Here is a 57,671-nt window from a genome sequence, read left to right as displayed (position 1 = left end):
GAGAATTTAACAGACGATGATGCATCCAGTAGGAAAACATCATGGTCTGTTTTTTTACCCGGTCCGTCAGCCTTTCATGATCTTTACATGGTATTGGCGTCTGCGTGGTCCGTCGAATTCACAAAAATAAAGTCCCTGCCATCGTCCGAGCAACAGCTTTCCATCATGGATGATGATCGTTTGTGAGGGGCCTGTCGTAATGGATTTTAGGTGGGAAGCCGTATTTCCCTCCATATGGCGATATTGGGGATGCTCCCACGGATAAACTTCATCTAGTGTTAATATCACATCATGTTTGACGTCTGGGTCTGCATTTTCATTAATGGCGATGCCGGCTGTCGTGTGTGGACAATAAACAAGTGCGGTTCCTTGTTGTACCCCGCTTTTTTCGATCAATGAAGCAACCTCTCGTGTAATATCGCGCATTTCATCTCGCCGTGTAGTGGATAATTCTAAAGTATGCAACAATAACTCCATCTCCTTTCTTCCTAATACTTTACCCTTTTAATTCCTAATATAATATATAGTTGACGAAAATTACTTTCCTTTGATAAAGTATCACATAAGAAAAAACATAGTATATACATTGGAATAATTAAATGATTTCAAATGAGGTACGTGCTTTGCGGAAAGCAAGGCTGCTGCTGTTCCTGAACAGGTCCAGAAGCGGAAAGGAAGTGTACGGATATGCATGTGGAAGTAAGAGGATTAAACAAGCATTTCGGTAATTTTCATGCAGTAAAGGACGTATCTTTTGATATTCAGGCGGGCCATCTTATTGGCTTACTCGGTCCAAGTGGTGGGGGAAAAACCTCCATTCTTCGCATTTTGGCGGGTCTGGAGCAACCGGATGCGGGAGAAATTCATTTTCATGGAAAAAGGGTAAACGAGCTGTCCCCGCAGGAACGTGGAATCGGATTTGTATTTCAAAACTATGCTTTGTTCAAGCACATGAGCGTCTACGACAATATTGCCTTTGGCCTGAAAGTGAAAAAAAGCTCCAAAACCCGCATCAAGGAACGGGTCACAGAGTTGGTCGAACTAACGGGGCTCAAAGGATTTGAGCATCGTTATCCGCATCAGTTGTCAGGTGGACAGCGACAGCGGGTTGCCTTTGCGCGTGCTTTGGCACCAGAGCCTCAATTGCTGCTGTTGGATGAGCCTTTTGCAGCTATTGATGCCAAGATTCGTCAGGAGCTGCGCACCTGGCTGCGAGAGTTGATTGAGCGGGTGGGTATTACTTCAATTTTTGTCACCCATGATCAGGATGAGGCGATTGAAGTAGCGGATGAAATTATGGTGATTAATCAGGGACGACTGGAGCAGAAGGGAACACCTTGGGATATTTATAAAAAACCGGGTACTCCGTTCGTGGCTTCCTTTATTGGGGAATCTACGGTGATTGAACAGGCAGGCAGTCTCCGAGGCTTCGAAGAAGCTGCTGGAGTGGGAACACGTGCCTTGATCCGTCCAGAGTATATTGATGTCGGGCCAAGCGAGGAATTTACGCTTCTGTCGGCGACCGAGGAAGGCACAGTGAAGCATTTGCATTTTCGTGGAAGTGAGTGGATGGTTGAAGTACAGGTCGGGGATCATCGTCTCATGACATACCGCTCGCTGGAGAAGTCTACGCTGGAACCTGGTCAGCAGGTGCGAGTGTTGGTGCATCGAGCCTATCTCTATAATGACCAGTCCAGCTGGATGGTGGAAAACCGCCTGAAGGAAGATCCAATGCCTATTATCATTTGAAAATAAATACGATCACGCATGAGGGGATGTCTGGCCGGATTTCACGGCTTTGGGCATGCTCCTTTTGGCGTTGGACGCTGGAAGGATTTACGCAGATGATTTACGTAGAATCGGTCTGTTCGTTATAATAGTAGTAAAAAGACCCAAGTAGATAGGAGTTAAACCATGAATCGGCTTATTTTTCTTGGCACGGGGGATGCAATGGGGGTTCCGCGTGTATATTGTGATTGTCTCGTATGCACAGAAGCTCGCACGACAGGGGCGAATGTAAGATTGAGATCGTCTGTGCTGATCGAAAGCGAGACGGAGGACTTTATGATTGATTGTGGCCCGGACTGGCGCAGACAGCTAGAATTGCGCGGTCTGCGTTTTATCCCTACGATCCTTGTGACACATGCACATTTTGACCATATTGGAGGATTACCAGAATGGGCAGATGCCTGTCGCTGGACTGGGAACAGAGGTCGCTTGTACGCGCCACAGGAAGTGATCGACACGATCTTGCGTCAATTTTCCTGGCTCTCTGGAAACTTGGATCTTATTCCAGTAGACGAGGGAGCCCAACTTGGCGGATGGAATATCCGGGGATGGCGTGTGAATCACGGGAAGAACGGATATGCCTACGCTTATCGTCTGGAAAAGGACGGTTTCTCGTGGGCTTACTGTTCGGATTCGATTGGATTGAATGAGGCGGAAATTCTGCCCTTGCACAATCTGAATTTGCTCGTCCTGGGAACGAGTTTTTATCATGAGGAGGCCGAGTATGCCACCCGTTCCGTATATGACATGCTGGAGGCTCAGGAGCTTATAGGAAGGCTTAAACCCGAAAGCACAGTGTTTACACATATGTCCCATGATGTAGATGTCACACGCAACTATGGGCTTCTGGAAGGGATTAGCTTGGCACACACCGGCATGAGTTTGCCGTTAGAATAAAGGTGACCTTTACCTTTACATCGTTTGACTGATACGTAGAAGTGTGGAGATTCCTTCTTTGATTTGTAGCTCGTTGGCGTATGAATAGGACAGCCGTACATGCGTTTTACCCTCTGCGCCGATGGGATCAAATACATTGCCGGGGACAAAGGATACAGACTCTTGTAAACTTTTGGCAAGTAATTCATTAGGTTTCAACGTAGAAGGCAGCTGGAGCCACAGGTTGAGTCCCCCTGCCGGGCTGGTCCATGTCCAACCGGAGTCGCGGAGACTGTCTTCCATCGTTTCTTTACGAATCTGGAGCGCGATACATAGCTTTTTAATATGCTGCTGCATACGTGGAGATTGAAAGTATTCTAAAAACAGCTTTTGATTCAGCAGTGGCGATCCATTGTCCACTAACGCTTTGACGTTCAGCAGGCTGTTCATGAGCTGTGGTCGGCAGGTCACGGCTGCGATTCGTAGACCGGGTGCGACATATTTACTGTAACTTCGAATGTAGACGACGCTTCCCGAAACATCATAGGCGAAAATTGGAGAAGGGGGCTTTTGCCCAAAGCTAATGTCATAGGTGCTGTCATCCTCAACAATGAGGCAGCCATAGCGCTCGGCTAGTTCAGGCAGTCGTTTGCGCTGCTCATCGGGGACCGTAAAGCCCGTCGGGTTGTGGAATGTTGGATTCATATAAAAGAGGCGTGGTTTTTCCGTTTTCATGCACCACTCAATCTGGTCCATATCATAACCTTCTGGTCGAATATCAGTCATAGTCAGACGTGCGCCTAGTCTACGGAATATTTCCATAGCGGGGCCATAGGCAGGGCGTTCGATCAATACACGGTCTCCTGTACGGAGCAGAGATCGGCCAATTAAATCAATGGCTTGCTGTGCTCCGGAGGTAATCAGCACTTCATCCGGTGATAAAGCAAAATGCTTATCCACGCTAAAATGCTGTGCCATGGCCTCCCGAAGCTCGGCATCACCCTGCACAGCGGAATAGGTGGCCGCTACTTTCGGATGCTTTTCAAATACCTGCATCATTAGCTCTCCCCAAAATCGGTTGGGCAGGAGAGAGGGGTCAATCAGCGCTTTGGAAAACTGGAAATTCGTATTTACGGATTGAACGCGGCTAAGTCCATCCATTCCTCTCCAGGCTGAAACTGACGGATCATCTGCCGCATGGGCAGATTCGGAGTGAATCGTGAGGTCAATGGACGAATGTCCCGAGTAGCCAGCATATTTTGCATGCCCAGTCGCTTGGGAAGCATGAACGTAATATCCTGATTTGTCCTTTACATAGACCAGTCCCAGTTGCTTCAACTCCTGATATGCCCGGAAAACAGTTAGCCGATGTACACCCAGCTCCTGAGCCAAGCTTCGTACGGACGGCAGCTTCATGTCTGTTTGCCAATCCCCGCGATCAATCCGCACAGTTACATAATGGATAACCTGCTCATACAGCTTTAAGGCATGATCGGCTGCAAAGAGTAGTTCGGTGTTGTTCTTACCCATGCTATCCACGCTCCTTTCTGTGTATTGTACTATATAGCACTTCAAAAACGTATACAACTGTTCTGTAGTTATACATCTGTTCTGTTCGTCTCCCTGTATGCTTAAAAGCAACTGAAGGGAGAGGGACGTATCATGATAGGTATCGCGTTTACAGTAATGTGTCTTATTTTTGGCACAACGTTTTTGGCCATAAAAGTGGGAGTGGAAGCCGGACTTCCGCCATTCCTATCGGCAGGTGTACGTTTTTTCGCGGCAGGGGCGATATTGTTCATTGCTATGAAGCTGACCGGAAAAGTACGATGGTCGTTATTATGGCGGAAGGAAATGTTGCTGATTGGAGCAGGAACGACCTTCGGTACATTTTCAGCCTTGTATTGGGCAGAGCAATATGTCAGCTCCGGGATCGGAGCTATTTTGTCAGCTACCGGGCCGATGATGATCGTCATTTTGCAATCTGTACTGCTACGGCAAAAAACGTCACGGATTACGGTCGTTGGCTGCATGATCAGCTTTCTTGGTGTGGTGCTGGTTGTGCTGCCCGGATTGGCGGTTCAGATCAGTGGTCTGTGGCTGGCGGGATGCCTTGTCATTTTGCTGGGGGAGCTGTGTTATTCCGGGGGAGCTCTGTATTCCAAGCGAGTGATGGATGTATTTCGTGAAACGAACCCGATTGCCCTGAATGCGGCGCAAATGATCCATGGGGGATGGATGCTGCTGTTACTGTCTGCGATCACGGAACCGTGGAGTTCTGAGGGGTGGCAGTACCTTCCTGCCATGGGGTCTTTACTTTATCTGATCCTGTTTGGTTCGATGATTGCACATACACTGTTCTACTGGCTCATGGAGCGTACAAATCCCCTGTTTCCGACGACGTGGCTGTATATATCACCGCCGATTGCGGTGGGCTTGGGAGCGTTGTTGTATGGAGAGCATGTAAGCTGGTGGATGCTGGCTGGGGTGCTGCTCATTGTGACCGGATTAATCCTTATGAACAATGGAATTATCCGTCTGGTGAACAGGCGTAAGGTACGTTCTGCTGCCTGATATTTTAAAGGGAGGCAGGTTATTATATGATCTGACAGAAAAGGCCTCCAAACTGTCGTATGTTACTGAACATGCGACGTTTGGAGGCTTTGTTGTTGTACTACTTCATTTAAGTATTATGGGAACAGTCACTTTTTACTTTATTCAACGTTGAGTACGAATTTGTCGATGGCGTGCTTAACACCGTCTTCGTTATTGCTGCGAGTGATGTAATCAGCCAGCTTTTTCAAATCGGGAATGGCATTCTCCATCGCTATGCCGAGACCAGCGCATTCAAGCATCTCGTGGTCGTTCCAAGAGTCACCGATAGCAATTGTTTCCGACAGTTCACAGCCAAAATGATTTGCAAGGAAGGTAAGCGCATGGCCCTTAGTGCCTTCATGATGCATAATTTCCAGAAAATGAGGCTTGGATTTTGTAATGTGAACTTCATTGCCAAGCAGTTCGCGAAGTTCAGGAATTAATTCATCCAACACTTCAGGCTCGTCGATAATCAGCAATTTAGGAGCCGGCTGCTCTATAACTTTACTGAATACAGGCTCTACAAAATATTCCGTGTTGTTCAGCTCAGTGTAATCTTTGATTTTCTGATTATCTTCACGTGTGTACAATTTGTCATCAATATACGTTTGCAGATGCAGATTGCGTTCCACGCAGAATTCAAACAGACGACGTGCAGCCACGAGTGGAACATAACGCTCATACAGCACGTTTTCGTCCAGCAGGTTTTTAACCAAAGCTCCTTGGTACGTAATGATCGGCACGTTCAAACCCGTCTGGCGAGCAATTTTGTGTGCAGAGGCATAAGCTCGTCCAGTAGCGAGGGTAACCACCACACCTTTTGCTACAGCAGCTTCTAATGCCTGTTGTGTCGCTGGTGTGACTTCTTTCTGGTCGTTAATGAGTGTATCATCAATATCAATGGCAATTAATTTATACATATCGGTATTCTCTCCTTTATCTCTATCATGGGGCAATGCTAAAATTGTATCTTATAATATTCAAAATGACAATATCGCAATGAAAAGGGGACAGCTCCCATAAGAGCCTGTCCCCATATAACCACTGAAGTATTGGCTTGAAACGATGGGAAAAAGTAACGGTTAGTCTTCCAAAAATACAAGTCCAACAAAATCGTCCAGCTCAATATTACCAAAATAGTGCTTCAAATCGAGAGAGGATAAGGCTTGACGTACCTCACCTTCATCATAACGCTTGCCGCGCAGGATATTTTCAATATCAGCAACGTCACCCACACCAAAGAAATCCCCATAGATTTTAATATCACGGATGTAGCCTTCCTTAAGATCCATGCGGATATCAATAATACCGACCGGAAATTTACGTGTGTGCTTGATATTGCTCTCGGGGGATAGACCGTAGTTCCAATCCCACGATTGGTAGCGTTCTTTGGATATTTCATGGATTTTGGCCCAGTCGGCATCGGTGAGCTTATATTGAGGCACCTGATCCAATTCTGCTCCGAATATGGAACGTAGCAGTTCCTCGCGAAATTGCTCTATGGTCATCTCACGGTCCATCAGTTCGCTGATGTTAGCCACGCGACTGCGGACGGATTTTGTGCTTTTGGATTTAAACTTTTCGGGATTGGCATGCAACGATGCAGCCACATTATCCAGATTCAGGTTGAACATCAATGTACCGTGGCTGAACATACGTCCGCGTGTGGCAAATTGGGCGTTTCCTGAAATTTTACGTTCTCCGACCTGTAGATCGTTGCGGCCTGTCATTTCAGCTTCTACTCCCATTTGGCGCAGGGCGTCAATCACAGGTTGCGTAAATTTGAGGAAATTATGAAAGGACTCCCCGTTATCCTTAGTAATGAAGCTGAAATTTAAATTACCGAGATCATGATATACAGCCCCACCGCCGGACAGGCGACGAACGACTTGAATATTGTTGTCCCTAACAAACTCGGCGTTGATTTCTTCAATAGTGTTTTGATGCTTGCCTATAATAATAGAAGGCTGATTAATGTAAAACAGCAAATAGCTGTCGTCCAGCGGTAAATGCTTGAGCGCGTATTCCTCAATAGCAAGATTAATGGCTGGATCGTGTATCCCCTGGTTGTCGATGAACAGCATGTCCATTCCTCCGTATATAAACTGTGTAATTTATGTGTGCCTCCTTCTATTGTAACCCAAGTGAGCCATGTACAAAAGCTCATTTGCATTGACGGGACGCAAAAAGCAGCCTCATAATGGAGCTAAATGATTGGAAACGGGCGGAAAGGATGAGAGGCAATGATAGAGGTTTACGGTCATGGCGGAGACAGGGAGACAGCTGCCGCGACTTTTGGCGGAGCTGCTGCGGATTTTGTAGATTTTAGTGCAAATATTAATCCGCTTGGTCCACCGCCAGAGGTGCTTGAGGCGCTGCAACACTCATTTGACACTGTGATTCGCTATCCAGACCCTGGGCATCGGAATTTTAAAAATATGCTCGCACGGCGACTGCATGTTCCACCGGAGTCGCTAAGTATCGGAAACGGAGCGGCTGAAAGCATGGCGCTCCTACTATTGGGACTAGCTCCTAAGCGTGTGGGTACAGTGGAGCCGTGTTTTTCGGAATATGCCGAGCTGGCTGGCAAATTCGGAGCCGAGGTCAACCGGGTGTATGGGAAGGCCTCGCTTCAATGGAAGGCGGACGTGGAGGACATCCTTCATCTCATGGAGCAGGTAGATGTTTTGTTCCTCGGACAGCCGAATAATCCAAATGGCGTACAATATAGTGAGCAGGAGCTGTGCGAGCTGGCAGAGGCGGCTGGCACAACGGGTACCGTGCTGGTGGTGGATGAAGCATTCATTGATTTTATTCCGCTGGAACGGCGAATCTCACTGCTGCCTGTGCTGGATCGCTATCCTCATGTGATTTTGATCCGGTCAATGACCAAATTTTATGCCATTCCTGGCTTGCGATTGGGCTATGCGATTGCTCATCCGGACTATATCCGGCGAATGACGGCCAAACAGGTGACCTGGAGTGTGAATGGATTGGCGTTGCTGGCTGGGGAGGCGTGTTTGAGAAGTGGGCAAGCATATGAGCGCCAAACACAGGAGCTGATTGCTGCGGAGCGCAACCGCCTGTTGACCGCCTTGGCGGAATGGGGCTGCGGTGTCGTTCCCGGTGAAGCCAATTACGTGCTGGCAAGGGCGCCGGGTACGTGGAGCGCATCGGCTATTCAGCAGGCGCTTGGACAACGCGGAATTCTTATACGTAGCTGTGCTATGTATCCGGGACTGACGACGAGCCATTTTCGCATTGCGGTCAAGGATGCAGAAGCCAACGACAGGCTGCTGTCTGTATTGGGTGAAGTGCTGGAGGAGGAGCAGCGGCGTGACAGTTAGCTTGATTATCCTGGCAGCCTACCTTTTGGACAGGCTGATCGGTGATCCGAGGTGGTTGCCGCATCCAGTCATCGGGATGGGACATGCCATTTCAGCATTGGAAAAAGCGATTCGTCGCCAGGTCCGCAGTGATCGGGGGCTGAAACGTGCGGGTATACTGCTTCCGCTCATTGTGGCGGGAGGCTCCTTTGCGCTCGCCTGGGCGCTGTTGCACTTGCTTGCCTGGATTCATCCGTGGTTGTCTGTCGGCGCAGAAATGGTGCTGATTGCGACCACGATTGCTTCCAAAGGACTAAAGGATGCAGGAATGGCCGTATACCGAGCGTTGCAGGCGGATGATCTGGCAGCGGCACGGCGGGAGCTGGGCATGATTGTCGGGCGGGATACGCAACAGCTTGATGAGCCTGAGATTGTACGTGGTACGGTTGAAACGGTCGCTGAAAATATCGTGGACGCGATTATTTCCCCGCTTTTTTATGCCCTGATCGGAGGAGCACCCTTGGCGCTGGCTTATCGTGCTGTGAATACGCTCGATTCCATGGTTGGCTATAAAAATGAAAAGTATCTGCATTTAGGCTGGGCTTCAGCACGTCTAGATGATGTGGCTAACTACATTCCGGCACGCCTGACAGCGGCAATGCTTGTCGTAGCGGCGTGGATGTACAAGCGAGATGCTGCTAGAAGCTGGCGCACAGTCAAGCGAGACGCTCGTCTGCACCCAAGCCCGAACAGTGGCTTCCCGGAATCAGCTGTTGCTGGAGCACTGGGGATTCGTCTTGGAGGCTATAATGTGTATCATGGCGTACGCTCTTTTCGTGCATACATGGGCGATTGGATACGACCGCTAGAGTCGAAAGATATACGGCATACAATCCAGCTGATGTTCGCCGTGTCCAGTATGTTCGTAGGATTGTGTTTGTTAGGAGCCGCAGGTTGTTTTGCCTTGGGATGGGTGCGGTGAGGGTGAGGCGTGACACACTGAATAATGATCGAGCAGGAAGTGACATGATCTTGAAGCAAGATATAGCAGCAAAAAGGACGGTAGAATACGTACAAAGTCCGAACTCACAGGAGGATAAGGTGCCATATGATGCTAAAGAAGATCTGCATTGGGACATGGAACTCGTGTTAGTTCGTCACGGCACAACCTTATGGAATAAGGAACGTCGATATATGGGACACTCCGACTTAGGTTTGCTACCAGGAGCAGAACAGGAATTAAAGCCTTTGCAAGAAGAATTGCAGGGGCAGTCCTTTGCTCGAATCTATTGCAGCGATTTAATGCGATGTCGCCAGACCTTGCAGATCATTGTGCCGGAGTCAGAATTGACGTCTGGAGGTTCCCTATCTACTATGTCTCCTATGATGGAACCACGTCTGCGAGAGCTTCATTTTGGCGAGTGGGATGGAAAAACGTATGACATGCTCAAGGATGTGTCGTTGTATCGCGCTTGGATTGATGAGCCGCAACGGATAACCCCTCCTGGAGGAGAGTCTTGGACAGATTTTGTGAATCGTTTGCGGAAATTTCTTGACTCTCTGTATGAATGGCGTGTTGCTATGGAAGTTCAACCCATGGATTTGACTGCTGCGCCGCCCTCTGTTTTGGTCGTTACGCATGGTGGCGTAATTCGTCAGTTAGCTTGCATGCTGATACCGGGCCATGATTTTTGGAGTCTGAATCCGAAGCCGGGAGAAGCATTTAGGATTCAATTGAGGCTGGCAGGACCGCACAATTACATAGCGGAAATGCTCCCTCATTAGGTTAGACACCAGCGGGTAAAGAGGCTGTTTGGGTTGTAAGCCGCCTCATTTTAACCTATAATCATCAAGTAAAAGAACGGCTTGACTACCACTACATCAAATATCCAGCAGACGAGGTCGGCGCAGTGTGATGAAACTATGGTTTCCCTTGCCTGCGCTGTTAAAAGGGAAGTCGGTGTAAGTCCGGCGCGGTCCCGCCACTGTAAATGGAAACATGCCGGTTAGTCCTGCTTTATGTGCTACTAAGCATATGAAGGAATTTCAGGACATGCATCTTACCATAAGTCAGGATACCTGCCCGTCCGCCTGTCACCATAATCCTTCGAGGAAAGGATGACGTGTTCGCAGTGACTGTCCGTGCGGAAAGAAGCTGCCGCCTGCGCACAATCTGCGCTAACGTGACCCCTGTGTCCTAATATGAGGATGCGGGGTTTTTTTGATAGGAAAAGAAGGCTGGATTTAGAAGATATCTGATGATGCTCAAGTAACGCTCTTAACGATTTTTTTATGAAGGGGTGCAAATCATGGCAGGAAAAAAAATAAAGGTTTGGACAACAGGTCTATTGGTTCTGATTTTGGCAGTTGTGCTGAGTGCATGTGGCTCTAATGGAAAAAATGCTGAAAATAAAGAGAATCAGACTTCTGCACAGCAGCCAGGAAAGACCGTAACCGCACAAGAGCCTCCGGGCAAAACAGTTTACCCACTCACAGTTAAGGATGCAACAGGACAGGAATTTACATTCAAAAAAGCGCCGGATAAAATCGTTTCCGTCTCCCCGGCAGAAACCGAGGCGCTGTTCGCCATCGGGCTGGATAAGGAAATAGTTGGCGTCTCCGACTACTCTGATTACCCGGCAGCAGCTACGAAAAAGCCTAAAGTGGGCGGTATTATGAAACCGAACGAAGAGGCGATCATTGCTGCTAACCCGGAAGTCGTTTTTGCAGGGATATCACTTAGTGAACAGGCTACGACCAAGCTGCGCGACATGGGAATTATGATTTTTAAAACGGAACCGAAGACAGTTGAAGATGTCATAGCTAACATCGAATTGTATGGAAAAATCACCGATCATCAGAAAGATGCGAGAGCGGTGACTGACAAGATGAGGGCAGATGTAGCGGAAGTGAAAGAAGGAGTTAAAAATATCGGTAAAGGGCAGAAGCTGCGGGTATACGTCGAGTTTTCACCAGGCTGGACAGTTGGTAAAGGCGAGTTTATGGACGAGCTGATTACGTTGGCGGGCGGCGAAAATGTAGGTGCCACGCAGAAGGGGTGGTACCAAATTAGTGAAGAAAATATTATTGCTGCGAACCCTGACGTGATTTTGTACAGCAAAAGTGTCAAGGACGACAAAACTGGCCAGACGCTCGGCGAAATCATTAAAGCTCGCAGTGGATGGGATCAAATATCGGCTGTTCGCCATAACCGGGTGTTTGCCGTGGATGATAATTTGATCAGTCGTCCGGGTCCACGCGTAACGGAAGGTCTCAAGGAAGTGGCCAAGGGCGTGTATCCTGAAATTTTCAAATGAACCGTAAACTGATCGGCTTTGGAGGGACAGGTCTTGTCCTGCTGTTGCTGACGCTGCTGCTCTGTCTTGGCATCGGCTCGGCCAAGCTTCCGGTCAGCCAGATCACGGGCATTCTGGTTAACCACCTTCCGTGGTTAGGCGATACGTTTACACCGGATTGGAATACATCCTCAGAGCAGATTATTTTGAAGGTCAGATTGCCACGAGTGTTACTGGGAATGTTGGTAGGAGCAGCGCTGGCGCTGGCGGGAGCCGGATTTCAGGGTGTGCTGCGTAATCCTTTGGCTGATCCGTATACACTGGGGGTATCCTCGGGGGCTTCGGTAGGAGCGGCAGTACTGATCTATTGGGGCCTTCAATTTTCATTTGTTGGCATATGGACGCTGCCGCTAGTGGCATTTACGACCGGAATGCTGACGCTGTGGATGGTGCTAACGTTGGCACGGGAAGGTGGAAAAATTCCGACACAAAGTCTCATTTTGTCGGGTGTGGTGATGCAATCCTTTCTAGGAGCAGTTGTTTCCTTTCTGACAGCCATGTCGAAGGAGACGGTCAATGAAATATTGTACTGGACGATGGGAAGTCTTAGTCTGCGCGGTTGGTCATATACAGGAATCCTTTTACCTTATGTGGTCATAGGACTGGTATTTCTATGGAACCGGGCACGTGTGCTGAATATTTTGGCTTTGGGTGAACGTCAGGCGGCTCACATGGGAGTTCATGTAGATGCGACGAAGCTATCTGTCCTGATCATTTCCACGCTGCTGACAGCTGCCGCTGTCTCGGTATGTGGAGTGATTGGCTTTGTGGGACTTGTTGTACCGCATATCATTCGTCTGGTGACAGGTCCTGATTACCGGATGATTGTTCCATTATCTGCGCTCGGTGGAGCCATTTTTATGGCTTGGGCGGATACGGCGGCTCGCACGTTGTTATCCCCCACGGAAATTCCTCTGGGCGTGATGACGGCCTTTGTTGGGGCACCGTTCTTCGCATATCTCCTGTATCGGAACAAGAAGCTGCGCAGGGGGGAACTGCTGTGACAGAACAAAGTGAATCACAGAAAGTGCGTGATCGGGCATTAGAGGTAGCGGGTCTGACACGTGCCTATGGAGAATTCCATGCGTTAAAGAATATAAGCTGGAGCGTCGACGAAGGAACTTGGTGGGGGATTATTGGTCCGAACGGCAGTGGAAAATCGACCTTGCTGCATCTGCTTTCGGGTGTAGATCAGCCAACTTCGGGAAACGTTCATATCTATGGCAAAAAGGTCGGTAGCTACAGCAGAAAAGAGCTTTCCCGACTCATAGCCGTACTCCAACAGGAAGGGCTTCCTCCAGTGGGATACACTGTCAGGGAAGTCGTAGAAATGGGACGTTTTCCTCATCAGGACTGGTTAGGCAGGGAAAAGGGTGTTGATGTGGAGGCGATCACGGATCGCGTGCTGGAGCGATTGGGTCTTACCACGTTGGCGGACAGAGCATTGGACCGCTTGAGTGGGGGACAGCGACAGCGTGTAGCTTTGGCAAAAGTAATGGTGCAGGAGCCACGAATATTGCTGCTGGACGAGCCTACGACCTATCTGGACTTGCGCTATCAGCTTGAATTTATGGAACTGCTGGCAGATTGGCGCCAAGAAACGGGTATGACGATCATTGCGGTCTTGCATGATCTTAACTTGACAGCCCAATTTTGCGAAGATTTGCTTGTACTCAAGGATGGAATGGTTGAAGGATTGGGAGCTTCATCGAAGTTATTAACCGAGGATCGGATTCGACGAGTATACGGTGTTGAGCCTGTGATGCTTCCGCATCCTGATAGCGGTGTGCCGCAGCTCTTGCTGCGCAGAAGTGCTTCGGATACAGCAGATTAAATAAATGATGAAACACACTTAAAAAGAGCAGGGAGTGGAAGGTATGAACAACAAGCTGCGTCAGCTGATCGATAGCATTGCCCAGCCGGATGGGGTGGCGGCCTCGGCAGCTTCAGCCCATTTGGACCAATTAACAAAGCCACCGGGAAGTCTTGGAAAGTTGGAAAGTGTGGCCATCAAGCTAGCAGGAATTACAGGAGTGGACAAGCCTGAATTTGATCGTAAAACGGTTATGGTCATGGCTGCGGATCACGGGGTGTGTGAAGAGGGAGTCAGTGCCTTTCCGGCTGAGGTTACACAGCAAATGCTGTATAACATGCTGTCAGGTGGCGCGGCAATTAATGTGCTGGCACGCCATGCGGGCGCAGATGTCAAGGTGGTGGATGTTGGCGTGAATGCGGATGTCACTCACGAGAATCTGTTGGATCGTAAGGTACGCCTGGGTACTTCGAATATAGCTAAAGGGCCAGCAATGCTGCGTACGGAAGCGGAACAGGCGGTTTTGGCCGGAGCTGAAGCCGTAGCAGAAGCGGTCAAAGGTGGCACACGGCTATTCGTTACCGGAGAGCTGGGCATCGGGAATACGACAGCCAGCGCTGCGGTCGTATGTGCTCTTACCGGGCTAGAGCCGGAAGTTATCGTAGGCCGGGGGACGGGTGTAGATATGGCTGGGCTTACCCGTAAAATATCGGTTGTCTGCCGCGCATTGGAGGTGAACCAGCCAGATGCAAATGATGCGCTCGACGTGCTCACTAAGGTCGGCGGTCTGGAGATTGCCGCCTTGGCAGGAGTCATCCTCGGCGCAGCCGCACATCGCTGTCCAGTCGTGTTGGACGGCTTTATTTCAGGCGCAGCCGCCCTTGCAGCGCGTGCGCTTGCGCCTGCTAGCGCTGCGTACATGCTCGCATCGCACGCCTCGGACGAGCGCGGGCACGCGGCGGTGCTCCGCGAGCTCAAGCTGGAGCCCATGCTTTATTTGGACATGCGGCTCGGGGAGGGCACAGGCGGTGCGCTTAGCTTGCACCTGATTGATGCGGCGTGCCGCATCATGCGCGGAATGGCGACCTTTGCCGATGCAGGCGTATCGGACGGTCAGGGAGCCGCGCAGCGATGAAAGCGCTCGTGACCGGCGGGGCACGCAGCGGGAAAAGCGGCTTTGCCGAGCGATTATGCATGTCGCGCGCTTCGCGCGCCTGCTACATTGCAACGGCGCAAGCCTATGACATGGAGATGAAGGAGCGCATCGCCCTTCATCGGGTCCAGCGCGAGTCTGCCGGATACGACTGGCAGACGCTGGAGGAAGCGCAGGCGTTACCGGAGCTGCTACAGTGGCTTGGTGGCGATCAAGCGTCGCAGCCCGCGCCTATGGTGCTAGTCGACTGCCTGACCCTGTGGCTGTCGAATGTGCTGCTGGCTGCAGGCGAGGACGGCGAAGCTGCGTCCAGAGCTGCCATTAATGAACTGGCGGCAGCTGTGGAGCAGTATCCAGGGCAGCTCGTCATCGTAACCAACGAGGTTGGTGACGGTATTGTGCCCGAATATCCGCTGGGTCGGCTGTATCGGGATTTGAGTGGGGTTATGAATCAGCGGATTGCCCGTCTTTGTGGTGAAGTATTTTTGGTGACGGCGGGCATTCCCGTAGAACTCAAACAGTTGGAATATAAGCTATGAGCCGCGAACGTCAGGCTGTTGCGGCGGCTTTTCAATTTTTAACGCGTCTTCCGGTGAAGGCGGAAATAGATTTTTCCCCGGATTTGCTTAAACGCAGTGCAAGTTATTATCCGCTGGTGGGAGTGGTTATTGGCATCATTGTCTGGGGCTTTGCGGCGCTTACTTCTATGGTATTGCCGCCGTTGCCGTGTGCGATTCTTACGCTTGTTGTCTGGGTTTGGTTGACGGGCGGATTGCATTTGGACGGGTGGATGGATGCGGCCGATGCCTTGTTCAGCTACCGATCTCGTGAGCGGATGCTGGAGATTATGAAAGATAGCCGTGTAGGGGCTATGGGCGTTATTGCTTGTGTGCTGCTACTCATGCTCAAGGCTTCTTTGCTGTATACGGTGCTGGTTGAACGGAATGTGTCTGGCTTGCTGCTGCTTCCGATGGTTTGGAGCCGCTGGTTTATGGTACATGCAATGAAACGCTGGCCTAAAGCCCGTAATGATGATGGGCTGGCTGCGCGTTTTGCTGATATGAGTGGTGGCCGCGTAGGGTTGGCCGTATTCTGGGCAGTATTAGTGACCCTAAGTGCTGCCGTAGGACAATATCTTCTGGCAGATTTGGCTACAGCAACAAGGGGGACTGGGAATCTGTCGTTGGCAGGATCCTACTTACAGACGTTCCTTTCGTATTCTGAGAGCCTTCCAATCTCGCTAGGTTTTGTGTTGCTTCCGGTCTTGGCTTACGGTGTTGGAACCTTCACGGCAAACCGTATTAACCGCCGACTGGGTGGACTTACGGGAGATATATACGGAACTTTAAACGAATTGCTGGAGACTGTTTTATTGTTGTTTATTGTCATTTTGTACGGGTTGTGACCAGATTTGAAATGAATTCGTTAAAGGGGAAGAGGCAATTGTCAACTTTCGAACCGTCCTACACAAACCCGGCAGCCGTATTGATGCTTCAAGGAACAGCGTCGGATGTGGGCAAAAGCGTGGTGACGACTGCGCTTTGCCGTATTTTTACGCAGGACGGATATCGTCCCGCACCGTTTAAGTCGCAAAATATGGCGTTAAACTCTTATGTTACCGAGGACGGCAAGGAAATTGGACGCGCTCAGGGGGTGCAGGCTGAGGCCTGCGGTATTGAGGCCACGACTGACATGAATCCGATTCTGATTAAGCCGGTCAAAGATATGCACTCACAAATTGTTGTACACGGTGTACCTTATGCCTATATGAGCGCCTCCGATTACCGGAAGGATTTTTTGCCAAAAGCCAAACAGACCGTTATGGATGCTCTGAGTCGGTTGCGTGATACCTATGATATTGTCCTTATGGAAGGGGCAGGCAGCCCGGCAGAGATTAATTTGAAGGACCGCGATATCGTAAATATGAATCTGGCAGGATGGGCGGATGCTCCAGTGTTGCTTATTTCAGATATCGACCGGGGCGGTGTTTTTGCCTCTCTCGTAGGAACTATCGAATTACTGGAACCCCATGAAGTACAGCGTATCCGCGGATTTATCATTAACAAATTCAGAGGTGATCTGTCTCTGCTTCAGCCGGGACTAGACTGGCTGGAAGAACGGACAGGCATTCCTGTACTCGGTGTATTGCCCTATCTGCCAGACATTCGCATTGAAGCAGAGGATTCGGTAGTACTGGATAAGAAGCCCAAGCAATCTGCAAAGGATAAAGAACTGGATATTGCGGTGATACGATATCCGCGGATTTCCAATTTTACAGATACGGATGCTCTGGCCGCAGAGCCGGATGTGAGTGTTCGTTATGTCACAGAAGCCGGACAGTTGGGCATACCGGACGCCATTATCTTACCGGGAACCAAAGACACCATTGGAGACCTGCTGGAATTGCGTGAAAGAGGTCTGGAGGAGGACATTCAGCAGGCTATAAATACCGGACGTACACAGCTCGTTGGCATTTGTGGAGGTTATCAGATGCTGGGTACCGCACTTTTTGATCCCGAAGCCGTCGAATCTGGGTTGCCGCAGCAGGCAGAAGGGTTAGGTTGGCTTGCTCTATCCACGACCTTTTTAAAGGAAAAGCAAACCGTACGCGTACAGGGAACCCTGTCTAATCATTGCCCGCTTTTGCTTAGCACTGCGACTGATTCAGGTTCTGCCTGCAAGCCAAGCATTGAAGGTTATGAAATACATATGGGCGTTACGGAGTATGTTACGGAACCATGCGCACCTACAGATAGAACTTTAAACCTAAGCGAAATGAAAAGGTTATTCTATATCCGGCGTGGCGAAGGAACAGCTTTTGAGGAAGGCTGGGGTACGACAGACGGTAAAGTATGGGGAACCTATTTGCACGGTGTGTTTGATAATGACCGTTTTCGCCGGTGCTGGCTGGATGGATTGCGACAAGCCAAGGGCTTGACACCTTTAGAAAGCACTTTTACTGTACGTGAAGCCAAGGAACGAGAGTTTAACCGTGTCGCAGAGGTGGTCCGAGCTCATTTAGATATGGAGCAAATTTATCGTATTATGGGAATGGATTCATAAACTTCATGGATGATTATTAAAATCGATTTTAAAAAATAAAGAGGTATCTCTACAGCCATTTTCAAGACTGTGAGATACCTCTTTGTATTGTATCAGCTTACGTAATTTTAAATTTTTGGACAGCCTTTTGCAGTTCGGTTGCTTGTTTGCTTAATTGGCGAACAACCTCGCTGTGGCTTTCCATTTCATTCAGTTGCTCATCGGCATTTAAACCGATTTCTTGAATCATATGCTGTGCATTGGCTGCGATGAGAGCTGTCTCTTCCACGGAAGCAGATACTTCCTCCGAGCTGGCGGATACCTGCTCCGTTGCTGCAGAGACCGTTTGAATCGTAGCATTGATCTTTTGCATAAGCTCACTTAGCTGGTTAAAGGCTGAACTCGCTTGTTGAACCATTTCCGTTCCCGAATGAATTTCACGGCTCACCTGGGTCACAGAGTCCACAGATTGTTGCGATACTTCTTGAATGGTAACCAAATAGTCGGAAATTTCTTGTGTGGCTTCTTTAGATTGCTCGGCAAGCTTACGTACTTCTCCGGCTACTACGGCAAAGCCCCGTCCATGTTCGCCCGCACGGGCAGCTTCAATGGAGGCATTCAGGGACAACATTTGAATTTGCTTCGTAATATCGAAGATAGCCGAAACGATACTGCCAATGGCTTCTGAGCGCTCATTCATACTATGGATGTATCGAAGCGATTCATCGGCAGCATGTCCTACCTGTGACATTTGAGCTACAGCCTTTTGAGCGAGCGTATTACCGTTAACCGTTTCTTTTGTCGCTTCACTGATTTGATCGGATACATCATTGGCAGAGGAGGCGATGTGCTGAACACCTTGAGCGATTTCCTCCATAGCCTGTGCATTTTCAGCAGCAGCTGTAGCTATGCTGGTACTGCCCTTTGCTACTTCCTCTGCGGCAACTGTAGAGTCCTGCACTTTTACACTGATAGCCTCAGTCCGACGAAGTAGCTCGTCCGATCCTTCAACAACCGCACCGGATGTAGAAAGCACATGGCCGATCATTTCTTTCAAGTTATGAGACATGGATTGGAAGCTGCGGGCAAGTTGGGCAATTTCATTAACTCCATGAACCTTCGCTTCTTGTGAAAGATCACCTTGAGCAATTTTTTCGCTATGACGAACCAATTCAGCAATGGGTTCTACAACTTTACGTATCACGAGGGTAGAAATAATTCCGCCCAGCAGGAGCGTTGCCACTGTAATACCTATGCAAATCCATAGAATTTGTTGGGATTTTTCCTGTACAAATCCGACGTCTTCGTTCACACCCAGAACTAGATTACTACCTGATATAGCAAAGAAGGCGGTTTTGTGTACTCCGTATGAATCGCTGTAAATTTCACTGATATTCATCTCGCCTTGTTTTGCTTTTTTAATATCCTCAACAGGAATGAGTGCATCCTTGACCTTGTATACTGATTTTACATTCCGAGCGACGACTTCGGCTTTATCATCCTTCACTACCGCGATATAAGCCGATTCTAATTTGAGGGTATCGACCTTGTCCTGAAGATAGGATTCCATCTGTATAGCGGAGCCGGAATCAGAACCGCTTCCTTGCCCAGCCTGAACAGCTAAGGAAATATTGAGATCCTGATACACATTTTTAGCTCCAGTTTCTAGCAATTGGTCTACCTGAGGCATGACACTGTTATTAATGATACTCATGGATATTGCATAGAAACTGATGCTGAACAAAAGGGACGCAAAGAGCTGAATCAGCAAAAACATAATTCGTAATTTCGCGCCAATGGAACGATTAAAACTCTTCATGAAAATTCTCCTCTCACATGATGGTAATAAAATCAGACGAATTCCCTGCTTGAAGTAGGCCGCTTGTCCAATAGATACTTGACACGCCATGATCTACTTGTGTTCCTTTCCTTGCTTGAAGAAAAGACTGAAAATGTTCGGATTCTATGTATATTTCAGCTGAATTCAAGGGACAAGAATGTGAAAGGGAAGTAATCCATGATTTACTAAAAAGTAGGTTAGACCTATTTTACATAATTAACAGACGGTTGAATAGTCATATTTGCCCAAAAACAAACAAAAAATATATAACTATGGTCTTAGGTGTTTAGATGTAAGTTAGATGTAAATTATCAGGTGCATAAAAACGAATAGATTACTCCTTCTTTAAAACTATTGTAAAAAAGAAGTAATATAAGTAGCATAAGGAATACGGCTTTTTTACAATATTCTTCTAAGCTTGGTTTGTAAGTTCGAAAGTGGTCTTCAATATACATATAAAAGGGGAAAAGGTTGTTATGAATCGGGATTTACTTTCCAAAGAAGTGATTTCGCAGGTCAGAGGAGAAGATACACAGGAGCTGACTTCCGGCAGTTATAGAGCTGCCACAGGGAGAAATCCGATAAGTCGACTATTAGATTATGTATCAGGCGTATTTACTCCGATCTTGCCGGCAATGATTGGTGCGGGAATGATCAAAGTAATTATATTAGTTTTAATATCCTTCGGTTTATTGTTGTTTGATCCGCAGGTATATACTATTTTAACGGCTATCAGCGATGGGATATTTTATTTTTTACCTATTTTTGTTGCGGCAAGTGCGGCAAGAAGGCTGCGCAGCAATGTGTTTGTTGCGGCAGCCATCGCAGCATCCGTATTCCATCCCCAATTAACAAGTTTACTCCAGTCTGGTGAGGAGGTCCGTTTTGCTGGTCTGCCAGTTATAGACCCACAAGCTGCTTCATCTATAGTACTCATACTTGTTGTTGTCTGGATAGCATCGTATATCGAAAAATGGTTATACAGGTATATCCCTTATTCACTTAAATTAATGGTTGTCCCGACTTTGACACTGATGATCACTATACCTTTAATGGTGTTCGCTTTCGGGCCACTGTGGAGTTATCTCGGCCAACATGTATCCGATGGACTAGGCTGGTTGTTTGACAATGCAGAAGTATTTACAGGGTTGTTGCTCGGAGGCACGATGTTTTTGCTTATTATTGCAGGTATGCAATATATAATGCTACCGATTATGATCAGCTCGCTGACAACATTGGGTTATGATCACCTTTTTCCCGTGGTCGTTGCAGCGGCTTTCGCTCAGGCTGGCGCAACATTTGGCGTATGTGTTAAATCCAAAAATGCCAAAGTCAAAACGCTGGCTGCGTCCACAGGTTTGTTGGCCATGCTGGGAATCATTGAACCGGCCATGTATGGTGTCAATATCCGTTTCAAAAAACCGTTAATAGCAGTTATGATCGGTGGAGCCGTTGGTGGGGCTTGTATGTGTCTGTTTGAAACGAAGCTTACTAGTATAGGTGTCTCTGCTGGGCTGCTCAGTTTACCTTTATTTTCTGAACCCACGCTTATTTACGGTATTGTGGGTATACTAATTTCGTTTGTTACGGCTGGCGCAATTACGTATTTTATGGGCTTTGTGGATGAAAAAGATGAGCATTCGCAAGTAGTTTCTACTTCTGACATGAATGCTTCTCCGAACTCGGTTGTGGAAAAGAGTTCTAATAGTTAAGATGCAACGCCAACGACCCAAAGCTCCATGAAAGTGTTTACAAAAAAATATTGTCAGCTCAGTGTTTATATGATACTATGGGAGCAGTTATTCAAAACTGCACAATCGTGGATTGTTACTGAGCATATCGGGCAAAACCATAAGCAGGCACTATGTGTCAGTTTTGGTTTTGCTTTTTTTTTACTACTCCAAGCGGCTTAAGGTGATGGAATGAAGATAGCAAAGGTGCTGAATAATAACGTCGTAACGGTCATTGATGAACAGCAGAAAGAATTAGTCATTATGGGTAGAGGAATTGCTTTTAAAAAAAACACAGGCGATGAGATTGAAGAAGAGAAAATCGAGAAAATTTTCAAACTTGAAAGTACCGAGGTTTCCCGCAAACTCATGACCCTGATGTCTGATATCCCTATTGAGTATGTTGAAATTTCTGATGAAATCATCCAATATGCTAAAACGATACTTGGTGTAGAGTTGCATGACAGCATCTATATTTCGCTGACGGATCATATCCATTTTGCTATAGAGCGCTATCGTTTGGGTATGGATATCAAAAATGCACTTTACTGGGAAATTAAGCGGATGTACCGCAAGGAGTTCACGATTGGGACCAAAGCATTGCACATGATTCAGGACAAGCTAGGAGTCACACTTCCGGATGATGAAGGAGCATTTATCGCCTTACATTTGGTGAATGCACAGCTTAATAGCGAAATGCGCGAAACGATAACCCTGACGAACATTGTCAAGGATATCATAAATATTGTAAGTCGCTTTTTTGTAATGGATCTGGATGAAGAGTCGCTAAGCTATTACCGCTTTATAACACATCTCAAATTTTTTGCTCAACGGGTAATGAACGGGACTCCTGTACAAAATACAGATAATTCCCTTCATGATATGGTTAAGGTTCAGTATAAGAATGCTTACGCCTGCGCGGAAAAAATAAGAGATTATACGACTAAAATTTATGGTCGAAGCTTGTCCCAGGATGAGATGTTGTATCTCACCATTCATATCGAGCGTATCATTAAAAATCAATGATTTCATGTATGATCAGGGATTTAGGATTGCTACTTCTAAACCAGAAGGCAAAACCTGAATGCTGAAAGAAGATTGGCTTTTTATAAAGCTGTCTGCTTTCTGTATTCAGGTTTTTTTATTGCCCATTTTCGCATTTTATACCTTAAAAGAAAAGAGGAACACCTCATGGATCGAAATCAATTATCCAAAGAGATACTTACACTGGTTGGTGGTGAAGAAAACGTAGAGCAGGTCATTCACTGCATGACCCGCTTGCGCTTCAACCTTCATGATGATAAGAAAACTCAGAAAGAGCAGTTGCAAAAAACGAATGGCGTCATGGGAGTCATGGAGAGTGGTGGCCAGTTTCAGGTTATTATCGGTAATGATGTAGCTAACGTGTACAAATCGTTGGTAAGCAATATGTCCAAGGCTCCGCAAAGTGACTCAGGAGCAAGCACTGCATCGAAGAAAAAACAAAACCCGATCAGCAAACTGTTCGACTTTATTGCGGGTATGTTTACACCGATTTTGCCAGCGATCACCGGTGCAGGTATGATCAAAGGGATCATTGCTCTTTTAGTGGCAATGAACTGGATGTCCGATAAGAGCCAAACCTATACGATTTTAGCGGCAATAGGTGACGGTGCGTTCTATTTCTTGCCTATTATTCTGGCCGTGAGTGCTGCTAGAAAACTCGGCAGTAATATGTTTATCGCGGCGGCGGTAGGAGCTTCTATTTTACATCCGGACATTACAGCATTACTGGCATCTAATGTGAAGGTTAGCTTTATTGGCCTTCCGGTGACAGCGGCCACGTATTCGTCGACCGTTATTCCAATCGTTATCGCTATCTGGCTGGCGTCCTATGTTGAAAAATTCATTGATAAGTATACTCATGCATCATTGAAATTGCTTGTTGTCCCAACACTGAATCTATTGATTATTGTACCTTTGACATTGATTGCTGTAGGACCGTTAGGCTCTATTATTGGTAATGGCCTGTCGGGTGGTATCTCTTGGTTGTTTGAAAATACAGGTGCACTTGCAGGCCTACTGCTAGGCGGTACCTTCTCCCTGATCATTATGACAGGTATGCACTACGCGTTGGTTCCTATTATGATTGGTTCTATTGCAACGTTGGGCTTTGACTACATGATTCCGATTATGGGAGCGGCTAACCTGGCACAGGCTGGTGCTGCACTGGGTGTATTCTTAAAATCCAAAAATGCCAAAGTCAAAACAGTGGCTTTCTCGACGAGCTTGACGGCTATTATGGGTGTAACTGAGCCTGCAATGTATGGTGTGAATATGCGGTTTAAAAAACCATTTACGGCTGCGTTGATCGGCGGAGCTGTCGGCGGGGGCTTTATGAGCTTGTTTGGCACAAAAGCGTATGTCATGGGTGGACTCGTTGGTGTGCCTGGCCTGGCGATGTTTATTGGACCGACTTTCTTGTACGCAATCCTTGGTCTCATTATTGCATTTGTGGTTGCTGCGATTGTTACCTATTTGATCGGCTTTACAGATGAAAAGAACGAAGAAGCACCACAAGCAACAACAGACGCTGCCGGAGACATCTCTACTGATGAAATAGCACAATCTGCTGTATCCTCACTGCCGAAAGGTGAGAAAATCCCGGTATACAGCCCGATTACGGGTGAAGTTAAGCCGCTCAGTGAAGTCAATGACCCTGCATTTTCTCAAGAAATTATGGGTAGAGGTTGGGCTATTGAACCATCCGAAGGCCGGGTTGTCTCCCCAGTTGAGGGCACAGTGTTCTCCATTTCCAAAAGTGGGCATGCTGTTGGATTGGTGAGTGATTCAGGACTTGAAATGCTCATTCACGTTGGGATGGATACGGTTAAGCTAAAAGGACTTCATTTTACGCCTCATCTTAAAGCAGGAGATCGTGTGAAGGTAGGAGACCTCGTGCTGGAGTTTGATCTGGTGGAAATCCGCAAGGCTGGTTATGAAACGATAACGCCTGTTATTGTTACGAATGTAGCTCAGTTTAGCGAGTTGGAGTCCGCTGGTAATCAGCATAAAGTGGTTAAGGAACAGGAACTGTTATACACAGTGATCGTCTAACGGCTGAATAACAATTTTACGCCTAAGTTGAATGCGAATTGTTGTGTTCAGGACAAAAAACAGCAAGCCTTCGAAAGATGAAGGCTTGCTGTTTGGCGTTTTCGATAAAATCCAAATTTAAAGCTGCTTAACTATTTTATTGTTAGAAAACCTACAAAAATAGTTGGTTTTGTGATATAGTATTCTTCGGATTGAAGGACACCTTATAAAACATATTAAGTATAAGTTTGGAGGAAATAATACATGGATACCTTCTTTATTATTTTAAATGTAATCGTGCTGCTTTTGCTGCTAGGCGTATTGGTCTGGATGCAGAAAAAGCACATCTCCTTTACAAAAAGGGTATTTGCCGGACTTGGCTTCGGACTGATCTACGGGGCTATTCTACAGTATTCTTATGGTGCAGGCTCAGAGGTCATTACAAAATCGGTTGATTGGTTCAACCTCGCAGGTAACGGTTATGTCCGTTTGCTGCAAATGGTCGTTATTCCGCTTATCATGGTGTCGATTATTTCGGCTATTATGAATTTGAAGGGAAGACAGAACCTTGGCAAAATCAGCGTGTCCATTATTGCAGTACTACTGATTACAACGGCAATTGCTGCTTCAGTTAGTATTGTAACCAGCCTGTCGTTTGACCTAAAGGCAATTGAGATTCAAGGTGGGGAAAAGGAACAAGCACAGGGCTTGAAGATGGAAGAGCGCCTTGGAACAGTTCAGGACATGACCATTCCACAGCAGGTGCTGGAATTTATTCCTTCAAATCCTTTTGAGGATATGACGGGAGCACGTCGTACGTCGACGCTGGCGGTGGTTATTTTCTCGGCCTTTATCGGGGTGGCTGTGCTCGGATTGGATCGTAAAAAACCGGAACAGGCGCAAACCTTCCGTAAGGTGATTGATGCAGTGTACGCTGTAGTGATGCGGATTGTAACGCTGGTGCTGAGATTGACTCCTTACGGCATTTTAGCACTGATCACTAAAGTAGTAGCTACGACCAATCCAGATGAAATTTTGAAGCTAATCAAGTTTGTGCTCGCTTCTTATGTGGCTCTGTTGGTCATGTTTATCATTCATCTTATTTTGCTGGCCTTGTTCGGCTACAATCCGGTGACGTATGTGAAAAAGGTATTGCCTACACTGGTTTTTGCTTTTACTTCTCGTTCCAGTGCGGCGACCATTCCGTTAAATGTTGAAACACAAACGAAAAAGCTTGGTGTGTCCGACGGCATCGCGAATCTGTCTGCGACCTTGGGAGCGACTATTGGGCAAAACGGCTGTGCTGGTATTTATCCGGCAATGCTGGCGGTTATGATTGCTCCAACCGTGGGTATTGATCCAACGAGCTGGGATTTTATCCTCACGCTGATTCTGGTCGTTACGGTCAGCTCGTTCGGCGTGGCGGGTGTAGGCGGTGGTGCCACTTTCGCTTCCCTGATCGTGCTTTCTACCATGAATCTTCCAGTGGCATTGGCAGGATTGCTTATCTCAGTCGAACCGTTGATTGATATGGGACGCACAGCGTTAAATGTCAATGATTCTATTACTGCAGGTCTCATTTCAGGCAAGGTGCTCAAGGAGAACGATCAAGACGTATTCAATAATCATGGTATGGATTTGGATGCAACGGCACACTCTTAAGTAATGATAAATGAAGGGTGTACGATCAGTCTCATATCCCATCTGGCCTATATAACACACGTACTGTATGTACGCTGTACAAAGAGCCGGCCATAAGGTCGGCTCTTTGTATTGAGTTTAGGGCAGTGTAAATTATGGCTGTTCACAAATCCTAATCTATGATACATTAAAATAATGTTTTTCCGGCTTGCTTCGGATGAACCGCGGTTCGCAACCATCCCGCGCTATCAAAACTAGGAGGATTTCATGTTTAATCTGTTATGGGGGGCAGCTTTTGTCCTCGTCAATTTTATGTTCTTTTTGTTATGTTTTCGGTTGTTCGGTAAAAAAGGGCTGTACGCCTGGATTGGTGTTGCTACTGTACTGGCCAACATTCAGGTAACCAAAACGATTGATCTGGTCGGCATTACCACGACATTGGGAAATACGATGTATGTTTCTATGTATATGGCCAGCGACTTACTGAATGAAAAATATGGGCCTAAAGAAGCGCGTAAAGCTGTGTGGTTCGGCTTTTTCACTCTGATTATGACGACGATAACGATGCAAATGGTGCTGCAGTTTCAGCCTACTGCAACGGATTTTGCCCAGACACCGATGCAACAGCTGTTTGGATTGTTGCCAAGACTTGCGCTTGCCAGCTTGACAGCCTATGCGGTCAGTCAATTGCTGGACGTGCGTCTGTACGCCTGGATTCGCAAGTTCTTCCCGGAACGTCATCAGCTCTGGATTCGCGGCAATGGCAGCACGATGATCAGCTCGTTTATAGATACGCTCATTTTCTGTACTATTGCCTTTTACGGTTATGCGTGGGGGATATGGCTCGAGATATTATTCACCACCTACATCTTAAAATTTGTACTGACCGCGGCGGGTACACCCATTTTGTACATCGCACGCAATTTCCGCTTTATAGAAGAGGAGGGGCAAACCCTCAAGCCATGATGGCTTGGGGTTGCCCCTCCTTTTTCATCCTTTTTTACATACCAATATAATGAATAGCGATGGGTTTATCCGAGCACTGTCAGTTCTTTTGGAAAAGAGGTAAGCACTTCAACACCATTAGAGGTGACCAAAACGTCATCTTCAATCCGCACACCGCCGAGGCCTGGCACATAGATGCCGGGTTCGATGGTGAACACGAAGCCTTCATGAAGCAGATCGCTATTGCCTCCGTGTACAGATGGATATTCGTGAACACTCATACCAAGGCCGTGTCCAACTCGATGGTTAAAGGCAGGGCCGTATCCAGCGGCTTCAACAACAGCCCGTGCTGCCTGATCTACGGATGCGCAGGAAACTCCCGGGCGAATGGCGGCAATTCCCGCTTCGTTCGAGCGAAGAACCGTATTATAAATCGTTTCCAGCTCAGCCGTCAGCTTTCCAAAAGCAAAAGTACGCGTAATATCCGAAGCATAGCCATCGGAATATACGCCCATATCAAACATGAGCAGATCGCCAGGCTGTAGCTTGCGGGTGCCCGGAACACCATGAGGCAAGGCTGTTTTGGGTCCAGACAGCACTGTCGTGTCAAAGGACGGGCCATCTGCGCCGATTTTTTTCATCTGATATTCGATTTCGGCCACCAGCTCGACTTCCGTCACTCCTTCGCGCACATGGGTGAGGCCGTGGCGAAGAGCATCTTCCACCAAACGAGCTGCATGTTTCAGACGTTGTACTTCCTCAGGAGTTTTTCTCACACGCATTTCTTGAAGCACAGGACCCAGATCCACATATTGAGCCGCGCCAATAGCAGTATGTAACTGTTCATAACGGAGGACGGAGACGTGCTCCTTTTCCAGCGCGAATGTTTTCACTCCGGTGCCTGTACGTTGACGCAACAGATCATATGGATTGTCCGTATCGGTGTGGGTGGATATACGAGTCACAGAAGAAGCAGCTTGGGCGGCTTCTGCATCCAGAGCGGGTACGATCAGTTCTGGTTCTTGGTCTCGAAGCAGCACGAGACCAAGAAAACGCTCATGCGGATCACTAGCAAAGCCCGTCAGGTAGTAAATATGTTTGGGATCGGTCACAAGCAGGCCATCCCAAGATTGTGATTTCAATTCATCATATAATCTTGTAATTTTATCATTCATAGAGTCTCATTCCTTTCTGTCCATGTATTCATTATAGCTCTTATTACATCATAATTTATAGCTTTGAATGGCTTACTCTCTTGCTTGACTTAATGTTTGCAGACGTGCTTGTACGTTCTGATCATAGTAGCCGCCATGGTAGCAGATTACCTTTTCAACATCCAATACCGTCAGCTTTTCGAGGCTCTTCAGAGCCAATGGCATATCCGGCGTAGCCGACTCAGCGGGACCGACCAGTTCACCTTCGACTACCAGCAGTTCATCTGCCGCCAATAGTAGCTTTTGTGCGGGCACATACAAGCTGATATGCCCGGGCGTGTGACCGGGTGTATGAATAATCTGTATGCCCCCACCATAAGGCAGATGCTCACCGTCCTCAAGAATATGAGCAAAGCGCAAATCTGGCAGGCGGCGAATCATATCCTCTGCTTGCTGCTTGAGCACAGTATCCATTTGTTTAATCCGTTCCGCCGTCAGCTTCACAAACGGTCGTTCTCCTGTCATGTAAGGAACGTCATCCTTATGGGCTAACAGGGCAGTATTCGGCAGCAGATCCAGCAGTGCATGAACATTTCCGATATGGTCAATATCCTGATGTGTTAAAATAATTCTTTTCACGCGGCTGATATCCTCACCCACATCTGAGATAGCCTTGCGTAATGGCTCAAATTGGCCGAGCATTCCCGTGTCAATCAGTGTAAGTCCATCCTCGTCCTTGAGCAGTACAGGATAAATAGTCGTTTTTCCAAAAAAAGATTCCATAGGTATTTCCAAAATCAAGAGTTGAGTTCCAATATTCATATTAAGCTGCTTCAGAATCCTTGACTCCGAAACATACCTCCCGTCTCATCGTGTTAAATCGCTTTCCCCGTTTTTATTTTTCCTTATCTTCAAGCTCTATTATAAAACCCTTTGGGACTAATCCGCAAAACAACTCGATATGGCTGATCGGGCGCTTGTCTTGTACAATAAATAAATCACACCATAGGAGGCGGATACGAATAATGAATCAGGACCAATCTTTTTCCATTGAATTTGCGTGCAGAGAGGATCTTCCCGATATTGTGGATATTTATAATTCTACGATTGCAGGACGAATGGTCACCGCAGATCTGGAACCGGTGACAGTGGAGAGCCGCATTCCATGGTTTGAGGCTCATCAGGAGAACCACCGCCCTTTGTGGGTTTTAAAGCAAAAGGGGACAATTGCCGGTTGGGCCAGCCTTCAGTCCTTTTATGGGCGTCCAGCTTATAACGGTACAGCAGAAATTAGCATTTACGTCCATGAGGATTCTCGTGGAACCGGAACAGGAAGTCGACTGGTACAGCATTTGCTAAATGAATGTCCGAGACTGGGGATTACAACGTTGTTGGGATTTGTTTTTGGTCATAATGAGCCAAGTATTGGGCTGCTGCGGAAGTTTGGTTTTGAGCAATGGGGGTACTATCCGCGTGTAGCTGTGCTGGACAGCATAGAGCGAGATTTGGCGATATTGGGCAAGCGAGTGGATGAATAATAGTTTATGACAGTTAAATATTTTTTTGTAATGTGTACAGAAAAAGGCTGTTTCCAAAATCGTCTCTACACTGCGGATGATTTTGGGAGCAGCCTCTTTTATTTTGCTATTTTCATCGCTTTTAACGCTGAGGTCTAAAACGTATGTTGTGAAAAATTTGATTAAGCACCTCAGAGAGCACCAAACCGACAGCAATAGCTCCTGCGATCATCAGCGTGCTCAGGGCCAGCTCCAGTGCCTGAGGATAATGTTGTTGTACGAACTGGCGCATGGCATTATAGGCCATTCCCCCTGGAACGAGCGGAATCATGCCTGCTACGCTGAAAATAATCACAGGCATTTTGTACAGCCGCGCAAAGCCTTGACTGACGATGCCGATGAGGATCGTTGCTAAAAGGCTGGCGCTCACAGGTCCCATGCTGTCCGTGGTTGAATAATAGACCAGCCAACCTAGCATACCAACAAAACCACATTGCAGCAGCGAGCGCCGGGGGGCGTGGAAAAGTATGCCGAAACCAGCGGTGGCAATAAAGCTTGTGAATAATTGTGCAAGCATAGACTTGAATCTCCTCCGAATCACATATAAGAAATGATAACCGCAACGCCAGCTCCAATGCCGAAAGACGTCAGGCAAGCATCGGCTCCCTTGGAAAGACCCGAAACAAGGTGCCCTGACATTAAATCACGAATGGCATTTGTAATTAACAAGCCTGGAACCAGTGGCATGACGGAGCCAATTATAATTTTATCCATCATCTGTCCCCAGCCTACTATCGTTAACAGAGCCGCCAGCAAGCCGATTAGAAAAGATGCAGAAAACTCTGAGAAAAACTTGACCTTAACGAGCCTGTGAAAATACTGTACGGCTGCAAATCCGATACCGCCGCATAACACAGCTGCGGGGAAGTCTCGCCAGACACCACCAAACATAATCATAAAGCAACCGCTGGCCAACGCAGCAGCCATCAGCTGTACACGGTTGGAATAGCGGAGGGGGCCACGCTCAATCTCCGCAAGCTCCTTGACGGCAGCGCGGGGAGACAAATCACCTGTGCTGATTTTACGTGAAATGGAATTGACCTCTGTCACCTTGTGCAAATCGGTGGTCCGCTCTACGATGCGGATGAGCTTGGCAGGCTCCGAATCATTAATGGCAAAAAAAATCCCAGTTGGTGTTACATAGCTATGGGACTGGGATATGCCATAGGCTGAAGCAATGCGGGACATCGTGTCTTCAACACGATAGGTTTCGGCTCCATTTTGCATCATCAGTTTGCCCGCCAACAGACAAACTTCAATGATTTCAGGAGTAGGATAGGAATGATTATTCATACTCGCTCTCTTTCATTCGTACCGGGCCGTTCGACCCTATTATTTTCATTTATTGTAGCACAAAAAGCCGCCTTTTCAGAGGCGGTTATGTTAGGGGGGATCGAAGTTTTCGTCAAGATTCTATCATATCGGGAATAACGGTATAGTAGGACTCTTCCAGATATGTTGCGGCCTCAGATAGGCCCATCAACTTAAGCTGTCCAGCTACAAAAGCACGAAGGGCAGAATGGGTGAACAGATGCCGTGTCTGGGCATCCCGAATAAAGGCCAGTCTGGCTTCACGCGAACCGTTATAGAACAATTCACGTACAGCTTCGCCTTGTTGTTCCCAAAGGAAAGGCTCCGTTACGGTCAAGAGGGTACTTTCCATAGAAGAGCTATGTTTCGCGGAAGAAGATACCTGAATGCCCAAGCCGTTCAGCGTAGGAGCTGCTTCATTGTGCTTCCGTTCTGCTCGCAAGCTGTCGATATAGGCAGCCATATCCTGAATCGGTTCGATACCAAATCGTTCCCGAAAGCATTCGCGTACAAACGCGGTGCGTTCATCTACAAGCTGAGGCAGTCGCTGACCTGCATGTCCAGAATAGTCGTCTCCGCTGGCGTAGTATCGTTTTAATGAACTGTTCTCTGTATAAACAACGCTTAAAAAATCCTGCAAATGACGGGCAACCACCCATACACCCGTCCAATCGACGGGAGATACGCATACGATAGGGGCCTGTGAAAGGTCCTTTTCAAGACCAAAATCCGTTAAAAAGCCATAATGTATTCCGTCCACTCCTGCGTGGGCAAAAGGAATAACATCTGGTGGTGTAGCCATATATCGTGGCGCGCGGCCCTGCTCCATAATCAATCCCAAATCAAAACTCAGAGAATGCCGGTTCGCTTCGAGCTCCTTTTCAAATTCTATAAGTGTCTCAATCAAAGGTGTAGCTGATCCATAGGCTAGGTTAGAACCGGAATCCATCGTGTATGCCTCCCTTATCCAATACATCCATTAAAGCGTTCATCCCTAAAAGGTACGTGATTTTACACGAAATGTAAACCTGTATGACGAATATTTTCAAAAATGTGACCTTTTACCCGTGTGTTGTCAAATAAAACGCTTTCGAGCAAAGCAGGACAAGATACCTATGTTAGCTCGGTAGAGAAGTAAAGTGGGTTTGCGAAAATGCGGTCTTTTCAGTGTATGTTAGCAACCGTGAAGTGTGATTGCAGGATGCGCGGTGTGAAGGACAAGGTGCAACGTAACAGGCCAACGGGTATAATATCAGGACAAGGTGAAAAGGAGCGTCATCCGAAGATTTAACAGAAAGAAGTGGGCATATGAACTTGCAAAAGAAGGCTGTTTTTTTTGATGTAGATGATACGATGTACGATCATTTGCACCCTACACGCGATGCATTGCGTACAGTATTAGGATTAAGTGAGCGTTTTCCTTATGAGAAAGCCTACCATCGTATTCGCTATTACAGCGATGTACTGTCGGCTAAGGGAGGACTATTGGAGGGGAAGGCAGGGCCGGATGAACTGGATGAGATGAGGGAAGGCCGTTTCATTCTGGCTTTACAAGAATTCGGGGTAGAAATTACCCGTGAGCAGGCAGTACATGTTCAGCAAGAATACTTGGATCGTCAGTACCGAATTGAGCCTTTTGAGGGGGCTACCTCGTTAATAAATGATTTGAGCTCAGCTGGCTTTTTAGTTGGATTAATTACAAACGGTCTTGAAGAACACCAGATGAGCAAGATCAAGGCGATGGCGTTGGAAAATCATGTTGCGGCAGAGCATATCTTTGTATCTGGGACCGTTGGCTATGCCAAGCCTGATCCGCGCATCTTCGAAGTAGTGAATGAGCGGACAGGAACGTTAGCAGAGCATTGCTGCTACATTGGGGATTCCTGGCGTAATGACGTGGCGGGAGCTATAGCTGCAAATTGGCAGGTGATCTGGTTCAATCACAGGAATGCTCCCCCGGAAACTGATGTGCTGGGGGACTATAAAACAGCAGCAAGCTATGCAGAGTTAAGAAGGTTGCTGCTGCCGGACGCTCGTTAGACACGGTACATACCGTATTTTTTAAAAGAATCAACCTATTTTGAAGCCATTCCAAAAGATAACCCGTAATACTATTTATCTGTTATAGAACTAACTTCATTGGTAAAGGTTTAGAACAGAGAAGGAGGGGATCGCGCATGGTAGAACAATGGAGGCAGGCAGAAGACATCATAAGTCAAGTGACCGTATACAGTACGGAGGATAATGATCCGGTTACCATTAAAACAGCCACTCAAGACGTCCGCTGTATTGGCATCGGGACTGATGCGGCCGTATTTACGATCGATACGTTGCCAGGCTACGCGTTCAAGGTGTACTCAGACATGGCGATCGAGAAAAAAGATGCGGAGGCCGACGTATATGAGCGTTTGCGAGGGTCTGACTTTTTTCCTCATTATTACGGAAAAGGCGACAAGTATATTGTCATAAGTTATGAATCCGGTATTACGCTGCTGGATTGTTTGCTGCAAGGAATTCCTGTGCCAGAGCAGGTCATTCTGGATGTGGAAAAGGCGAGGGAATTTGTCCGGTCCAAGGGGCTGAATCCCCGTGATATTCACCTCAAGAATGTACTTATGCAAGACGGGCGTGCCAAGGTATTGGACGTGTCGGAATACGTGAAGGAAGGCGATGACAAGCGCTGGGAGCATTTGGTGTGGGCATATCATACGTTTTATTCCGGTATCTCGGAGGTTAAGGTTCCCTCATGGATTTTGGATACGATTAAAAAATGGTACTACAAGCTGGATAACTCCAACTTTAATTTGGAGGAGTTTGCTCAGCGTGCCAGTCAATTGTTCTCTAAATGGAGGTCATAACCGCTGTAAAGATAACGGATATGCAGCTTGATCTCTCGATAGCAAAAAGGATTGCACCCGCATTTAGGGGAGCAATCCTTTTCTTTTATCTGAAATCCCGGGGCACTCTTCTGGCTGTACCGCTCGCAATCGCAGCTTGGATCACCTTTTCACGTACCCGTTGAACCGCACTCTCGTTAAATACACCTGGGATAATATACAACTTGTTTAGTTCTTCAGGACGGATCGTGCCTGCGATGGCCTCTGCGGCCGCCAGCTTCATCTCTTCGTTGATTTCACGGGCACGGCAGTCGAGCGCCGCTCGAAAGATGCCAGGGAAACAAAGTACATTGTTAATTTGGTTGGGATAGTCCGAACGTCCGGTGGCGATGACACCTGCAATGTCCTCGACGTCCTCTGGCGCAATTTCAGGAACCGGGTTAGCCATAGTGAACAGCACCGGGGCTTCTTTCATACGTTTCACGTCTTCTCGTTGCAGTATTCCACCTGCCGACAGACCGATAAACACGTCAGCGTCCTTCAGAACCTCGGACAGCGTGCCAGACAGCCGTTCAGGGTTGGTATGCTGCGCATACCAGTTCCACATCGGATGCTCGTATGTTTCATCAGCTGTAAGAGCCCCATGGCGGTCTACGCCAATGATGTTGACAGCCCCTGCAGATAGCAAAATTTTGGTGCAAGCCACACCCGCAGCCCCGATACCACAGACGACAATTTTGACGTCAGACAGGGCTTTGCCGACAACTTTGAGCGCATTGATCAGCCCTGCGTATAAAACGACAGCTGTACCGTGCTGATCGTCATGAAAAACAGGTATGTCCAGCTCTTTACGTAACCGCTGTTCAATCTCAAAGCATCGTGGCGATGAAATATCCTCCAGATTAATACCGCCAAAAGCTGGGGCCATTTGCTTAATGGCCTTAATGATCTCTTCGGTGTCCTGCGTATCCAGACAGATTGGAAAGGCATCGACGGAGCCGAGCTGCTTGAACAGCATGGCTTTGCCTTCCATAACCGGCATGGCTGCATAGGGACCGATGTTACCTAGCCCGAGGACAGCGCTTCCGTCAGAGACGACAGCGACCGTGTTGCGCTTGATCGTCAAACGGAAAGCTTTGTCGGGTTCCTCGTGAATCGCCATGCATACGCGTGCCACATCGGGGGTATATACCCGGGATAAGTCATCGCGGTTTTGAATTGGGACTTTGGGCTGCATTTCAATTTTGCCTCCGAGGTGTAATAGGAAGGTGCGATCAGAGATGGATAATACTTTAACACCTTGTGCTTTTTTAATTCGGGCAATCATACGGTCGATTTCTGCTGGATCGGCAATGGTAACTGTAATATCCCTCACAGTGACCTTCTCAGAGGTGCTAATGACGTCAATGGCAATCACATCTCCGCCATGTTCGTTTACCAGCGTAATCAATTGACCAAATTGGATGTGCCCGGTGGAAATTTCCAATCGTAAAATGATGTTTTTACCGCCAATACCGCCTTGCATACAAATTCCTCCTTTGTTTTCCATAACAAAATCATACGTAGAATCAATTGATTGCGCTTACAATAAGGAACGGATGTAAAATCCATGCTGTTATTTTAAATTAGTGGTTTCTTCCCCTATCATAGTGAACAATCTCTCGCTTGTACAGATCAAGTTAAGTAATATCTATTATTTTGTATTAAAAAAAGGACGAAAGCCCGGCTATATTCCAGTCCAAGCGATCCTCCTTTTTTCAATGAAATGATCTATTTTATTTTTACGCATTCGATCTGTTATGTCATATTTTTACCGTAGTAAATTTCGTCCATTTCGATTTTGAGACGTGTTGATATATTTTGTTGCTCTTTTTCACTCAGGCTTTCCTTGGTGTAGCCGAACAGGTAATTGTCCAGATCGAATTGTTTTAGCTTACATTTGGTATGGAAAATATTTTCCTGATACACATTCACGTCGATCATGTCATACTGACTGCGCACTTCGTCCGGAATATAGTTTTGAATGGAGGCGATATCATGGTCGATGAAAAGCTTATGTCCATTCGTATCACGTGTGAAGCCGCGCACCCGATAATCAATCGTCATAATGTCGGTGTCGAAAGAATGAGTCAAATAGTGGAGTGCCTTGAGCGGGGAGATTTCCCCACAGGTAGAGACATCAATATCTGCTCGAAACGTACTGATCCCCTCGTCTGGATGATATTCCGGGTAGGTGTGAACCGTAATGTGGCTTTTATCCAGTTGTATCACGACAGATTCAGGTAGGGGGCCGGGTGACTCGGCATAAGATTCAGTCGGTACCTCCACAATGGGTCCTTCTGATATAAGTACGGTCACGCTGGCTCCTTGAGGTATATAATCCTGCTGGGCTACGTTGAGCACATGGGCGCCGATAATGTCAGATACATTTTTTAAAATAGCTGTCAGTCGATCTGAGTTGTATTGTTCATCAATATATTCAATATACGCCTCGCGTTCTTCTTTGGTTTTGGTGTAACAAATATCGTACATGTTGAAGCTCAATGATTTGGTCAGGTTGTTAAATCCGTGCAGGGTAATCCGCTGTTCCGGTGTTATGGTCATAGGCTATTTCCCCTTATAGTCGCAGTATTCATACATAATATTCCCAACACGCCTTTTCATATACCGATTCATAAAATCAGTTCTGTAACTGTTAGATTAAAGGCTTGAACAAGTATGTCTTACCCGATTGGCGTAATTAAAAACAGGTAGGGGAGTGGCTTTGTTTTTACATGTATGGAAATTTTAATGTATATATACTTTATTTCTTACTCAGCAATTTTTAAGTAACAGGACTTATAATGTGGACTATGCATACGAAGAAGGAACTGAATGGACAGAGGAGTCGTAGTAAGACATAAGAACCGGGTTAGTAATTCATTAATTTAATGTGTTTCACCTTCACAATGCCGAAAGCTTAACCGAATATGATTATAGACCCAAAAAAATAGTGATTTTGTATATTGCGAAAATCGAGAAAAGCAACTTCAGCTAATAATATGCGTATAATGAAATAAACGTAAGAAGCTGAGAATTATGAAGTTAAAATGAATTTTGATAGCAAAATTCATTTTATAAACCGATCAAATATTACTATAAGGATTTTACAAAATTCGATTCCAGTCGCTCCGAAGTGCAAGTTATAGACGAACTAAACCATTTCGATCTATATGTTGTTCATTGGAATTTGCTTATTGGATTTTTGCAAAATCCTCTACTGTAAAAAACGGTGGAAGGAGTATCAAGATGCTGGCTTTGTCCGATCCGGCCTGGACTCTACTCCAAGGCCCCTACGGTTCCTCTCAATACGTCCCAGAAATGTTGAAACAGCTCCAAGCCGGATATGACGGCGAAATGGCTGACACCTTGTATTGGGAGGAACTGTATCACCAAAATACATTGTATACTTGTACATTTGCGGCTGTTCCTTACCTTGTAGACATTGCGTTAAAAAGTTCTGATATAGGGATTCGTGCAGATATTTATAACATTTGCGGAATATTCGAAGCGAAGAATAACAATCCCTTACATACCAAAGTTCCATTGGAATTTACAAGGGATCAGGTGAAAGTGGATTCTAGTGTGGCTGAATATATTTATGCGCAATATCGGTGTGCCATTGTCCGACTTGCAGAATTGACTGAAGAAATGGTGCTCTATGCGAAAGAACACGAAGGAGATGTAGGTAAACGCTATGTTCTGGCTGCGGGTGCCGCTTTTCAGGGATATCGCTGCATAGCTTATATGCTACAAAGCTTCGATACAGGTGACGAATATACGCTGGATTGTCCGCATTGCGGTACCCCGCTCTATATTTGGCCTGATGAACAGAATGACACCCTGGTTGTCTATGATAAGGACCCTGTAAATTCAGACAATCTGGTTCCCCACCCAATCCGCCCCCGTTCATTGGACCATAAAGGTGCTAATATACAGTGGTTACACGAATATGCCCAAAAAATTGAAGAGAACAAGCTTCTTGCTCAATTACCCTATTTAATCGGTTGGCTAGATTGTCCAGTGTGTAATACGCCCATATATATATGGGATGAGTTGATGAAAATGGCTGATGGTGTTCGGAGGTATACCGCTTAATCAATCAAAAAAGGGTGCTGTTTTCTACAGCCCCCTCATTTCCTCTTCTACTTTTCCATCTAATCTCCGTATGCTTTGCTCAATTCTACTCCCGAAACGGATTCAAAAAAGTTTTAGGAATGTCGGATTCAAAACGCAGCAATACTCCGGTGACGGGATGAATAAATGACAATACCCTCGCATGTAGGCCAAGACGCCCAATCGACTTGGATTTGGAACCGTATTTTTTATCTCCAACAATTGGATGACCGATATCCTCCATATGTACGCGGATTTGATTTTTGCGTCCGGTTTCCAAACGTACTTCCAGCAAAGAAAAATGACGATTGGCTTGAAGCAGCTTGTAATGAGTGACTGCGTGCTGTCCGTCATTCGGATAAGGACTGGAATACATTTTTAGCGTCTTGCTTTCTTTCAGCCATGAGGTGATTGTACCCTCAGCTTTTTTAACCTGTCCTTCTACAAGAGCAATGTATGTTCGTTCATACACAACTTCCTTCCACGCTTTTTGCATTTCCTGCTGTATGGCTTCGCTTTTTGCAAACATCATCACTCCTGATGTATCACGATCCAAACGATGCAGTACAAAAATACGATTGTACGGATGTTCGCGCCTCACATGGGCCGTAAGCTGGCGATAGGCTGTTACTTCCTGCTCCTGCGCTGAAGCCACGGACAGCAACCCGGCATCCTTATGGATAACGATAATGGCTTCATCCTCATGCAAGATACGTAGCCCAGTCAGTGGTACGACGGGAGTTACTTTTTCCTTGGAAAGCGCGACAGTCTGACCTTGCTCCAGTGGAAAATTGTGCACGGTACGCGGAATGCCGTTGACGGACACCTGCCCACGAGCCAGTGCTGATTTAATGGAGTTACGACCCATGCCAGTCACATGCTCTACTAAAAAGCTTAACAGCTCGGCAGGCTCCTGGACGATGTATGTTTTGGCAGGGGCTTTATCAAAAGCATTCGTTCTCCGTTGAGCTTCCGGTCTATGGGAGCCAGATCTTCCGGCAGGTTTATGACTGCGTTTGGAATGGCTTGCGTTTGACGTAGATTTTGTATGATTTTTCCGTTGGGGTTTCCGATTGTTCATAGGTTCTTTCTCCTTCTTGGAACCGTGTCTCTTCATAATTATGGACAAATTTGCGGCACCGTGTTCACTATATCATGAGAAAACAGCGAACGCCATAAGGGACTAAACCAGATTGGCAGTCTTCTAGCGGTTGAACATTACCCTGAACCCCGGTAAACTAAAGGTAACGAAAGAAAAGCCGATATGCGTCAAGGACGCTAGAAATATGAGGAGTTTTGAAACTATGAGTGTACAAGCACCAACATTGGAACGGGCGCAGGACTTGCTGCAAAAATTTTATGGCTATCCCGATTTCCGGGAGGGACAAAAGAAAATTGTGGCCAGTATGCTGGAGGGCAACGATACGTTGGGCATCATGCCGACAGGGGGCGGAAAATCGATATGCTACCAGATCCCCGCGTTGTTGCATGAGGGGCTGACCATTGTCGTGTCACCGCTCATCTCGCTGATGAAGGACCAGGTGGATGCGCTGACCACCATGGGGATTGCTGCTGCCTACATCAATAGTACGTTGAGTGGTCGAGAAGTGAATGATCGCATACGAGCCGCACGGAATGGTGATTTGAAGTTACTATATGTCGCACCGGAACGACTGGAACTGGACTGGTTTCGCGATGAAATGGCTCAGTTGCCGATTTCCTGCGTTGCGGTAGATGAGGCTCACTGCGTATCCCAGTGGGGCCATGATTTCCGTACCAGCTACCTGGCTGTGGCTCCATTCGTGGACGGGCTGTATGAACGCCCAATCGTGGCGGCGTTTACGGCAACGGCGACACCGCAGGTCATGGATGATATCGTGCGCCTGCTTCGTCTGCGCTCACCGGAGACGTTCGTTACAGGCCTTGGACGGCCCAATTTGGCGTTCAGTGTGCTGCGTGGGGAAGACAAACGCAGCTTTTTACTGAATTATACCCGTGAGCATGAGGGTGAATCGGGCATTATTTATGCGGCGACACGTAAGGACGTGGACGATTTGTACCAACGGCTACGTGACGCAGGCATGGCGGCTGGACGCTATCATGCCGGGATGACAGATCAGGAACGTGCAGATAGCCAGGAAGGGTTTCTGTACGACGATATCCGGGTCATTGTAGCAACCAATGCCTTTGGCATGGGGATAGATAAATCGAACGTACGCTATGTCATTCACTACAACATGCCTAAAAATATGGAGGCTTACGTACAAGAGGCGGGGCGCGCAGGACGTGATGGCGACCCGAGTCAATGTATTTTACTGTTCGGACCGCAAGATATTGTGACGCAGAAGTTCCTGATTGAGCAAAATCCACAGGATGAAGACCGCAAGCGCAACGACTATCGCAAGCTCCAACAGATGGTTGATTATTGCTACACGACTCGTTGCCTACGTACGGCACAGCTTGAGTATTTTGGAGAAGCGGAGGAGCATGAAGCTTGCGGCATATGCAGTTCATGTACAGATGAGCGGGAATTGGTTGATATGACCATAGATGCGCAGAAGATTTTTTCGTGTATTCATCGCATGCGGGAACGTTATGGGGTCTCGATGGTCGCTTCGGTGTTGAAAGGATCGCGTAACAAAAAAGTGCTGCAATATGGTTTTGACAGCCTGCCAACCTATGGTGTGATGGGCAACCGAACGGAAAAAGAAATTGCCGAAATTATCAATGTTCTTGTTTCGGAAGGCTATCTAATGTTGTCCGAGGGACAATATCCGGTCGTACGCTTGCAGCAGCTTGCGGCTGAGGTGCTGAAAGGCCAGCGAGAAGTCATGCAGCGTGTGGTGCGACATGCCACGGCTTTTGCAGGTGGAGCAGGTTCACGCGGACGACAGGGACGCGATGCATACCCGGCTGCAGTCAACGAAACCGTGTTCGAGCAATTGCGCCTGATTCGCCGCGATCTGGCGGCTCAGGAGCATGTACCGTCTTATATCATTTTCAATGATGCAACGCTGCGTGAGATGAGCGTAGCGAGCCCGCAATCCGAGGCAGACATGTTGCGGATCAAGGGTGTCGGCGAAGTGAAGTTCCGCAAGTACGGCAAGCCGTTTCTTGATTTTTTTCAAAATCAGGGGAGTATCGGGGGAACGGTAAGCGAGGAAGAGATTTATGCAGACGATGTGTACGAGGATTTTGAATAGCTATACTAAGGTAAGGGGATATAACAGTTCATGCAAACTATAGAAGGTTGTGACCTATGAAAGTCATTTTATCAACGTTAAATGCAAAATATATTCATACCTCGCTGGCCATTCGATGCCTCAAAGCCTACAGTGAAAAGGACTTTGATATCGAGTTGGCGGAGTACACGATTAAGGACCCGGTGATGAACATCGTATCCGATTTGTTTCAACGCGGGGCAGATGTCATCGGCTTTTCTTGTTATATTTGGAACATTGAAGAGACGATCAAAGTCATTGATGTGTTGAAAAAGATTATGCCCGAGGTCAAAATTGTTCTGGGTGGTCCAGAGGTATCCTACGATACGGATCACTGGATGAAGCGCTTGGCGAATGTGGATTTTATCGTGGTTGGTGAAGGAGAGGAAACCTTCCATCAACTGCTGCAGGAGCTGGAAGGGGATGGCAAGTTCCATTTTGTGTATGGACTGGCTTACCGTAAGGGAGAAGAGGTTATTCAGATGCCCGGTCGCCCGAAAGCGGACTTGAACGAGCTACCGTCGCCCTATCGTTTTGCAGAGGATATACCGGAACTTGGGAAACGGGTTGTTTATTTTGAAACGAGCCGAGGCTGTCCGTTCAGTTGCCAGTTTTGTCTGTCGAGCATCGAAGTTGGGGTGCGCTATTACGATATCGAGCGTACAAAGTCGGATATTCTGTATCTGATCGACAATGGAGCCAACCTAATTAAGTTCGTGGATCGGACGTTTAACATTAAACGCGATTATGCGCTGGAAATGTTCAAATTTTTGATTGAAAATCACCGTGGTTGTGTCTTCCAGTTTGAGATTACGGCAGATATTATGCGTCCCGAGGTGTTGGATTATTTGGCGGAAAACGCGCCACCTGGCGTGTTTCGTTTTGAAATCGGCGTCCAATCAACGAATGATCCTACCAATGAGTTGGTTAAGCGTCGCCAGAACTTTACCAAACTTTCCCGTACTGTTACCAAGGTCAAACAAAGTGGTAAAATCGACCAGCATTTGGATTTGATCGCTGGATTGCCGTTGGAGGACTACAACACATTCCGTAAAACGTTTAATGACGTTTTTGCGCTCGGCCCGGAAGAGCTTCAACTTGGCTTCCTCAAAATGCTGCGTGGCACCGGACTGCGTATCGACGCAGACAAGTATAACTATACGTATATGGATGTTGCGCCGTATGAAATGCTGAGCAATGACGTCCTTTCCTTTGCCGATATCGTCCGGCTCAAGCGCTTGGAAGATGTATTGGAAAAATACTGGAACTCTCATCGTATGGATCATACAGTTAACTATCTGATTGAGCGTGAATTCTCGTCCGCCTTTGATTTCTTTCAGGAATTCGGAGACTACTGGGAAGGACAGGGCTGGCAAAAAATCGGGCATCAGCTCGAAGACTTGTTCACGCGTCTCCAGTCCTTTCTAGAATCGCGTGGAACAAAGCGAATGGATATGGTGCTTGGACTGATGAAGCTTGATTATTTCCTTAACCATAAATATAAGCCGCGTAAAATTTGGTGGGAGCATACCTTGGAGAAGAATGATTGGTCCAGCTATATGAAAATGGTTCTCCAGCATCCGGATGCGCTGTTGTCACCTGTGGTTGCAGATTTTGTGGCAGATGCGAGCAAGGAGAGTACAGGTGGGACGGATGTAGGCAGTCAACAGCCGCAGCCATACCGCGAGATTATTCCAGCCTTTGCTTCCTTGAAGCTGAGTGAAAAGGAACTGCAAAAGCACGCTGTGCTGGATGTACTACCGTTCAGTCTGGATCATATCCTGAGCGGAGGAAGCCCATTCACAGCCGAAGGCCACACCCTGCTGCTTGTAGTCTATCAGCAAAATGGACAGCAAAAACCGCTCTACTACACCATGCCGATCGGCAAAAATATCGCCGCCATTTAAATATAAACGCCAGAGGGCATCGACTTTGATATACCAAGAGTCGGTGTCTTTTTTTGTTTTATAAATAAATAGGCGCTCATTCCAAATTTTACATTCGCATAATCTATTGCTTTACGATGCTTTACAAAGCAGATATATGATTACTTTATCATATATGAATATCAAATTTATTGGAGTGTGACCTTGTGAAAAAGCGTTCGATGAAAAAGAGTATCCTTGCTTTAGGTGCCATTACCGTTTTGAGTGCGCCATTGTTATCTGCTAATATCCCTAACGCTTTTGCAGCCTCATCTAATACCAAGTCTACTACCGCACAGGTATCCAAAGGACTGAAAACTTCGTCAGCGAAAGTCGATGCTCCTAAGAATGTCATTCTTTTTATCGGCGATGGTATGGGAGAAGCAAGTCGCAACGCGATTCGCTTGGCGACGGTAGGGAAATCGGGATTACTTGAAATGGATAACATGCCTGTAACCGGCCTGGTTAGTACAAGTTCAGGGGATAACCTGGTTACGGATTCTGCCGCGGCTGCAACTGCCATTGCAACAGGTGTGAAAACGTATAACGGCGCAATCGGAATGGATTTGAATAAAAAACCAGTGACAACGATTATGGAGCTGGCCAAAAAAGCAGGCATGTCTACAGGTGTCGTGACGACAAGCCAAGTGACAGACGCAACCGGGGCCGCCTTTGGTGCGCATGTCGAAAAACGCTCCGCTCAAAGCGAGATTGCCAAGCAGTATCTGGAGAAAAGCAAGCTGGATGTTATTCTGGGCGGTGGTGAGGATTTTTGGTACCCTGCCGGAACAGTAGGCAAACATCCAGATGCTCCGGCAGAAGATCCTGAGGAAGCTAGTAAGGGAACTCAAGGGAATTTGGTAGAACAAGCGAAGAAGCTGGGTTATAGCTATGTGACGGATCAGGCAGGAATGAAAGCAGCCAAAGGTTCTAAGTTGCTAGGGCTGTTCGCCAATGAAGAGATGTTTCAAGCTCACAACAAGCTGGGTAACTCTTACAACCCAACGGTTTCTCTACCGGATATGACGGCTAAAGCGATTGATGTTCTTTCCAAAAACCAAAAAGGTTTTTTCCTGATGGTAGAAGAAGAAGGAACGGATGAGATGGCGCATGACAATGAAGGGGAGTTAACGATTAAGGCTGGGCAACAACTTGATAAGGCCGTTAAAGTAGCTAAAGAGTATGCCAAAGCGCATCCAGATACATTAGTGTTGGTGACGGCAGATCATGAAACGGGCGGTTTGGCGATTGAAGGTGAAGATGCGGAGGATGAATCCGGTGAAGGCATTTCCAAAGAGGATGGTCCTTTTACTGTAAAAGGCTCCGATGAGAAGTTTTATATCGACTGGACCACGGGTGGACATACATCTGTTGATGTGGCGTTAACCGCGATGGGACCTGGGTCTTCTCAGTTTAGCGGGAATTATCCGAATACTGCCATTCATGACAAGCTAGTAAAGTTGCTTCAATTAAAGAAGTAATATGGTGTGAAAGGAAAGCCGCCCCTTAAAAAGATTTGCCATATTGGCAATATGGTTTTTCCTGTGATAAACTAAAGCTAATAAGTATATACTGAAAAAGAGTAAGGATGCTGCCAACATCCTCACTCTTTTACAACAGCCGCTTATAAGGGCGGTGGCTGTAGGGTTGGATTAGTAAAATAGACCGCTAACCTTTTCCAGAGGGCGGTCTATTTCTTTTTGTTGAAGGAAAGAATCAAGATCACCAATGTCGCAAATTGAATCATCAACATCAATGTATCTTTAACCTCCACAGGCATCACCTCCTTTGCAGGAGACTAGCCGACCGCCCATCTAAGCCATTCTGTTGTTAGTTTATAGTATATCATATGGATAGTATTGCTAAAAAGGACAAACCTGAACTAAAAAGTTACCTGTCGTGCCACTGCGCAGTCGGATGGTGCTTCCCATCGCCACCGCCCCCGGATTTCTTGAATTAGTCTTTGTTTAAGGTGTAAATCCGGGGACAAAAGCGACCGCTTCGCTTGTACAGCACCATTCCGCCTACTCCGTTTTTGTGGTTCATTTTTCGAGTTCAACTTATTTAGCCGAATTGACAATTTCACGCAAGTAGAGTGCGCGGTTTTGGTCGAGAATATTATTTGGGCTAAATTTCTTCTAACAAGGTTAGAAATTTCTTTTTGAAGAGAAAATATTAATCAGATAAAATTTGGTTTAAACAAACGCCATCTTTCAAGCCTTGTTCATACATAATAGATTCAACCATGCCTTGGAGTAGAGTAGTATTGGTATCATAATCGTAAAGAGTTTGTATGTATTCCTTTGGCAAGCAATCATGTAAAATAGAAAAGAGTTGAATACAGTCTTTCATTAAGTCTTTGTATTCTGGAGAATTAGCCAGCATCGACCCAGCTACATGTTCCATACGAATAGAAACGAATTGATTAAGGGCTTCTTGTATAGCTTTCATTTATCTTCCTCCATTATGGTGACATCAAAGTGAGATCATAATCTTATTTTAAGGTGACATCACTATTGTGAGGAGTTTTAGACAATGACAACGAATAAAAAAGCATTTACTTTGCGATTAAAACCAGAAAACTTTGAGAAGATCAAATATATAGCTGATAAGAACAAACGATCAATTGCTAAACAGATTGAATATGTACTTGAACAGCATATTGATGAGTTTGAAGAAAAGAAGCAAAAGATAAGAAAGGTGACTCTATTACACAAGAATAACTTAGGGTTAATTAGTTTTTGGGGATAAGAATAAAAGATGTGTGGGGGGGGAATATGCATGAACGCTATATTAATTAATTCACGCCAAATTCCCTTTTATACGGATCTAAAGCTGGTTTTCGAATCCATAAATAATATCCAATCGGAATATAATTGGCTACTTACTGGGTTAGAACTGAATTGGATACCGGACGATCTTTTGGAGTATGTCAAGCAGAATCTGGCTTTTGAAGAAAACGGGTATGGAAACACGAAGTTATGGATGACTGGGGAACAACTGACACGTCTTGTACATAGATATGAGATTCAATTTATTTGGGGAATACTTATGGGATTTGAAAAATCTGAGGCTGTAGATGTTGGTGCATTAGCTATGCAGTTTTATTCAAATGCCTATGAAGGCTGGTGGCAACTGGAATCCACAATGCAACATCCCAAAGCGAATATAGAAATTATTTGCTGGGATTCAACCTTAACTTTATTTCTCAGTAAGGATCAAGCCGTAGTCGAGAGCTTCAAGGCTTATTTTAAAGACGCAAAAGATTTGGATGAGTATAATTTTGAGGCTAGTAACCGAGTTAAGAAAAGAAGAGAATAATGAGATCTTTACAAACTGCAGTTAGGCAAGCGACCATTATGAGCTGATCCTATAGCTCTGTCATGTGAGGAATAAAGTCTATATAAGCTGAACTGAAAAAATGTACATGCAAAACGTAGTAGACGGAATGGTGCTTTACAAGCGAAGCGACCGCTTTAAAAGCTTTCCGTAGGAAAGCTCACTTCGGAAGCATCACCTCCCCGGATTTCTACCGATGAAGACTTTATTTCAGAAATCCGGGGGCAGTGGCGATGGGAAGCACCATCCGTCTGCGTAGTGGCACGACAGGTAACTTTTAAATTCACTTATTTAATTATCCAAGCAATAAAAACACGCAATTACATAAAATCGATTATAATGAGGTAAGAATAATTAAGGAGCCGTGCTCTGACATGGCCCCAGCATACAACAACTGCATAAAGAGCAGTCGGCCATCAGGTGGTCGAGAGTAGACCGTTTACTTTAGTGAGGGCGGTCTATTTCTTTTTCATGTAGGTAATGAACATGCCGAATATACTTAACCTTTACTCCTCCGTTGTTTTCTTCCCCCATACAAATTTCATTATAAAAAATATAATTGTCAGCATGATGAGAAGCAATGCCATCTGCAAGCCATAACGATGGATTAGTTCTCCTACTGCTTGTACATGATCGCCAAAGATACGTCCGAGCAGAAAGAAGATCAGCGTCCAGATCAAACCCGTTGAATAAGAGAAGAGGGCATAGCGCTTGAAGCTCATTTTATTGATTCCGACAATATAAGGGATAATGTGACGGACGATCGGCAGCAAATAACTGATGCAAATAGTGAAGTTTCCATACTTATGTATCAATTTTTCCGAAAACGTAATGTACTTGTCCATTTTTTTCTTCCGGCGTAAACGTTCTAGAATCGGTGTGCCCACGGTTCTCCCCAATACATAACCTAAGGACAAGCCTGATATAACCCCAAGATATACAATTAAAAAAGCGGGTAACGGGTGAAGTATGCCCATGCCTGTTACAGCCCCGCCAGTCATCACGATGACTTCATCCGGGATGGGTAGACCCACAATCCCCAGCCATAGAGAAAAGAATAATGCGGCATAGCCGTATTGTTCGATGATGGAAATTAAATATTCCACGTCCATACCCGTACTCCTTTCTTAGGTTTTCTTTCGGCATACATACACGAATGCGGGTGGAACATTCATTGGCACAAACTTGATTTCTTCAATATCAAACCATTCACCTAACTGTTGCTTCATCTGTTTAGAGTATTGAAAGGCCACAAACATTCCTCCATCCCTGAGCGATAGATGAATTTGTTCTACAATTTGATTCCGCATCGCTTGTGGAAAATTGAAAAAAGGCAGCCCGCTGATTATGCAGTCAAGCTGTTCTACTTGGGCATTTTTCATAGCAAGCTGAAGCTCACACGAGTCGGAATAGCACAGATAATTCGGGAATCTTCTTTTTAATCTCTGCTGCATGGTTTGGTCTTTCTCAAAGAGTAAAACCTTGGGTTGAAATTCAGCAGCAGACGGGATGTATTGGGTAATTGCCCCAGTTCCAGCACCAAGCTCGGCAACAGCATGAACTTCACTCCATGGAATGGATTCTATCATATTTTTAGCTAAAAATCTGGAACTTGGTGTTACACTACCCACGTATGCAGGCGAGTACAAAAATTTGACTAGGAACATAAGTCTCTCGTGAACCAAATGGCTAATACGGATCATACATCATTTCCCTACTTTCAATTTTTAAAATACGTTCATTTATTCTTTGCTAAGAGTAACAAATTATCCCTTTACTTACTCCTGTCTCAAGTAGGGTTGATCCCCCCGTCTTGCGGAGGGGATTTTCCTTGACTATGGTCTAGGAAATAATAAAAGGGTTACGGTATTAATGAGTTTGTATTTATTCAGTTATCATTCAGCATACCCTCAGGTTGCATTCAGATTTGTTACCGATGAAAGGTAGGTGGGCAGCTAAAAACATTATGTACACTGAGAGGGGATCTACTTTGTCACTATCCATTAACAGGCATCTCATCACGACTTCCTATGATCAATCGAATACGGTGAAGTCAAATGAGAATGGACTAAATACCGCGGGTCATACCACACACAAGAAATCTAACGATTCACTCGAATTGAGCAAGGAATTCATGGAATACACGGGAGGAATGCAGGCTCCGCTTCCTACGGAAAACTACAGTAATGATTACAAGTACGATGACCAGGATATCATTGCACTAACTACAGACCAACAGAAAACGCTGTTGTCTGATCTGCAAAGTTACCTGATGTCTTCCAGTGCTTCCACTGATACAGATGAACTCACCAACAGCACGAAGAATCCGTTGGCTTCGGTTAGCGACTTATTAGCCGGTGTGGATCTTGCGACGGCAACAGATGAGGAAGTATCGGATCTATTCGATAAGATAGCAGAAACGATCCAAAATAATCGTCCTGCACCGCCGCCTGAAGGTGACCCGTCCCATCCTGAAATGGATAGCAGTGGTCTGCCTTCTATGATGCAGGCAATGGGTGGAATTATGCCTCCATTCGCATGGAATATTCAAGAGGCTTTCAATCAAGAGGATAACAGCACTACATCTGAAAAAGAGCTTACAGTAGATGGAAAAAGGTCCTTGCTGAGTGATTTGCAGAGCATTCTGAGTTCTAGTCTTATATCCGGGTCAACAGCTTCGGACAAAGATCAGGAAACAGATCTGCTTTCTGCATTAAAAGACGCATGGGGAAATACAGATGAATCGAATGCCACAGATGAAGAAATATCGGCTTTATTCGATAAAATCGCTAAGATTTTTGAACAATCTGTATCATCGTCGTCATAGTCATTAGAGTGCAATGCCATAGCTTAGAACCGGTTAGCCCACACGTGTAAAACTCATACTTTTATAAAGGGGAAATCTCGTATGAACATTTCATCCACATCCAGCAGTTCAATATCTATTGCAAGCACTTCATCTTCATCCAGTACCAACGATACAGCTAGTCTGGAAAAGCAAAAAGCTCAACTTGAAGCGGAGTACAACAAGGTACAGCAAAGTAAGGATAATAAAGATACAAAAGAAACAAAAATGAAGCAGCTTCAGCAGCAAATTAAACAGATTGAAGCTCAAATTGCACAGCAAAGTTCGCAATCCAGCGGCACGTCAACTCCAAAAATGGAAAAGCCCGCTCCAAGTAACACGGAAACAAATCGTATCAACAGCGCTAACAGCAGCGATATTACGGGAGTTGGGAAATCACTGGATATTTCAATTTAATCATCCCCTCTCTTCTCCTGTATGGCAGACGATGTATAAACGATAGCAGGTTCTCCGTTTCATAGGGGCCTGCTTTTTTCGTTTGCTAAATATTTTGCATGAATCCAGGGAGCGACTTTAATCAACGATATTTAGATTAGAATAATTCTGTCCATCTAAATGGAATCATGTGACTAAACATAGAAAAGTATATACAATATATAACAGTAGGAAGATGAAAGTATTTTAACCCTATTATTTTCTATATTTAAATCAGTAAGTGCTAGTAATCATTTCAAATTGGAGGATTTATGCCATGACGCTGGAACCTCAGATGAATCGAAGTAGTAGAGATGAAGCACGTTTAGTCAGAAACAAGTTGATTGAGTTTAATGCGAAACACGTCCCAGCAGATATTCAAACCCGATACGAAGAGATTAATCTTACGCTCAAAGATGAAGACGGTCAGGTCATGGGCGGTCTCCTAAGTGTACTATGTTGGAACTGGGTGGAGGTTGATATTTTGTGGGTAGATCAGCGTTACAGAGGAAAGGGCTACGGTTCACAACTGCTTGGTGAAATTGAACAGATTGCTAGAGATAAAGAGTGTAATTTTATACAACTTAATACGTTTACTTTTCAAGCGCCTAAATTCTATGAAAAGCATGGGTATGAAGTCGTTGGTGTCATTGACGATGCTCCGAGAGGCTTTAAACACTATTATTATAAGAAAAGTATCTACTGAGGACTCTATATATGCGTGTACAGATCAAGGAAATAAATAAAGATCAGCATATCATCATTCGTAGTATGGGCGAGGAAAAAGTATACGGCTACTGGACATATTTTTGGCATGAACTGACTTCCGGATATGCGTATGTTGTCCCGTATGAACAAAGCTTGAATAAGATGATTCCCGGTTGTGTAATTTCGGTCGAGACTTCTCAATCCAGTATAGAGGGGTTCAGAAGGCTGAAGTCTACTGAAGAGACAGGGATTTTTCGACCTCAACCAAAGCTAGGCGACTATTGGATTCAAGGAACGATACATCAAGTGATACAGGGCGAAGCAGGCGAGATAGAATGTCTGGAGATTGTAGTAGGAGACACTACGTTTATTTTGGATTCTAAAGAAATAAATGGTGATGTCAACGTTAAAGCGGGCGACGGTGTCGCCTTTGAAGTCATAGGCCTGCAGTTGTTTGACGAGGGACTGTGATCGTTCTATGGCGATGGATTGGAAAAGAGGTGACATATGTCTAATGATTATAGTAAATCGAAAACGTTGGGAGCTTTTCTGAAATCACGTAGAAATCGACTTCAACCAGAGCAGGCAGGCCTTAGACTTTCACAGGGTCAGCGAAGAACACCGGGGCTTCGCCGAGAAGAAGTTGCTCTGCTGGCAGGTGTCAGTGCGACGTATTACACATGGCTGGAACAAGGTAGAGAAGTAACAGCATCTAAGGAAGTTATCGAAAGTATAGGAGAAGCTCTACAATTAACTCATGATGAGAGAGCACATCTAATTCAATTGTGGAATCCCAATGAGACGGTTGCTATTTCGCCCATCCATACAACGCTGAATCCACAGTGGCAACATATTATTGATCAGTTGTCCTATCCTTCCTTCATCAGCAATGAGAAAGCGGAAGTGCTTGCTTGGAATAGCGCGGCGAATGAGGTCATTACCGATTTTTCTTCCCTGTCTATTTCTGAACGTGTCATGATTCGTTTATTGTTCGTGGATTCCGAATTACGTCGTCGAATGGTTAACTGGGAAGAATTTGCGTCCTATTCGGTAGCTGTTTTTAGAACCTTTTATGACAAGTATTTAGGAGATCCTTGGTTTGAGGAGACGGTAGAACGGCTACGTGTGGAAAGTATGGAGTTTGACACCATGTGGAAGCTGCATCATATCCAGCTCAAAAAAGTGAATCGGGTTTCCTTTCAAATCCCTGGCGCTGTGGAGGCAGTTTCCTATGATATTAATTCTTTAGCAAGCATTACGGACCAACCGGGTCTGCACTTTTGTATCTACACGCCAGTAAGCCAATCCTCTGCCTGGTAATCTTGTTACTAGTATAAACGTACTGTGGTTGCCTCCATATGGGTCCATTAGAATGAGTACATGTTCATTCCATCCATTTACCCAAAGAAAAGAGGGAACCATGATATGCTGAAAAGGAAATTGGGACATGAAGGGCTGGAGGTATCAGCTCTGGGCCTTGGCACGATGATGATGCCGAACAACGAGGAGTCGGTGCGTACACTTCAGGGAGCGCTGGACCTTGGTGTAACGCTGTTTGATACAGCAGATCTTTATGGTGAAGAATACGCACAGCAGAAGTTCGGCGGCAATGAGAAGCTGGTTGGACGTGCGCTCAAGGGTCGTCGGGAGGAGGCCGTGATTGCCACTAAATTCGGAATCACGCACACTCAGGGGCCCAAGGGAGATCCGGCATATATTAAAAAATCCGTGGACGCCAGTCTATTTCATCTGGGGATTGATTATATCGACCTGTATTATCAGCATCGAGTCGATCCCAATACTCCGATTGAGGAGACCGTCGGAACGATGGCCGATTTGGTTAAGGAAGGGAAAATCCGTTATATCGGCTTGTCGGAAGCGTCGGCTGAACAGATCCGTCGCGCGCATGCGGTGCATCCAATTAGCGCGGTAGAAACCGAATATTCCTTGTGGAGCAGAGAAGTGGAAGATGATGTTCTTCCGCTACTGAACGAATTGGGAATCGGCTTCGTACCCTACAGTCCACTGGGTCGAGGTTTCCTCACGGGACAGATCAAGAAATTTGACGATCTGCCAGAGGATGATTACCGCCGTCATTTTCCACGCTTCCAAGGAGAGAATTTCAACAAAAATCTAGAAGTTGTCCTCCTGATCGAAAAACTGGCTGCCCAAAAAGGCTGTACTTCTGCTCAGTTGGGGCTGGCATGGCTGCTGGCGCAAGGCAACCATATCGTTCCGATTCCGGGAACGAAGAGACTGGAAAGAGTGCGTGAAAATCTTGGTGCTCTACAGATCTCCTTGTCGGAAGCAGAGCTTCAAGAGATTGAGCGCATTTCGCCTAAAGGCTTCGCAGCAGGTTCTCGTTATCCGGGGCGTGTCTAGAAAACTGATTATTGGCATGATGGATAAGACCGTTCCTTTCTGGAGTCGCTTGGTAGTACCAACGGCTTTGCAGAAAGGCGGTCTTTTTTTTACTGATTTTGACCGACTTAGGCATGAGTTTTCTAATCTAGTCTATGGTTAGAGTTATTGCGCTCTACAAAATAACGCGTTAAAGTATGGTGAATACCATATTTAACCACAATATGTCGGTGAGAAAGTTAAAAGCTAGATCATGAATCGTGAATAAAGAAAGGTATGATCGGATTGACAACAGAAGTGACACACAAAATATATACCATGTGTATGATTCAAGACGGAAGCAAGGTATTGCTTATGAATAGACCCAATCGAAAGGGGTTTCCGGGTTATATTGCTCCAGGAGGAAAAGTAGAGTTTCCAGAAAGCATTGTGAATGGGGCCATTCGTGAAGTAAAGGAAGAAACGGGCTTAACCGTGACGGAAATTGTATTTAAAGGAATCGACGAATATTGTGATCCAAGTCAAGGGCTGAGGTATATGGTCTTTAACTATTTGGCTACAGCCACTGAAGGTGAACTATTAAAAAATCCCCCCGAGGGGGAACTGCTGTGGGTCGATATGAAGGAAGCGCTAAATCTGCCGATGCAGGATTGGTTTAAGCGGAGATTTCCATTGTTTTTCGAGCCGGGAACGTTTGAGGTTAGTTTCGTTTGGCTGGCAGATACGGATGAAACCCTGGAAGCAACGATTAAGAGCTATGGTGTGTAGAGATGACAACGACATCTGGAGAATGGTGAAGAAGAGTTGGCAAAAGGGTTCTTTACTGCTTACGCACAAGGGATGGAAGCCAAAGAAGGATTTACTGAGCGTTTCCGGGTGCATATGCTGCATCAGCAGGTTCTAAACTGGGGATGTGCCAAAGCGATGAAGCAAGTCACCTGGGATGATAAGCTCTCTTTTGCAGATTGGGCGCAAAAGTTCATAGATATTGAGGTATATGAGAAATAGCAGATGAATTGAACGTTTAAAGAGGAGGCCGTGAGTGGATGCAGACCGTCAGATTGGTAAAGCCGGATCGGGGCTGGAAGGATGCTTATCTTTCATTTTATGAGGAATGGAAAAAGAGTCAGGAGCATATGGTGCCTTGGGTGATTTCTATAGAACCGTACGATTTTGAAGGTATGCTGACGGTTTTAAGTAATCAGGAAAATGGAATGAACCTATCTGAAGGCTGGGTCAAAAGCTCAACATACTGGCTTGTGAATGCGAATGAACAGGTTGTGGGAGCAGTGAATATCAGACATGACCTTAACGAACACCTAATGAATGCCGGAGGTCATATCGGTTACGGTATCCGTCCTTCTGCACGAGGGAACAGGTACGCTGTTACAATGCTGGCCTTGGCGTTAGAAAAAGCAAAAGAGCTGGGGATTTCCCGAGCCCTGGTCGTATGCGACTCCGATAATATTGCCTCCAAAAAAACAATCATACAAAACGGCGGAACGCCGGACAAGGATTACATAGAGGAAGACGGAAACCGTGTAAACCGGTTTTGGATCGAACTGTGAGTGAGAAAGAGGGGAACGCGAGAAGCTCATGAAATTATGGCCTGAATATGCGCAAAACATTATTGTTGGTGTTATTTTTGAAGGGAAATGGAATTGGTATGTGACGGAAAGAGAGTATTGGTTTTTGAATACCGAGATGGAGGAACGGTTTGGCATCTCTATTTTGGATGAAACCACAGTGGGAGCATTTTTGCATCACATCTGTGAATATAAGGTGGCTACAGGGGAACTAACTTCAATGCTTCAGTTGCTGGATGAGGCTATTCAGCATCAGGATGAATTGTTGGAGTTCTGTCCTGCTCTGTATGTTAACTTTGACGAGAAAGTTCTCTATTCGCTATTTCCTGAGCCAGCTTCGTTTGAACACTATGTCCCAGCGGGATGGAAAGGAGAATATCAAAACTTTTTGAACGAGGTACCTTCACCTGAACAGTATTGGATGATCGATGGAAGTGATTTTTTTGAGAAATTCACTTGATAGGACGAAGGAGGCTGTTAAGAATATGGATTCTTCCATGCATGAGTTTATATCATATCCAAGCACAGAATGTACGATCAATATTTGGTAAAGTTGCGGGCATGCATTGTGCTTTTGGATGAACAGGTGCTATGGCGCGTGGGTGAGGCCGAAACGAACAGCATTGGTGGGATCAACAACCATATCATGGTGCATGTGCGCAGAAACGCAGTCAAGCTTATGGACCCGACGATTACATACAAGCAAGGAATGGAGGATAGCTTTATACCTTCCATGCAAAACAAGGAACAACTGATGGATGAGGTAGAAGAAGCTTTTTCATCCTTCTGTGCAGCAATCCTCGCAAAATTTACGAGAATAACGAAAGTAGCAGTTATATAAACCTATAAAATATAGTTCTAAGGTCACGAAAAACTCTGTAATGGTCATGTTTTTATTTCTTAATTGATATTGATAATTATTATCACTTATAATAGGAGCAGACATATTACGCTATGATAGGGAGAGTTGCAGAGTGACAGTATCCTTGGAATTATATGATGTAACGATCATCGGCGGTGGTCCTGCCGGTATGTATACCGCATTTTACAGTGGAATGAGAGATATGAAGACCAAGCTGATCGAAGCCAAGCATGAGCTGGGCGGACGGATGCGCATATACCCAGAGAAGATGATATGGGATGTCGGGGGGGTTACCCCGGTTTTATGTGAAAAGCTGATTGATCAGCTGGAGCAGCAGGCGCGGACGTTCGAGCCTACCATTGTGTTGGGACAGCAGATCACTGGTTTGGATCGGCAAGAGGATGGCACGTTCCTGCTAACTTCTGCCACAGGGGAACAGCATTGGACACGCACGATCGTTCTGGCAGTAGGCTATGGTATTCTCAAAATGGCTAAGCTGGAGATTGAGGGGGCGGACCGCTATGAGGTTACGAACCTGCATTATACGGTACAAGAGCTGGAGCCATTCCGGGGCAAGCACGTCCTGATTTCCGGTGGGGGCGACTCGGCGGTGGATTGGGCGAATGAGCTGGAGTCTATTGCGGCGAGTGTGACCGTCGTACATCGTCGGGATCACTTTGGCGGACATGAGAAAAATGTAGCTCGTATGAAATCATCTTCGGTCCGTGTTCTCACACCATACGCGGTGAGCCAGCTACATAGCAACAATGGAGAGACGATTGAACAGGTGACGATCAGTCATGTAGATACGGACGAAATACAGGTGTTGAATGTCGATGCAGTCATCGTAAATCATGGACTAAAATCCGATTTTGGCCCGCTTCGGGATTGGGGGCTGGATATGGGTGAGTGGCATGCCCGAGTGAGCGAAAAACTGGAAACGAATCTGTCGGGGATTTTCGCGGCAGGCGATTTTGTCGAGTACGGAAGCAAGCTGTATCTGATTGCCGGTGCGTTCACAGATGCCGCCCTTGCACTGAACAGCGCGAAGCTGTACATTGATCCAGCAGCTGACAAAGCGGCATATGTATCTTCTCATAACAGCCGCTTTAAGGAGAAGAACCGCGAGCTTGGTGTCGTGGAGTAGAGTAAGATACGGAATTAAGTTAAAGAGGATCGGGTTTAGATAGACAAACGAAAAAGAACTTCCGCGACTACGATTGATGTGGTTTTGGAGGTTCTTTTTTTTGTCAGGTTACTGACTTCTCGTTCTAAAGGTTGGATGCCATACACTCTATAGAATAAAATGAAGAATGATTCGTAGTAAGCAAATGGACAAGCATTAAAAAATTAAACGAACCTACCATAGAAAGTATGGATGGGATTGAAAGGTGACATATGAAGAGACGAACGGAGCAACAGGAAGCGATGATGGCAGATATTATTCAAAAGGCGGAGCCGTATGTACAGCAACAGCTGGAGCATGACCACAGTGGTCACGATTGGTGGCATATAGACCGGGTGAGAAAGCTGTCCCTTAAAATTGCTGCCAAAGAGGGCGCAGATTCGTTTATTTGTGAGCTGGCAGCACTGCTGCATGATGTAGCGGATGAAAAATTAAATGATTCCAAACAAGCCGGGCTAGATAAAGTAGAGCAGTGGCTGCGTCTGCATATCAGCGATCCGAATGTAATCACGCACGTGATGACTATTATAGCTACGATGTCCTACAATGGTGGACAAAACCCGCCTATGGAGACGCTGGAAGGTCAAGTAGTGCAGGATGCGGATCGGTTGGATGCTCTTGGAGCGATTGGGATTGCAAGAACCTTTATGTATGCAGGCTCAAAAGGCAGCATGATGCATCACCCGGATAAAGACTTTTCACAGCATGAGTATCGTGACGCAGGTAAAAGTGCCATATACCATTTTTACGAAAAGCTACTCAAGCTCAAAGATTTAATGAATACCACTTATGCCCGAGAGCTGGCGGAGGTTCGGCATCAATGGATGGAGATGTACTTGGAGCAATTTTATAGAGAATGGAATGTGGATGATAAATAGAGTGTTTCAATAAGGCTGTTTCCTCTAACCGAGTATATCGGAGGGGAAATAGCCTTTATTTTTTCATAAATGTCATATTGATATTATCGAAAATGTGTGTTATTTTATTGT

Annotated in this window: 57 protein-coding genes and 1 riboswitch; of the genes, 40 read left to right on the top strand and 17 right to left on the bottom strand. The window is 46.1% G+C overall.

From position 1 onward, the window contains the following. Positions 1–66: 66 nt before the first annotated feature. Positions 67–468: a secondary thiamine-phosphate synthase enzyme YjbQ gene (locus NLX78_RS20930; protein ID WP_069292090.1), complete on the bottom strand. Its 402-nt coding sequence runs from the start codon at positions 466–468 to the stop codon at positions 67–69. A 219-nt stretch (positions 469–687) separates the two neighbouring features. Between NLX78_RS20930 and NLX78_RS20925 the strand changes: the two genes are divergently transcribed. Together NLX78_RS20925 and NLX78_RS20920 are read left to right on the top strand one after the other, a co-directional pair. Continuing rightward, the gene (locus NLX78_RS20925; RefSeq protein ID WP_061829549.1) at positions 688–1,749 is read left to right on the top strand and encodes a sulfate/molybdate ABC transporter ATP-binding protein; all 1,062 of its coding nucleotides are present in this window, start codon (positions 688–690) and stop codon (positions 1,747–1,749) included. A gap of 165 nt (positions 1,750–1,914) precedes the next feature. Beyond that, positions 1,915–2,685: an MBL fold metallo-hydrolase gene (locus NLX78_RS20920; RefSeq protein ID WP_254351428.1), complete on the top strand. Its 771-nt coding sequence runs from the start codon at positions 1,915–1,917 to the stop codon at positions 2,683–2,685. 15 nt (positions 2,686–2,700) lie between these two features. Here NLX78_RS20920 and NLX78_RS20915 read toward each other — a convergent pair whose 3' ends face one another. Beyond that, positions 2,701–4,194 carry an aminotransferase-like domain-containing protein gene (locus NLX78_RS20915; protein WP_069291414.1) on the bottom strand — a complete coding sequence of 498 codons (1,494 nt, stop codon included), beginning with the start codon at positions 4,192–4,194 and terminating at the stop codon, positions 2,701–2,703. 132 nt (positions 4,195–4,326) lie between these two features. Here NLX78_RS20915 and NLX78_RS20910 point away from each other — a divergent pair, with 132 nt between their 5' ends. Next, positions 4,327–5,238 (top strand): DMT family transporter, encoded by a 912-nt coding sequence (locus tag NLX78_RS20910; protein WP_013309297.1) that lies wholly within the window; start codon positions 4,327–4,329, stop codon positions 5,236–5,238. A 140-nt stretch (positions 5,239–5,378) separates the two neighbouring features. Here NLX78_RS20910 and NLX78_RS20905 read toward each other — a convergent pair whose 3' ends face one another. Both NLX78_RS20905 and lplA read right to left on the bottom strand, forming a co-directional pair. Next, positions 5,379–6,179 carry a Cof-type HAD-IIB family hydrolase gene (locus NLX78_RS20905; protein ID WP_061829546.1) on the bottom strand — a complete coding sequence of 267 codons (801 nt, stop codon included), beginning with the start codon at positions 6,177–6,179 and terminating at the stop codon, positions 5,379–5,381. A gap of 162 nt (positions 6,180–6,341) precedes the next feature. Next, on the bottom strand, positions 6,342–7,343 hold the full coding sequence (gene lplA, locus NLX78_RS20900) for a lipoate--protein ligase (protein ID WP_069292091.1): 1,002 nt from the start codon (positions 7,341–7,343) through the stop codon (positions 6,342–6,344). A 159-nt stretch (positions 7,344–7,502) separates the two neighbouring features. Here lplA and cobD point away from each other — a divergent pair, with 159 nt between their 5' ends. The 10 genes from cobD (at position 7,503) to NLX78_RS20850 (ending at position 17,970) form a co-directional block, all read left to right on the top strand. Continuing rightward, positions 7,503–8,606, top strand: a complete 1,104-nt coding sequence (gene cobD, locus NLX78_RS20895) for a threonine-phosphate decarboxylase CobD (protein WP_254351427.1) — start codon at positions 7,503–7,505, stop codon at positions 8,604–8,606. After that, positions 8,596–9,567 (top strand): adenosylcobinamide-phosphate synthase CbiB, encoded by a 972-nt coding sequence (gene cbiB / locus NLX78_RS20890; protein ID WP_254326488.1) that lies wholly within the window; start codon positions 8,596–8,598, stop codon positions 9,565–9,567. The genes cobD and cbiB overlap by 11 nt, the downstream gene beginning before the upstream one ends. 44 nt (positions 9,568–9,611) lie before the next feature. Then, positions 9,612–10,370, top strand: a complete 759-nt coding sequence (locus tag NLX78_RS20885; RefSeq protein ID WP_155765253.1) for a histidine phosphatase family protein — start codon at positions 9,612–9,614, stop codon at positions 10,368–10,370. Between the two features lie 122 nt (positions 10,371–10,492). After that, positions 10,493–10,686, top strand: a riboswitch (cobalamin riboswitch). A 208-nt stretch (positions 10,687–10,894) separates the two neighbouring features. Further along, positions 10,895–11,902, top strand: a complete 1,008-nt coding sequence (locus NLX78_RS20880) for an ABC transporter substrate-binding protein (RefSeq protein WP_069291417.1) — start codon at positions 10,895–10,897, stop codon at positions 11,900–11,902. After that, positions 11,899–12,945 carry a FecCD family ABC transporter permease gene (locus tag NLX78_RS20875; protein WP_069291418.1) on the top strand — a complete coding sequence of 349 codons (1,047 nt, stop codon included), beginning with the start codon at positions 11,899–11,901 and terminating at the stop codon, positions 12,943–12,945. Before NLX78_RS20880 ends, NLX78_RS20875 begins: the two co-directional genes overlap by 4 nt. After that, positions 12,942–13,775: an ABC transporter ATP-binding protein gene (locus NLX78_RS20870; RefSeq protein WP_254351426.1), complete on the top strand. Its 834-nt coding sequence runs from the start codon at positions 12,942–12,944 to the stop codon at positions 13,773–13,775. The genes NLX78_RS20875 and NLX78_RS20870 overlap by 4 nt, the downstream gene beginning before the upstream one ends. A 43-nt stretch (positions 13,776–13,818) precedes the next feature. Then, a complete protein-coding gene (gene cobT, locus NLX78_RS20865; protein WP_069291420.1) occupies positions 13,819–14,889 on the top strand; it encodes a nicotinate-nucleotide--dimethylbenzimidazole phosphoribosyltransferase in 1,071 nt (356 codons plus the stop codon). Next, complete coding sequence (cobU, locus tag NLX78_RS20860) at positions 14,886–15,446, top strand: bifunctional adenosylcobinamide kinase/adenosylcobinamide-phosphate guanylyltransferase (RefSeq protein WP_069291421.1); 561 nt, start codon at positions 14,886–14,888, stop codon at positions 15,444–15,446. Before cobT ends, cobU begins: the two co-directional genes overlap by 4 nt. Continuing rightward, positions 15,443–16,312 (top strand): adenosylcobinamide-GDP ribazoletransferase, encoded by an 870-nt coding sequence (gene cobS / locus NLX78_RS20855; RefSeq protein WP_069291422.1) that lies wholly within the window; start codon positions 15,443–15,445, stop codon positions 16,310–16,312. The genes cobU and cobS overlap by 4 nt, the downstream gene beginning before the upstream one ends. 38 nt (positions 16,313–16,350) lie before the next feature. Beyond that, a complete protein-coding gene (locus NLX78_RS20850; RefSeq protein ID WP_254351425.1) occupies positions 16,351–17,970 on the top strand; it encodes a cobyric acid synthase in 1,620 nt (539 codons plus the stop codon). Between the two features lie 97 nt (positions 17,971–18,067). On the opposite strand, the gene NLX78_RS20845 is transcribed toward NLX78_RS20850, so the two are convergent. Further along, a complete protein-coding gene (locus tag NLX78_RS20845) occupies positions 18,068–19,768 on the bottom strand; it encodes a methyl-accepting chemotaxis protein (protein WP_069291424.1) in 1,701 nt (566 codons plus the stop codon). 497 nt (positions 19,769–20,265) lie between these two features. Here NLX78_RS20845 and NLX78_RS20840 point away from each other — a divergent pair, with 497 nt between their 5' ends. The 5 genes from NLX78_RS20840 (at position 20,266) to NLX78_RS20820 (ending at position 27,201) form a co-directional block, all read left to right on the top strand. Beyond that, a complete protein-coding gene (locus NLX78_RS20840) occupies positions 20,266–21,501 on the top strand; it encodes a PTS transporter subunit EIIC (protein ID WP_254351424.1) in 1,236 nt (411 codons plus the stop codon). 210 nt (positions 21,502–21,711) lie between these two features. Further along, positions 21,712–22,545, top strand: a complete 834-nt coding sequence (gene licT, locus NLX78_RS20835) for a BglG family transcription antiterminator LicT (protein WP_023987656.1) — start codon at positions 21,712–21,714, stop codon at positions 22,543–22,545. Positions 22,546–22,710: 165 nt separating this feature from the next. Then, entirely contained in the window at positions 22,711–24,615 is a 1,905-nt protein-coding gene (locus NLX78_RS20830) for a beta-glucoside-specific PTS transporter subunit IIABC (RefSeq protein WP_254351423.1), read from the top strand. Positions 24,616–24,858: 243 nt separating this feature from the next. Continuing rightward, the gene (locus tag NLX78_RS20825) at positions 24,859–26,256 is read left to right on the top strand and encodes an L-cystine transporter (protein WP_254351422.1); all 1,398 of its coding nucleotides are present in this window, start codon (positions 24,859–24,861) and stop codon (positions 26,254–26,256) included. Positions 26,257–26,502: 246 nt separating this feature from the next. Further along, positions 26,503–27,201, top strand: coding sequence for a queuosine precursor transporter (locus NLX78_RS20820; RefSeq protein ID WP_069291426.1), 699 nt, complete (start codon positions 26,503–26,505; stop codon positions 27,199–27,201). A gap of 65 nt (positions 27,202–27,266) precedes the next feature. On the opposite strand, the gene NLX78_RS20815 is transcribed toward NLX78_RS20820, so the two are convergent. Together NLX78_RS20815 and NLX78_RS20810 are read right to left on the bottom strand one after the other, a co-directional pair. Next, the gene (locus NLX78_RS20815; RefSeq protein WP_254351421.1) at positions 27,267–28,355 is read right to left on the bottom strand and encodes a M24 family metallopeptidase; all 1,089 of its coding nucleotides are present in this window, start codon (positions 28,353–28,355) and stop codon (positions 27,267–27,269) included. Positions 28,356–28,427: 72 nt separating this feature from the next. Then, positions 28,428–29,156, bottom strand: coding sequence for an MBL fold metallo-hydrolase (locus NLX78_RS20810; RefSeq protein ID WP_254351420.1), 729 nt, complete (start codon positions 29,154–29,156; stop codon positions 28,428–28,430). A gap of 203 nt (positions 29,157–29,359) precedes the next feature. On the opposite strand from NLX78_RS20810, the gene NLX78_RS20805 reads away from it, so the two are divergent. Continuing rightward, a complete protein-coding gene (locus NLX78_RS20805) occupies positions 29,360–29,872 on the top strand; it encodes a GNAT family N-acetyltransferase (RefSeq protein WP_061829070.1) in 513 nt (170 codons plus the stop codon). 121 nt (positions 29,873–29,993) lie between these two features. On the opposite strand, the gene NLX78_RS20800 is transcribed toward NLX78_RS20805, so the two are convergent. The 3 genes from NLX78_RS20800 to NLX78_RS20790 all read right to left on the bottom strand — a co-directional run bounded on the left by NLX78_RS20800 (position 29,994) and on the right by NLX78_RS20790 (position 32,171). Next, positions 29,994–30,428, bottom strand: a complete 435-nt coding sequence (locus NLX78_RS20800) for a threonine/serine exporter family protein (protein WP_061829071.1) — start codon at positions 30,426–30,428, stop codon at positions 29,994–29,996. A 20-nt stretch (positions 30,429–30,448) separates the two neighbouring features. Then, positions 30,449–31,204, bottom strand: coding sequence for a threonine/serine exporter family protein (locus NLX78_RS20795; RefSeq protein WP_061829072.1), 756 nt, complete (start codon positions 31,202–31,204; stop codon positions 30,449–30,451). A 112-nt stretch (positions 31,205–31,316) separates the two neighbouring features. Then, a complete protein-coding gene (locus NLX78_RS20790) occupies positions 31,317–32,171 on the bottom strand; it encodes a hypothetical protein (RefSeq protein ID WP_254351419.1) in 855 nt (284 codons plus the stop codon). A 359-nt stretch (positions 32,172–32,530) separates the two neighbouring features. Between NLX78_RS20790 and NLX78_RS20785 the strand changes: the two genes are divergently transcribed. Both NLX78_RS20785 and NLX78_RS20780 read left to right on the top strand, forming a co-directional pair. Beyond that, on the top strand, positions 32,531–33,262 hold the full coding sequence (locus NLX78_RS20785) for an HAD family hydrolase (RefSeq protein WP_254351418.1): 732 nt from the start codon (positions 32,531–32,533) through the stop codon (positions 33,260–33,262). 137 nt (positions 33,263–33,399) lie between these two features. Continuing rightward, on the top strand, positions 33,400–34,080 hold the full coding sequence (locus NLX78_RS20780) for a protein kinase family protein (protein ID WP_061829075.1): 681 nt from the start codon (positions 33,400–33,402) through the stop codon (positions 34,078–34,080). A gap of 85 nt (positions 34,081–34,165) precedes the next feature. On the opposite strand, the gene NLX78_RS20775 is transcribed toward NLX78_RS20780, so the two are convergent. Further along, positions 34,166–35,584 (bottom strand): NAD-dependent malic enzyme, encoded by a 1,419-nt coding sequence (locus tag NLX78_RS20775; RefSeq protein ID WP_134903719.1) that lies wholly within the window; start codon positions 35,582–35,584, stop codon positions 34,166–34,168. Between the two features lie 272 nt (positions 35,585–35,856). After that, positions 35,857–36,663 (bottom strand): adenosylmethionine decarboxylase, encoded by an 807-nt coding sequence (speD, locus tag NLX78_RS20770; protein WP_254351417.1) that lies wholly within the window; start codon positions 36,661–36,663, stop codon positions 35,857–35,859. A 684-nt stretch (positions 36,664–37,347) separates the two neighbouring features. On the opposite strand from speD, the gene NLX78_RS20765 reads away from it, so the two are divergent. Next, positions 37,348–38,196 carry a hypothetical protein gene (locus NLX78_RS20765; RefSeq protein WP_165176244.1) on the top strand — a complete coding sequence of 283 codons (849 nt, stop codon included), beginning with the start codon at positions 37,348–37,350 and terminating at the stop codon, positions 38,194–38,196. A gap of 85 nt (positions 38,197–38,281) precedes the next feature. On the opposite strand, the gene NLX78_RS20760 is transcribed toward NLX78_RS20765, so the two are convergent. After that, positions 38,282–39,295, bottom strand: a complete 1,014-nt coding sequence (locus NLX78_RS20760) for an RluA family pseudouridine synthase (protein ID WP_061829078.1) — start codon at positions 39,293–39,295, stop codon at positions 38,282–38,284. 223 nt (positions 39,296–39,518) lie between these two features. Here NLX78_RS20760 and recQ point away from each other — a divergent pair, with 223 nt between their 5' ends. The 3 genes from recQ (at position 39,519) to NLX78_RS20745 (ending at position 44,841) form a co-directional block, all read left to right on the top strand. After that, the gene (gene recQ / locus NLX78_RS20755) at positions 39,519–41,417 is read left to right on the top strand and encodes a DNA helicase RecQ (RefSeq protein ID WP_235307834.1); all 1,899 of its coding nucleotides are present in this window, start codon (positions 39,519–39,521) and stop codon (positions 41,415–41,417) included. 56 nt (positions 41,418–41,473) lie between these two features. Then, positions 41,474–43,342, top strand: coding sequence for a B12-binding domain-containing radical SAM protein (locus NLX78_RS20750; protein WP_254351416.1), 1,869 nt, complete (start codon positions 41,474–41,476; stop codon positions 43,340–43,342). A 185-nt stretch (positions 43,343–43,527) separates the two neighbouring features. Then, positions 43,528–44,841, top strand: coding sequence for an alkaline phosphatase (locus tag NLX78_RS20745; protein ID WP_061829081.1), 1,314 nt, complete (start codon positions 43,528–43,530; stop codon positions 44,839–44,841). Positions 44,842–45,050: 209 nt separating this feature from the next. Here NLX78_RS20745 and NLX78_RS26780 read toward each other — a convergent pair whose 3' ends face one another. Together NLX78_RS26780 and NLX78_RS20740 are read right to left on the bottom strand one after the other, a co-directional pair. Next, positions 45,051–45,140: a putative holin-like toxin gene (locus NLX78_RS26780; protein WP_367988533.1), complete on the bottom strand. Its 90-nt coding sequence runs from the start codon at positions 45,138–45,140 to the stop codon at positions 45,051–45,053. A gap of 395 nt (positions 45,141–45,535) precedes the next feature. Next, the gene (locus tag NLX78_RS20740) at positions 45,536–45,811 is read right to left on the bottom strand and encodes a hypothetical protein (protein WP_254351415.1); all 276 of its coding nucleotides are present in this window, start codon (positions 45,809–45,811) and stop codon (positions 45,536–45,538) included. Positions 45,812–45,895: 84 nt separating this feature from the next. Between NLX78_RS20740 and NLX78_RS20735 the strand changes: the two genes are divergently transcribed. Continuing rightward, positions 45,896–46,111: a type II toxin-antitoxin system antitoxin gene (locus NLX78_RS20735; RefSeq protein ID WP_254351414.1), complete on the top strand. Its 216-nt coding sequence runs from the start codon at positions 45,896–45,898 to the stop codon at positions 46,109–46,111. Positions 46,112–46,141: 30 nt separating this feature from the next. Next, positions 46,142–46,681 (top strand): hypothetical protein, encoded by a 540-nt coding sequence (locus tag NLX78_RS20730; protein ID WP_254351413.1) that lies wholly within the window; start codon positions 46,142–46,144, stop codon positions 46,679–46,681. Between the two features lie 524 nt (positions 46,682–47,205). Here the strand turns inward: NLX78_RS20730 and NLX78_RS20725 are convergent. Further along, positions 47,206–47,811, bottom strand: coding sequence for a DedA family protein (locus NLX78_RS20725; protein ID WP_103047625.1), 606 nt, complete (start codon positions 47,809–47,811; stop codon positions 47,206–47,208). Positions 47,812–47,826: 15 nt separating this feature from the next. Continuing rightward, entirely contained in the window at positions 47,827–48,402 is a 576-nt protein-coding gene (locus NLX78_RS20720) for a class I SAM-dependent methyltransferase (RefSeq protein WP_254351412.1), read from the bottom strand. 287 nt (positions 48,403–48,689) lie between these two features. Here NLX78_RS20720 and NLX78_RS20715 point away from each other — a divergent pair, with 287 nt between their 5' ends. From NLX78_RS20715 to NLX78_RS20655, 13 genes are all read left to right on the top strand, one after another. Next, positions 48,690–49,526: a hypothetical protein gene (locus tag NLX78_RS20715; RefSeq protein ID WP_254351411.1), complete on the top strand. Its 837-nt coding sequence runs from the start codon at positions 48,690–48,692 to the stop codon at positions 49,524–49,526. Between the two features lie 81 nt (positions 49,527–49,607). After that, entirely contained in the window at positions 49,608–49,961 is a 354-nt protein-coding gene (locus NLX78_RS20710) for a FlxA-like family protein (RefSeq protein ID WP_254351410.1), read from the top strand. A gap of 295 nt (positions 49,962–50,256) precedes the next feature. Continuing rightward, positions 50,257–50,685: a GNAT family N-acetyltransferase gene (locus NLX78_RS20705; RefSeq protein WP_254327664.1), complete on the top strand. Its 429-nt coding sequence runs from the start codon at positions 50,257–50,259 to the stop codon at positions 50,683–50,685. Between the two features lie 11 nt (positions 50,686–50,696). Beyond that, positions 50,697–51,158 (top strand): hypothetical protein, encoded by a 462-nt coding sequence (locus tag NLX78_RS20700; protein ID WP_254351409.1) that lies wholly within the window; start codon positions 50,697–50,699, stop codon positions 51,156–51,158. 36 nt (positions 51,159–51,194) lie between these two features. Then, positions 51,195–52,007, top strand: a complete 813-nt coding sequence (locus NLX78_RS20695) for a helix-turn-helix transcriptional regulator (RefSeq protein ID WP_254351408.1) — start codon at positions 51,195–51,197, stop codon at positions 52,005–52,007. Positions 52,008–52,112: 105 nt separating this feature from the next. Continuing rightward, positions 52,113–53,069 (top strand): aldo/keto reductase, encoded by a 957-nt coding sequence (locus tag NLX78_RS20690; RefSeq protein ID WP_254351407.1) that lies wholly within the window; start codon positions 52,113–52,115, stop codon positions 53,067–53,069. Positions 53,070–53,324: 255 nt separating this feature from the next. Further along, entirely contained in the window at positions 53,325–53,816 is a 492-nt protein-coding gene (locus NLX78_RS20685) for an 8-oxo-dGTP diphosphatase (RefSeq protein WP_028542993.1), read from the top strand. A gap of 36 nt (positions 53,817–53,852) precedes the next feature. Next, complete coding sequence (locus NLX78_RS20680; protein WP_254351406.1) at positions 53,853–54,056, top strand: hypothetical protein; 204 nt, start codon at positions 53,853–53,855, stop codon at positions 54,054–54,056. Positions 54,057–54,094: 38 nt separating this feature from the next. Continuing rightward, the gene (locus NLX78_RS20675) at positions 54,095–54,616 is read left to right on the top strand and encodes a GNAT family N-acetyltransferase (protein ID WP_061829090.1); all 522 of its coding nucleotides are present in this window, start codon (positions 54,095–54,097) and stop codon (positions 54,614–54,616) included. A gap of 28 nt (positions 54,617–54,644) precedes the next feature. Next, positions 54,645–55,094 carry a hypothetical protein gene (locus NLX78_RS20670; protein ID WP_254351405.1) on the top strand — a complete coding sequence of 150 codons (450 nt, stop codon included), beginning with the start codon at positions 54,645–54,647 and terminating at the stop codon, positions 55,092–55,094. A gap of 69 nt (positions 55,095–55,163) precedes the next feature. Then, positions 55,164–55,475: a hypothetical protein gene (locus NLX78_RS20665; protein WP_254351404.1), complete on the top strand. Its 312-nt coding sequence runs from the start codon at positions 55,164–55,166 to the stop codon at positions 55,473–55,475. 133 nt (positions 55,476–55,608) lie between these two features. Beyond that, entirely contained in the window at positions 55,609–56,643 is a 1,035-nt protein-coding gene (locus tag NLX78_RS20660) for an NAD(P)/FAD-dependent oxidoreductase (protein ID WP_209949610.1), read from the top strand. A 251-nt stretch (positions 56,644–56,894) separates the two neighbouring features. Next, the gene (locus NLX78_RS20655) at positions 56,895–57,560 is read left to right on the top strand and encodes an HD domain-containing protein (protein ID WP_254351403.1); all 666 of its coding nucleotides are present in this window, start codon (positions 56,895–56,897) and stop codon (positions 57,558–57,560) included. Positions 57,561–57,671: the final 111 nt, after the last annotated feature.

The organism is Paenibacillus sp. Lou8.1, assembly GCF_024213565.1.
GTDB classification, from domain to species: domain Bacteria; phylum Bacillota; class Bacilli; order Paenibacillales; family Paenibacillaceae; genus Paenibacillus; species Paenibacillus polymyxa_B.
Note: the sequence above shows the minus strand (reverse complement) of the source record. Positions and strands in the feature narration are given on the sequence as shown.

Excerpts from the sequence above, each read along its gene's own strand:
- NLX78_RS20925 (WP_061829549.1), top strand. The coding sequence starts at position 688 with ATGCATGTGGAAGTAAGAGGATTAAACAAGCATTTCGGTAATTTTCAT.
- NLX78_RS20920 (WP_254351428.1), top strand. The coding sequence starts at position 1,915 with ATGAATCGGCTTATTTTTCTTGGCACGGGGGATGCAATGGGGGTTCCG.
- NLX78_RS20915 (WP_069291414.1), bottom strand. The coding sequence starts at position 4,194 with ATGGGTAAGAACAACACCGAACTACTCTTTGCAGCCGATCATGCCTTA.
- NLX78_RS20910 (WP_013309297.1), top strand. The coding sequence starts at position 4,327 with ATGATAGGTATCGCGTTTACAGTAATGTGTCTTATTTTTGGCACAACG.
- NLX78_RS20905 (WP_061829546.1), bottom strand. The coding sequence starts at position 6,179 with ATGTATAAATTAATTGCCATTGATATTGATGATACACTCATTAACGAC.
- lplA (WP_069292091.1), bottom strand. The coding sequence starts at position 7,343 with ATGCTGTTCATCGACAACCAGGGGATACACGATCCAGCCATTAATCTT.
- cobD (WP_254351427.1), top strand. The coding sequence starts at position 7,503 with ATGATAGAGGTTTACGGTCATGGCGGAGACAGGGAGACAGCTGCCGCG.
- NLX78_RS20885 (WP_155765253.1), top strand. The coding sequence starts at position 9,612 with ATGATCTTGAAGCAAGATATAGCAGCAAAAAGGACGGTAGAATACGTA.
- NLX78_RS20880 (WP_069291417.1), top strand. The coding sequence starts at position 10,895 with ATGGCAGGAAAAAAAATAAAGGTTTGGACAACAGGTCTATTGGTTCTG.
- NLX78_RS20875 (WP_069291418.1), top strand. The coding sequence starts at position 11,899 with ATGAACCGTAAACTGATCGGCTTTGGAGGGACAGGTCTTGTCCTGCTG.
- cobT (WP_069291420.1), top strand. The coding sequence starts at position 13,819 with ATGAACAACAAGCTGCGTCAGCTGATCGATAGCATTGCCCAGCCGGAT.
- cobU (WP_069291421.1), top strand. The coding sequence starts at position 14,886 with ATGAAAGCGCTCGTGACCGGCGGGGCACGCAGCGGGAAAAGCGGCTTT.
- cobS (WP_069291422.1), top strand. The coding sequence starts at position 15,443 with ATGAGCCGCGAACGTCAGGCTGTTGCGGCGGCTTTTCAATTTTTAACG.
- NLX78_RS20845 (WP_069291424.1), bottom strand. The coding sequence starts at position 19,768 with ATGAAGAGTTTTAATCGTTCCATTGGCGCGAAATTACGAATTATGTTT.
- NLX78_RS20840 (WP_254351424.1), top strand. The coding sequence starts at position 20,266 with ATGAATCGGGATTTACTTTCCAAAGAAGTGATTTCGCAGGTCAGAGGA.
- licT (WP_023987656.1), top strand. The coding sequence starts at position 21,712 with ATGAAGATAGCAAAGGTGCTGAATAATAACGTCGTAACGGTCATTGAT.
- NLX78_RS20830 (WP_254351423.1), top strand. The coding sequence starts at position 22,711 with ATGGATCGAAATCAATTATCCAAAGAGATACTTACACTGGTTGGTGGT.
- NLX78_RS20825 (WP_254351422.1), top strand. The coding sequence starts at position 24,859 with ATGGATACCTTCTTTATTATTTTAAATGTAATCGTGCTGCTTTTGCTG.
- NLX78_RS20820 (WP_069291426.1), top strand. The coding sequence starts at position 26,503 with ATGTTTAATCTGTTATGGGGGGCAGCTTTTGTCCTCGTCAATTTTATG.
- NLX78_RS20815 (WP_254351421.1), bottom strand. The coding sequence starts at position 28,355 with ATGAATGATAAAATTACAAGATTATATGATGAATTGAAATCACAATCT.
- NLX78_RS20810 (WP_254351420.1), bottom strand. The coding sequence starts at position 29,156 with ATGAATATTGGAACTCAACTCTTGATTTTGGAAATACCTATGGAATCT.
- NLX78_RS20805 (WP_061829070.1), top strand. The coding sequence starts at position 29,360 with ATGAATCAGGACCAATCTTTTTCCATTGAATTTGCGTGCAGAGAGGAT.
- NLX78_RS20800 (WP_061829071.1), bottom strand. The coding sequence starts at position 30,428 with ATGCTTGCACAATTATTCACAAGCTTTATTGCCACCGCTGGTTTCGGC.
- NLX78_RS20795 (WP_061829072.1), bottom strand. The coding sequence starts at position 31,204 with ATGAATAATCATTCCTATCCTACTCCTGAAATCATTGAAGTTTGTCTG.
- NLX78_RS20790 (WP_254351419.1), bottom strand. The coding sequence starts at position 32,171 with ATGGATTCCGGTTCTAACCTAGCCTATGGATCAGCTACACCTTTGATT.
- NLX78_RS20785 (WP_254351418.1), top strand. The coding sequence starts at position 32,531 with ATGAACTTGCAAAAGAAGGCTGTTTTTTTTGATGTAGATGATACGATG.
- NLX78_RS20780 (WP_061829075.1), top strand. The coding sequence starts at position 33,400 with ATGGTAGAACAATGGAGGCAGGCAGAAGACATCATAAGTCAAGTGACC.
- NLX78_RS20775 (WP_134903719.1), bottom strand. The coding sequence starts at position 35,584 with ATGCAAGGCGGTATTGGCGGTAAAAACATCATTTTACGATTGGAAATT.
- speD (WP_254351417.1), bottom strand. The coding sequence starts at position 36,663 with ATGACCATAACACCGGAACAGCGGATTACCCTGCACGGATTTAACAAC.
- NLX78_RS20765 (WP_165176244.1), top strand. The coding sequence starts at position 37,348 with ATGCTGGCTTTGTCCGATCCGGCCTGGACTCTACTCCAAGGCCCCTAC.
- NLX78_RS20760 (WP_061829078.1), bottom strand. The coding sequence starts at position 39,295 with ATGAACAATCGGAAACCCCAACGGAAAAATCATACAAAATCTACGTCA.
- recQ (WP_235307834.1), top strand. The coding sequence starts at position 39,519 with ATGAGTGTACAAGCACCAACATTGGAACGGGCGCAGGACTTGCTGCAA.
- NLX78_RS20750 (WP_254351416.1), top strand. The coding sequence starts at position 41,474 with ATGAAAGTCATTTTATCAACGTTAAATGCAAAATATATTCATACCTCG.
- NLX78_RS26780 (WP_367988533.1), bottom strand. The coding sequence starts at position 45,140 with ATGCCTGTGGAGGTTAAAGATACATTGATGTTGATGATTCAATTTGCG.
- NLX78_RS20740 (WP_254351415.1), bottom strand. The coding sequence starts at position 45,811 with ATGAAAGCTATACAAGAAGCCCTTAATCAATTCGTTTCTATTCGTATG.
- NLX78_RS20735 (WP_254351414.1), top strand. The coding sequence starts at position 45,896 with ATGACAACGAATAAAAAAGCATTTACTTTGCGATTAAAACCAGAAAAC.
- NLX78_RS20730 (WP_254351413.1), top strand. The coding sequence starts at position 46,142 with ATGAACGCTATATTAATTAATTCACGCCAAATTCCCTTTTATACGGAT.
- NLX78_RS20725 (WP_103047625.1), bottom strand. The coding sequence starts at position 47,811 with ATGGACGTGGAATATTTAATTTCCATCATCGAACAATACGGCTATGCC.
- NLX78_RS20720 (WP_254351412.1), bottom strand. The coding sequence starts at position 48,402 with ATGATCCGTATTAGCCATTTGGTTCACGAGAGACTTATGTTCCTAGTC.
- NLX78_RS20710 (WP_254351410.1), top strand. The coding sequence starts at position 49,608 with ATGAACATTTCATCCACATCCAGCAGTTCAATATCTATTGCAAGCACT.
- NLX78_RS20705 (WP_254327664.1), top strand. The coding sequence starts at position 50,257 with ATGACGCTGGAACCTCAGATGAATCGAAGTAGTAGAGATGAAGCACGT.
- NLX78_RS20700 (WP_254351409.1), top strand. The coding sequence starts at position 50,697 with ATGCGTGTACAGATCAAGGAAATAAATAAAGATCAGCATATCATCATT.
- NLX78_RS20695 (WP_254351408.1), top strand. The coding sequence starts at position 51,195 with ATGTCTAATGATTATAGTAAATCGAAAACGTTGGGAGCTTTTCTGAAA.
- NLX78_RS20690 (WP_254351407.1), top strand. The coding sequence starts at position 52,113 with ATGCTGAAAAGGAAATTGGGACATGAAGGGCTGGAGGTATCAGCTCTG.
- NLX78_RS20685 (WP_028542993.1), top strand. The coding sequence starts at position 53,325 with ATGATCGGATTGACAACAGAAGTGACACACAAAATATATACCATGTGT.
- NLX78_RS20675 (WP_061829090.1), top strand. The coding sequence starts at position 54,095 with ATGCAGACCGTCAGATTGGTAAAGCCGGATCGGGGCTGGAAGGATGCT.
- NLX78_RS20670 (WP_254351405.1), top strand. The coding sequence starts at position 54,645 with ATGAAATTATGGCCTGAATATGCGCAAAACATTATTGTTGGTGTTATT.
- NLX78_RS20665 (WP_254351404.1), top strand. The coding sequence starts at position 55,164 with ATGTACGATCAATATTTGGTAAAGTTGCGGGCATGCATTGTGCTTTTG.
- NLX78_RS20655 (WP_254351403.1), top strand. The coding sequence starts at position 56,895 with ATGAAGAGACGAACGGAGCAACAGGAAGCGATGATGGCAGATATTATT.